Source organism: Phytopseudomonas daroniae, assembly GCF_004327275.1.
Lineage (GTDB): Bacteria > Pseudomonadota > Gammaproteobacteria > Pseudomonadales > Pseudomonadaceae > Aquipseudomonas > Aquipseudomonas daroniae.
This window is the reverse complement of the sequence record NZ_QJUJ01000009.1, coordinates 113871-169125: the sequence shown is the minus strand read 5'-3', so window position 1 is coordinate 169125 and position 55255 is coordinate 113871. Positions and strand designations below refer to the sequence as shown.

Here is a 55255-nt window from a genome sequence, read left to right as displayed (position 1 = left end):
TAGCGGCGGAATATGCAGACTGAGCACGTTGAGGCGGTGGTACAGATCCTCGCGAAACTCACCTCGGGCACACAGCTCGGACAGGTCTACCTGGGTGGCGCAGGTTACCCGCACATCGAGGTAGACCTCTTCATCGCTGCCGACCCGGCGGAAGCAGCCATCCTGGAGAAAACGCAGCAGCTTGGCCTGCAGGCGCGGGCTCATCTCGGCGACGGCATCGAGAAACAGCGTTCCGCCAGCAGTCAGCTCCAGCAAGCCGAGCTTGCCTTCGGGGCGGGCGCCTTCGAAGGCGCCGGGGCCATAGCCGAACAGCTCGGTTTCGGCCATGGACTCGGGCAACCCGGCACAGTTGAGCGCCATGAACGGCGACTGTCCCCGCGGGCTGGCCAGGTGGCAGGCGCGGGCCAGCAGTTCCTTGCCGGTACCGGTTTCGCCCTCGATCAACAGCGGCGCGTCCAGTGGTGCCATGCGCCGCGCCTCGCGTACCACCGCGGCCATCACTTTCGAGCTCTGGAAGATGCTGTCGAAGCCGCGCAGCTCCTGCTTGCGCACCTGGTAGATGCGCTCGCCGACACGATCGGCGCGGTGCAGGGTCAGCACCGCGCCAGCCATGGCCTCGCTTTCATCGTGTTCGGTTTGCAGCGGTGCGATATCGGCAAGGAACACATCGCCACACACCTTGACCCGCAGGCCATTGATACGCGACCTGTTGGCCCGCACCAGCTCCGGCAAATCGAAATCCTCGGTGTAATGCGACAGCGCGATACCCGGCACCTCGTCCACCCGCACACCGAGCAACTGCGCGGCGGCCCGGTTGGCGGCGACGATGCTGCCAGCCATATCGATGGACAGCACCGGAAACTCCAGCGCACCAAGCAGTGCGTTGAGCTCCAGATGGCGGCGCTCGCTGGGCATCAGCCCCACGCGCTTGACGCCGAACACGCCGGTGATGGCTTCGAGCTTGGGGCGCAGGGCCTGGAATTGCAGATTGATCAGGTTGGGGCAATGCAGGTAGATGGCATTGCCCTGCTCGCCCCCGACTTCGCCACGGGCGACGTTGATACCGTAGTCGACCAGCAGTTCGAGAATGTCGCGCAGGATTCCAACACGGTTCTGGCAGTGGATCTTGATACGCATGACGGCCGCTCTTGTTATTTTCGTCAAGGTTTCTTGCCAGTCTAGTGGATTCGACTGAGCCCACGACAAGGTTTTGCGCGCGACGTAATCCTTTCTTTACGAAAACCTCGGCCATGGCGCTCGAACGGGTCGCGCACGCGCCTCGCGCAATCCTCAGCCTGCGCCATGCTGCACACCGTAGGGTGGGTCGGGCCGCGCAGGTTAGCGACGCCAGTCACAGGACGTGCTCCTGCAGCGGTCTTAACGCGTCGCGTAACCCACCAGTCGATATCCGACATCGTAACCATCACGGATGGAGCGCTGCGACAGATGCCTACCGCCCCCTCGAGACGAGCCGTAACGCGCCAGGGAGATTGCCAGATGAAAGCCAGCCAGTACGTCGCCAGGCAGCCTGACGCGAGCGGCTTTATCCACTATGACGAGGTCGAGCATCGCACCTGGCAGACGCTGATCGAGCGGCAACTCGAGGTGATCGAATCACGGGCCTGCCAACCCTATCTCGACGGCCTCGACAGACTCGCCCTGCCACACGAGCGGATTCCCCAACTGCCCGACATCAACCGCGTGTTGCACGCCGCGACCGGCTGGCAGGTCGCTCAGGTACCGGCACTGATTCCGTTCCAGCGCTTCTTCGAGCTGCTCGCCAACCGGCAGTTTCCGGTGGCCACTTTCATCCGCACAGAAGCGGAACTGGACTACCTGCAGGAGCCGGATATCTTCCACGAGATATTCGGCCACTGCCCGTTGCTGACCAATCCCTGGTTCGCCGAATTCACTCACACTTATGGTCGCCTGGGCCTGGCTGCCAACCCTCAGGAGCGCGTATTTCTCGCCCGGTTGTACTGGATGACCATCGAATTCGGCCTGGTCGACACACCTGCCGGGCGGCGCATCTACGGCGGCGGCATTCTCTCGTCGCCCAAGGAAGCGGTGTACTGTCTATCCGCAGCGCCTGAACGCTTGCCGTTCGATCCAGTGGAAACCATGCGCACGCCCTACCGTATCGACATCCTGCAGCCGCTGTATTTCGTGCTGCCGAATCTGCAACGGTTGTTCGCCCTGGCCCAGGAAGACATCATGGCTCATGTACGGGAGGCCATGCGCCTGGGCCTGCATCCGCCGAAGTTTCCGCCCAAGGCGGCGTGAGAGCAGGAAAATGCCGCACAAACACCACAAAACCATGTAGGAGCTGCGGGGGCGCCTAGCCTTGCGGGCGATGCGATAGCAGTCATCCAGCCCCGTAGTCTGGATTAACCGCAGGCGTAATCCGGGGAGCGCGCGTCACGGGCGATTGAGCACCTTCCCAGAGAAGGATCTGAGCGGCCGTGACAATCAGGCAGCACCAATGGCGTACGAACGGACACAAACCTGAACGACACAGTCATCGAATCACGGAGCGCCCTATGACCGATCTCAAGCAAGCCAAGTGCGAAGCCTGCAACGCCGATGCGCCGAAAGTCAGCGACACCGAGCTGGCCGAACTGCTGAAGCAGGTTCCCGACTGGAACATCGAAGTACGCGATGGCGTGATGCAGCTCGAACGGGCCTACACCTTTCGCACCTTCAAGCACGCTCTGAACTTTACCAACGCCGTGGGCGAGATCGCCGAAACGGAGAATCACCACCCCGCCCTGCTGACCGAATGGGGCAAGGTCACCGTGACCTGGTGGAGCCACTCGATCAAGGGCCTGCACCGCAATGATTTCATCATGGCAGCGTGCACCGATGAGGTGGCCGAGGTGGCTGAAGGACGCAAGTGAGATGCCCGCAAAACGGGAAAAAATCGCTCGGCAACGCCCTGCGATGGTGCCATTCCCTGACCCGAAAAATTCAAAGACCGTTCGTCGATAAAAATAAACCATATATATCAGATAGTTAACCAACCACCACAAAGATCACTGGCGCGCTTCCTGCTTGCTATCACCTGCATAGTTCCCTAGGGTAGTTCGCCATGTGGTCCTTGATTGCCCCTATCAGCTCGTTGCTGGGTGGGGTTGCGTTACTCCTCCTTGGCAACGGTCTGCTCAACACTCTACTGACCCTGCGTGGCGTCGCCGAAGGCTACTCCACCGGGATGCTCGGACTGATCATGTCCGGGTACTTCGTCGGTTTTCTCCTTGGCACCTGGCTAGCGATTCCGCTGGTTCGTCGCGTTGGGCATATCCGTGCGTTCTCCTTTTGTGCTGCCCTCGCCGCCATCACCGCACTGCTCCATGTACTGATCGTCGATCCCTGGGTCTGGCTCGGTTTGCGTGTGCTCTACGGCCTGGCTTTGGTCAGCCTGTACATGGTCATCGAGAGCTGGCTCAACGCCCAGGTACCTAACGACAAGCGCGGGCAGATGTTCGCCGTGTACATGGCGGTGAACCTTGGTGCTCTGGCCGCCGCCCAGCAATTGCTGAACCTGGCCGATCCCGGTGAATTCCTGCTCTTCGCCTTGGCTGCGATGCTGATCAGTGCCGCGCTGATGCCCATCACCCTCACGCGCCAGCCACAGCCCAGCGTGCCGGAAACCCTGCACACCAACCTGCGCAAGATCGCCAGCATCGCCCCATTGGCCATCGCGGCTGCCGGCCTTTCCGGCCTGGCGCTTGGAGCCTTCTGGGGCATGGCGCCGGTGTATGCCAGCCTCAACGGTTTCGATGCTGCGGGTGTCGGTCTGATGATGAGCGCGACCATTCTCGGCGGTGCCCTGCTGCAATGGCCGATCGGCCGTTTCTCCGACACTCATGATCGGCGCTGGGTGCTGTTCTGGGTCGTCTGCGCGGCGGTAGTCGTGGCCCTGTTGATGAGCCTGCTACCCGCTGGCCGCCCTCTGCTGGCACTGATGTTCGTGTTTGGCGGACTGTCGTTCGCCATCTATCCCATCGCCGTGGCGCAACTGATCGACCAGCTGCACAGCGACGAGATTCTTTCCGGCTCCAGCAGCCTGCTGATGGTCAATGGCATCGGCTCCGTATGTGGGCCGCTGCTCGCCGGCGTGCTGATGCAATACACCGGTGCCGCCGCACTACCCCTGTATTTCGCCGCTACCCTGGGGCTGCTGGCGGCCTACACCTTCTATCGTCTACGTCACGTCAGCGACCTGGTCGCCGGCGAGCAGGCGCACTTCATGCCGATGTTGCGCACCAGCCATACCGTGCTGGAACTGATGCCCGACGCCCCGCCGTCAGACGACGACAACGCCTCGGACAACGATAACCCCGACGATGCGCAGGAGCGTGTCGTCACCTCATCGTAGGCACTGGCCTACACAACAGAGGCGTCAACCAAGGCGCCCACTTTGCTCGTCGGCTGATGTCGGCGCGTCACTGCACCACTTTGTTTATGGACAGGGAGACAGCGCATGTTACTTGCAACCGATCTTGATGGAACCTTTCTCGCTGGCGATCCCGAGGATCGTCTGAGCCTTTACCAAACCATCGCCGCCCACCCGGAAATTCAGTTGGCCTACGTCACCGGTCGCAGCCTGGAAGCGGTGCTACCGCTGTTGGCCGACCCGACCTTGCCGCAACCGGACTTCATCATCGCCGACGTAGGCGCCACCTTCGTGCATGGCGACACCTTGCAACCGATCCAACTGCTGCAGGGCCGGGTCGATGCCCGCTGGCCGGGCGAAAGCCTGGTGGCCCAGGCCCTGGACGGCTTCGGCCTGGAGCGTCAGGACGTGCCCCAGACGCGCCGCTGCTCCTACTTCTGCACGCCTGAGCAGGCAGCCGACCCGGCCCTGGCGGCGGTGGCAGAAACGCTAGGTTGCGACCTGCTGTATTCCGCGGATCGCTACCTGGACTTTCTGCCCAAGGGCGTCAACAAGGGCAGCAGCCTCAAGGCGCTGGTCGAATGGCTGGAACTGGATGCAGACCAGGTACTGGCCTGTGGCGATACCCTGAATGACCTGAACATGCTCGACGGCACCTACAAAGGTGTCTGCGTCGGCGAATCCGAACCGAACCTGCTGCGCGCCACCGAGCACCAATCCTGGATCCTGCAGGCGGATCGCTCAGGGTGCGGCGGCATTCTTCAGGCATTCGTGCATTTCGGTTTCCTCGGCGAGCACGGTATCGCCGCGGAAAAACGCAGTGCCACCAAACCAGGCCGGGCCGAGCTGGTGATGGTCTATCACCGCCTGCCCTACGAGGAACACCGCGTCGATGGCAAGCTGCAACGCCGCCGGCCGACTTCACCCAACGGCATCATTCCCACGCTGATGAGTTTCTTCGGCGATTCGCGTCCCGGTTCCTGGGTTGCCTGGGCAGTGGACGAAGGTGGCGACGAGCCCTTCGAAACCCATACCACGGTGGATGCCGAACGCTATCCCAAACTCACCGCTGCAAGGGTGGCGCTGAGCAAGGAAGAAGTCGACATCTTCTACAAGCGCTTCTCCAAGGAAGCCTTCTGGCCGACCCTGCACACTTTCTGGGAGCGTGCGCGTTTCGACGAGGACGACTGGCAGGTGTTTCTCAAGGTCAACCGCGCCTTCGCCGAACGCACGGCAAAGGAAGCCGCGGAAGGTGCCATCGTCTGGTTGCACGACTACAACCTGTGGATGGTGCCGGGCTACCTGCGCGAAATGCGCCCTGATCTGCGTATCGCCTTCTTCCACCACACCTACTTTCCTTCAGCCGACGTATTCAACGTGCTGCCGTGGCGCCGGCAGATCATCGGCAGCCTGCTGCAGTGCGACTACATCGGCTTCCACATTCCACGCCAGGTGGAGAACTTCGTCGACGTGGCCCGCGGTGTCACCCCGTTGCAAACCATCAGCCGACAGAACTGCGCGCCGCGCTTCATCACCTATGGCTGCGCCGTGGGCCTGGAGCGCATGACCACCGCCGTGGACACCGGCAGCCGCGTAGTCAAGCTTGGCGCTCACCCGGTGGGGCTGGACATCGACCGTGTACGCAATGCCCTGGCCCAGGACAAGACCCGCAAGCAGATGGCGCACCTGCGTGAAGAGCTGCGCGGCATCAAGCTGGTGCTGTCGGTGGAGCGCCTGGATTACACCAAGGGCATCCTCGAGAAACTCCAGGCCTTCGAGCGCCTGCTGGCCGACAACCCCGAGCTGCTGGGCAAGATCACGCTGGTCAGCATCTGCGTGCCGGCAGCCCGCGAGATGACCATCTACGACGAGCTGCAATCGCAGATCGAGCAGGCCGTGGGCCGCATCAACGGCCGCTTCGCGCGGATCGGCTGGACGCCGGTGCAGTTCTTCTTCCGCAGCTTCCCGTTCGACGAGGTGGTGGCCTGGTACGCCATGGCCGACGTCATGTGGATCACCCCGCTGCGTGACGGCCTCAACCTGGTGGCCAAGGAATTCGTCGCCACCCAGGGTCTGCTCGAAGGCCAGGGCGTGCTCGCACTGTCCGAGTTCGCGGGCGCCGCAGCCGAGCTCAAGGGCGCGCTGCTGACCAACCCCCACGACACCGCCGACCTGGCACAAACCTGCTACCTGGCGCTGAACATGCCCAAATCCGAAGCCCGTGCGCGGATGCGTGAGCTGTTCGATATCGTCAATTACAACGATATCCGCCGCTGGGGCGACGAGTTCCTCGCCGGCGTCGCCGAGCCGGAGGCCGAGAACGTCCTGCATCTCGCGGCAGGCTGAGCCAGAGCTGTAACGATCCGCCGATAGCCCGGCGTTGACGCAGCGGCTCAGGTCGAGCCGCTGCGTGACTAACTGATATGCTGCGCGCCTCTGGCAAGAACGAGACGTGCGGCATGAAAAACATCCTGATCATCGGCATCGGCGCCGGCGACCCCGACTACCTGACGATGCAGGCGATCAAGGCCCTCAACCGGGCCGACGTGTTCTTCATCCTCGACAAGGGCGAGGCCAAGGACAAGCTGATCGCCCTGCGCCGGCTGATTCTCGAGCGCTATATCGACGCCGAACGCGCGTACCGCATCGCCGAGGCCAGCAACCCCGAGCGCGAGCGCGACACGCCAGACTACGACGCCAGTATCGACAGCCTCAATCGCGACAAACAGGCGGTGTTCGAGCAATTGATCGGGCAGCTGAAAGATGGCGAAACCGGCGCATTCCTGGTCTGGGGCGACCCATCGCTGTACGACAGCACCATTCGCATTCTCGACGGGGTGATCGCCAGCGGCCACCGACTCGACTATCAGGTAATCCCAGGTATCACCAGCGTGCAGGCGCTGACCGCCCGCCACCGTATTCCACTGAACCAGATTGGTCGTGCCGTGCAGATCACCACCGGTCGACGCCTGCGCGAAGGCTGGCCAGCAGGCGTGGACAGCGTGGTGGTGATGCTCGATGCCCAGAACAGCTATCGCTATCTCGTCGATCAGGATCTGCACATCTACTGGGGCGCCTATGTCGGCACGCCGGACGAAATCCTGATCGAGGGCAAGCTGGCCGATGTCGCCGAGCGTATCGTGCAAACCCGCGCGGCAGCGCGCGAGGCCAACGGCTGGATCATGGACAGCTACCTGCTGCGCCGCGGTGGACGTGAGGCCTGATCCCAGAGTCGCAGCCGCCACCCTCAGCAGCCTGCTCACGATCTGCTGCGTGTCGCCTGATTGTTCGATCGCAAGAAGGCGTAAGCGGACGGTCGTAGGATGGGTGCACCCCATCGGCAATTGATGGGTTGCACCCATCCTACGGACTATGAATCGACGGCAATAAGGCGTAAGCAGACGCTCACCCCGTAGGGTGGATGACGATCTTTTCATCCACCATTGCGATTGCAGAGCGGTGGACGGGTCGGGCCGCGTAGGTGAAGCGTCGTCCACCCTACAAATGGCTGCTTCCGCCTTGTAGCGGCCTGTCAGGCGACCCTTGATTCTGGCTCGCGGATCGTGAACAGGTTCTCAGAGGCGCCCGCGGAACAGCGCCTGGTGCTTGCGGCATTGCTCGGCCGAAAGCATGAACACGCCGTGGCCGCCGCGGGCGAAATCCAACCAGGCGAAATCCACCTCGGGATACAGCGCCTCGACGTGCACCTGGCTGTTGCCCACCTCGACGATCAGCAGGCCCTTGTCGCTCAGATGATCGGCCGCTTCCGCCAGCATCCGGCGCACCAGATCCAGGCCGTCGTCACCACAGGCCAAACCCATTTCCGGCTCATGCTGGTACTCGGCCGGCATATCGGCGAAGTCTTCGGCATCGACATAGGGCGGGTTGGAGACGATCAGATCGAAACGCTGCCCCGGCAGACCGGCGAAGCCGTCACCCTGTACGGTGTAGACACGTTCTTCGAGACCATGGCGCTCGATATTGCGGTTGGCCACTTCCAGCGCATCAAAGGACAGATCACCCAGTACCACTTCGGCGTCGAGAAATTCGTAGGCGCAGGCGATGCCGATACAGCCGGAACCGGTGCACAGGTCAAGAATCCGTGCGGGTTCATCGGCCAGCCACGGGCTGAAACGCTGCTCGATCAGTTCGGAGATCGGTGAGCGCGGCACCAGTACCCGCTCATCGACGATAAAGGGCAAGCCGCAGAACCAGGCCTCGCCGAGCAGATAGGCGGTCGGCACGCGATCCTCGATGCGCCGCTGCAACAAGGCGTGCAGGTGCTGCTGCTCATCTTCTTCGAGACGGCAATCCAGATAGCCGTCAGCGATTTCCCAGGGCAGATGCAGGGCACCCAGCACCAGTTGCCGGGCTTCGTCCCAGGCGTTGTCGGTGCCATGACCGAAGAACAGCTCCTCTGCCTGAAAGCGGCTCACGGCCCAGCGGATGTAATCGCGCAGCGTGCGCAGGCGGGTGTTCAGGGCTGGGCGGGCATCGGTCACAGCATGGCTCCGGGCAAAAGGCGTTAGTTTAGCAGGCCTACCCCGGCAATCCAGCGCCATCCCCTGTACGTTCGATATGGCAGCATTGCGTGTGCCCCAGCGAGCTGAAACGATTCACTTGGCGTTGCCGAGGTAGCGGCATGGCAATACAACCAACAGAGAGGTTCACAGCAGCGTCATACAGGCGGACAATATGTACCGTTAACCGCGCCAGCAAGGAGTCGTACATGTCGTCCCACCCGCAAACGTTCTATCAGCTCACCGGTCGTGGCCATGCGCCTGCCAATCTGAGCAATGCGACTCTGCTGGTCATTGATGCCCAGGAAGAATATCGCAGTGGTGTGGTGCAGTTGCCGGGCCTGGATGCAGCCGTGGCGGAAATCGCCAAGCTGCTGGATGCCACACGCCGCCTGGGCGGCTCCATCGTTCACGTCAAACACCTGGGCATTCCCGGTGGCCTGCTCGACCCGCGCGGCCCGCGTGGCGAGCATCTTCCGGAAGTGGCACCGTTACCCGGTGAGATCGTCGTCGAAAAGCGCATGCCGAACGCCTTCTCCGGTACCGACCTGCATGAAAAGCTGCAGTCTCTGGGTCATCTGGATCTGATCGTCTGCGGATTCATGACCCACTCCAGCATCAGCACCACCATCCGCGCCACCAAGGACTACGGCTATCGCTGTACCGTGGTCGATGCAGCCTGCGCGACCCGAGACCTGCCGACGCCCGATGGCAAGGTGATCAGCGCCGCCGAGATGCACCGCTTCGAAATGATCGCCCTGGCCGACAACTTCGCAGCCTGGGTTCCGGACGCCAGCGCGCTGGTGTAAGCCCGCAGGCATGCGGTGCCAGGCGCCGCATGGTTTGAACCCGCTCCGTTCCTGCCAGTCATAGCGGAAAGATCCTTCGAGGAAATGTCGCCCCATGAAGCAATCAGACGGTTTCGATGCCCGCCGCCTACGCCCGAGAGGATCGGGCCACTGGCGACTGCGCGTTGCCGCCGCCCTGGCGGCGCTGTTCGCGACATTCGGCATTCTGCTGGCCATGGCGGGGGCCGCTACCCTGCTGGGGCGGCCACCGGCCCTCGGCAACCTGAACGACTCCACCAGCGACGCCAGCATTCTACTGGCGCTTGGCCTGATCCTGCTGTGGGGCGGCATAGTGGGCTGGCGTAAATGCCGTCGACGCCTGCGCCAGCGCAGTGCCGACCTGGCCATGTCTCCGCACCTGATGAAGAAACGCGACTGACCCGTCTCTTCCCGCTTGGTAAACTTGGCTTCCCCTGCGGAGGCTCCGATGCAAGACGACGACTTTTCCCTGTTCAAGGCTCAGCTGCAAGGCGTGAAACCGATCAAGCATGATCGCGCCGACACCGGCAAGCCGAAGAGCGACCGTGCGCGCCTGGCTACCCTGCGCCAAGCCGCGACGCTAAGCACCGACACCATCAAGGTCGATGGCCTGTCCGATCAGTTCGTCATCGACGTTGGCGCCGAAGACGCCCTGTACTGGGCCGGCAATGGCGTGCAGGACGGCCAGATGCGCAAACTCAAGCTCGGCCAGATCCCGTTCGACGGCAGCCTCGACTTGCACGGCATGAGCGTGGAAAAGGCCCGCGACACCCTCTGGGAATTCCTCGCCGAAGCTACCAAGCTGGAAGTTCGCTGCGTACGGGTGACCCACGGCAAGGCGGTACGCACCGACGGCCGCAAGCCGATGATCAAGAGCCACGTGAATACCTGGCTGCGCCAGCACCCGCAAGTGCTCGGTTTCACCTCCTGCATCGCCAAGCACGGCGGCACCGGAGCGGTCTACGTGATACTCAAGCGCACCATGATGGACGGCCGCGACGAGTGATCGGTAGCCCGACGGCTATCTACCAGCCCACGCTGAGCAGATTTACGAAAATAGCCGGTAGCCATTTACGGCGAGCCTGAATGGCAGGCACAAAAAACCCGGCGCGAAAGCCTAATGCCAGTCAGTTAAGCTGACTGGCATTTTTCTTTTTGGGGTACTTTATCGGTTTAGGTTTCACGACGCGGGGATAGTGCCGTTCTCGCCTGGGTGGCAGGACGAAGTGACGGGCCTGGATTCTCAGCTCTGCCAGCCGTTGGGGGATAGTCGCCGGTGTTTGCGTGGGGCAATAACGCAGAGCCCCCGCGATGGCCAGCCACTGGAAGCTCAGGCGTTGTGGGGGTATTTCCAGCTCCTCGGCCATCAGGTGCATTTCCTGGCGGATCAGGTTGTAGGCCAGCAAGGTTCCCCATAACTCCTGCCGAGCGAGTTCAGGGAGTTTGCTGCGCAGCAATCCGCCATCTTGCAGGCCTTGCTTGATCTCGCGGTAACCCAGTTCGATCTCCCAGCGCTCGCGATAGTGAGCCGCCACCTGGTCGGCCGGGTAGCGGTGCGGATCACAGAGCGAACTCAGGTAGCGCCTGGGCTTACCATCGACCCTGCGCTCAATCAAACGGGCCTGCCAGTACTCGGGGAGCTGGGGTTGCTGTCGACGGGCCTGAGGCGAGACCGGCAGACGTACCAGCCAGTCACCCGGCCCAAAGGTCTTTACGATGTCATGGCGCAGTGTTGATTTGGCACGCATCAACCAGTGACGCTCGGCGCCTTGCCTCTGCCAATCAAGAAGGAAGGTGGCCGAGTAGTAGGCACGATCAAAATGGTCAGCGAATGGTCACCCACCGCCTGCGCCAACTCCCGGGCGAAACTGAGTTCCCCCACCGCAAAGCTGCCGAAGCGTGCGGCGCGGATCAGGTGGCTATAGGTGTCCATGAGGCAGACCCCACGGGCCTGGGGCCAGTTACTGACACCGTGCTGGTTCTTTCCGCTGGAGAAGGCCTCGCGATTCTCCGGTGTATCCGGCATCGACCAGACCACGCCATCCACGGCAAAACTGCGTAGCCCATGAAAACGGGCGCAGGCGGGAGGCTCGGTCGCCAGCCAAGCCTGCGCCAATTGCTCGAACAAGGCCTCCAGCGGGGCCTCGCCCAAGCGCTGCCGCGCCTGCACCACTGCACTGGGCGCAGGAGCCAACCCCTGTCCATCGGATAGGCCCAGTTGCTGCACGATCAGCCAGATGGGTTCGTTCTTGAACAAGGCCATCCCCACGACCAGCCACACAATGCGCTCAGCCGGCAGGCGACGACGGCGAAGCGAAACCGTTCCGCTCAGCCTCAAGGCCTCCTCGATCCATGACGGATCAATCAGCTGCGAGAACCGCTCGAAGGAGGCAGGATTGAGCTCGGCGGTCTGCCGGAGTGCTTGCTGGATGGACATAAAAAACAGGCTCATGGAAATCCAGGAGCCTGTTTCTATTACCGCAGCCTCGGAGTCAATGCCTTAACTGACTGGCATTAGGCGCGAAAGCCGGGCTTTTCATGACATCGCAAGCCTGACGATCAGACCGGCGCCTTGGCGCGGGACTTGTACTCGCCGGTACGGGTGTCGATCTCGATCCAGTCACCGATTTCGCAGAAATCAGCCACTTTCACTTCGGTACCATTGTTCAGCTTGGCAGGCTTCATCACCTTGCCGGAGGTGTCGCCACGGGCGGAACCTTCGGTGTAGGCCAGCTGACGCACGATGGTGGTCGGCAGGTCGACGGAGATAACCTTGCCTTCGAAGAACACGGCCTCACAGACATCGTTCATACCTTCTTCGATGAACGGCAGAACGCTTTCCAGGTCTTCGGCACGCAGCTCGTAGGAGTTGTATTCCGGATCCATGAAAACGTAGTCGTCGCCGCTGATGTAGGACAGGTTCACTTCCTTGCGCTCAAGGATGACCGGCTCCATCTTGTCGTCGGCTTTGTAGACGGTTTCAGTCTTCGAGCCGTTCATTAGGTTCTTCAGCTTCATCTTCACGATGGCGCTGTTACGACCGGACTTGGTGAATTCGGCCTTCTGGATCAGCCATGGCTGGCCATCGATCAGGGCCACGCTGTTAGGCTTCATTTCTTGTGCGGTTTTCATACGAATATCCGGATCTGAATGGATTTACAAAATTCGAGGCCGCGTATCATAGCCAATTTCGGTAAAACTGCACCAGCGCTGCGGCAAGATCTGCACGTACCGCCTGGCACTTCGCCCACGCCTGGGCATGTGCAGTCAGTTCATCGTGGCAGTGCAGCCACGCGCTCCAGCCCTGCGCCATGGGCTCGCCAGCGTTCCAGGCCCGCCACACGGCCTGCAGCACCGCGCTGGCCTCGGCCGAAAGCCCTTGGCAGTACAACGCCATGAAAGCCTCCAGCTTGTCCCAGTGCGCGCCCTCTTCTTGAGGATAAATGTGCCAGACGAGCGGTCGTCCGGCCCACTGCGCGCGCACGAAGGAATCCTCGCCGCGTACCAGGTTGAGGTCGCAGCACCAGAGCAGCGCGTCGTACTGATCCTGCTGCACGAAGGGCAGCACCTGAACGCTCAGCGCACCACGCCGCGCTACCGCACCGGCTTCAATCGGTTGCCCCAACCAGTGCTGCAGATCACCCAGTATCCGACCTTCGGGCACCAGCAGGTGGGTAGGCGCGACATCGTTCGCCAAGGCATCGAGCCAGCCGGCCAACGCGGCATTTTCGTAGGCGAACAGGGAAATCAATCGAGCGCCAGGGTCTGGCCGTACGCCAATCGATGCGAGGAAGCGCTCACGGGCATCAGCGTCACTCTGCAGCGCATCACGGGCGGCCAGCAGATCCCGCTCGCGCAACAGCCCGCCGGTGCCCGCGGTAAAACCTGGAAAGAAGAAGAATTTCTGCAGGCCATTGCTCTGCATCGATGGCAATCCATGACAGCCCTCGACCCAGTCCTCGGCACTCAGATACTCCAGATTCAGCCAGAGAATGCGCGTCGGCCTTACTGCCATCGCCGCTACGTATACGGCGGGCAACTCACAGGCGAACGCCTCGATCACCACATCCGCCGGCTCGACCGGCTGCCAGGCCTGCGCCCAGCGACGTACCTCGACGCCACGCAGCCGCTGACAAGCCAACTCGGCATCCGCCTGCGGGCAAATCCGCACGAGCGCCGTCAGGTCGTCGACCCACAGGCGTACTTCGGCGCCCTGCTCGGCGACCAACTGTCGCGCCAGCCGCCAGGTCACACCGATATCGCCGTAGTTGTCTACCACGCTACAGAAAACATCCCACTTCACTGCCAGGTTCTCGGTATCAAGGAGGTATCCATGCGTCGATTTTACAATTGCAGGCTGACACAACGATCCACAGCTCAGTCCGCAAGACGTTTTGTTACCCGGCACAAGTAGCTCGTACCGACAGTGCAATTCTACTTCGCTTCCAAGTCTGCGCGGCTGCCATCACCCGCTGTTCTGTGCATTTGCAAGACGCTTTGCGTTCAACCCGCTTAACGACGAAGAGTCATTAACATGACGTACGACTTCACGTACGATACAAGCATCCTCAGGAGGCCAAGCATCATGCAAACTCTCACCGCCAGCGAAGCACGCACCAATCTGTATCGGTTGATGGATCAGTCCGCAGAATCCCACCAACCCATTCTGATTTCGGGCAAACGCACCAACTCGGTTCTGATCTCGGCTGAGGATTGGGAAGCCATCCAGGAAACGCTGTACCTGCTGTCCGTCCCTGGCATGCGCGAATCCATCAAGGAAGGCATGGAAGAACCGGTAGACGATTGCGCCAAGGAACTCGACTGGTGACTTGGCAACTCGCTTTCACGAAACAAGCTCAGAAAGACGCAAAGAAGCTTGCTGCTGCAGGCTTGAAGGACAAGGCCAAAGCCTTGCTGGACGTGGTACAGGTGAACCCCTTCCAGACACCACCGTACGAAAAGCTGGTGGGCGACCTGTCCGGGGCCTACTCCCGGCGCATCAACATCCAGCACCGCCTCGTCTATCAGGTGCTGCAGGATGCGCAAGTGGTCAAGGTGCTGCGGCTCTGGACTCACTACGAATAAAGCGCTTTCGACAGCTCCCTGATCCAGAATGCAAAAAGCCCCGAAAACAGTAACGTTTTCAGGGCTTCAGGTATTTCGAAAGTGGCGGTGAAGAAGGGATTCGAACCCTTGATACGATTTCTCGTATACACACTTTCCAGGCGTGCTCCTTCAACCGCTCGGACACTTCACCGGATCTCGCCAGACATGCTGTCTGTCGAGGCGCGCTAATGTAATCGAACAATTCGCCAAAGGCAAAACTTTTTTCAGAAGATTCATGCGGTTAAGCCGCCGCTGGGTTCAGCAACGGCTTGTTGCCCCTGTAGATTCGCCTGGCGTTGCCGCGACCAAATTCAAGGAAGGGATTCGAACCCTTGCTAGGGTCTGTTGACGTTTCAGCGCGAGCCGCGTTGCCGCGAGAAATCTCGCCAGGCTAGGCGGAGGACGCCGGTAATGGTTGTTCCCTTGCCAAGTCCTCCAACAACGCATGGCGAGATTTCCCGCGCAACCCGAAGGGCCGGGCCCGTTTTGTCGCGATGCTGCGTTTCTCGCCGGCTCATTTAGCCAGCTAAACTTCGCGGCTCGTGCCTTGCCTCGCGGCAAAACGGGCTCCGGCGCGGCCGTGCGTGAAACGTCAACAGACCCTATTACCTTACTCAGGGCGCCGGCAAAGTGGCCAAAGCCTGACTCACTGGTCATCCTTCGTGCTTTACCTGACCACATCCGATGCGTAACGTCAGCCGCAAATCCAGAACAAGGAGTCGACCATGAGCGACCTGATCAGCTATCAACTCGACGACGGCATCGCCACCCTGACCCTGAACAACGGCAAGGTGAACGCCATTTCGCCTGCGGTGATCGAGGCCCTCAATGCCGCCCTGGATCGCGCCACCCAGGACAAGGCCATCGTGATCCTCACCGGGCAGCCGGGCATTCTTTCCGGCGGCTATGACCTCAAGGTCATGACCTCTGGCCCACAGAACGCCATCGATCTGGTGGCCGCTGGCTCGACGCTGGCGCGGCGCATGCTCGCTCATCCGTACCCGATCATCACGGCCTGCCCGGGCCATGCGGTGGCCAAGGGTGCTTTCCTGCTGCTCTCCAGCGATTACCGCATCGGTATCGAAGGGCCATTCAGCATCGGCCTCAACGAAGTGCAGATCGGCATGACCATGCACCACGTCGGCATCGAGCTGGCACGTGATCGCCTGCGCAAAGCAGCCTTCCACCGCTCGGTGATCAATGGCGAGATGTTCGACCCACAAGGTGCGCTGGACGCCGGCTTCCTCGACAAGGTGGTACCAGCCGAGCAATTGATGACCACTGCCCTGGCCGTCGCCGAGCAGTTCAAGAAGATCAACATGAACGCCCACCGCAAAACCAAGCTCAAGGTACGAGCTGCGCTGCTGGAAACGCTCGACCAATCCATAGAGCTGGATAAGCAGCACGCCTTATAAGCGGCCAGGCATGCAGGCGAGCGCCTGCATGCCCAGCCGCCCGGCAATCACTGGTAATAGGCTGGCAATTGCCCAAAGCCTGACCCACCCCTACACTGCGCGACCTTTTTCATGTGGGTCGCAACCATGCTGTTCGTACTGCGCATGCTGATGATGGGCGTGCATTTCATCATCGCAGGCATTCTCGGGCTGCTGCTGGGCTTGTATCGACCCTTCCATCCCGATAACAGTCGCCTGTGCGCACGCTTCTATTCGTTGCCAGCACTGCGCATGCTGCGTCTGCAGGTCAAGACCGATACGCAGAACCTTGCCGAGCATGATCGACCCTGCGTGATCATTGCCAATCACCAGTCCAACTATGACCTTTACATCATCGGCCGCGTGGTGCCCAGGCGCACGGTGAGCATTGGCAAGAAGAGCCTGAAATGGGTGCCGCTGTTCGGCCAGCTGTACTGGCTGGCCGGCAATGTGCTGATCGACCGCGGCAATGCGCGCAAGGCCAAACGCTCGATGCAGGCGACCACTCATACGCTGCAACACGAAAACACGTCGATCTGGGTATTCCCCGAGGGTACCCGCAATGGCGGTGGCGAGATGCTGCCCTTCAAGAAGGGCGCCTTCCAGATGGCCCTCACCGCCGGTGTGCCGATCATCCCGGTGTGTGCCAGCAGCTACGTGCGCAGCCTGCGCCTGAATCGCTGGAACAGTGGCAAGGTGATGATCCGCTCGCTGCCGGAGATTCCCACCACAGGCTTGAGCATGGACGACCTGCCCCAACTGATCGAAACCTGCCGCTCACGCATGCAGGCCTGCATCGATTCGATGGATGCCGAGCTGGCTCGTGCCTGAGAGCCTGCTCAAAGGTGCTGAGCGAGTCGAAATAAGCAGGTAAGCTGCGGCGAACAGGTTACGCACGGGGCAAACCATGGGCGAAGTCGTCGCAGCAGCCGTCTACAGCCAGGGCCGCAAGGTCAGCGACATTCACCTCGACGAAGGTCGCGACTGGGCCAGCAGGCCCGATCATTTCGTGTGGATCGGCCTGCATGATCCTGGCAGCGAGGAGCTCGGCAACCTGCAGCGGCAGTTCAACCTCCACGAACTGGCCCTGGAAGACGCACTGCAACGCCATACCCGCCCCAAGCTCGAGACCTTCGGCGACGCGCTGTTTCTGGTGCTCTATTCGCCGGTGCAGGTCGGCGATGAACTGACCTTCGTGGAAACCCAGCTGTTCGCCGGCAAGGGCTACGTGATCAGCGCTCGCTATGGCGAGTCGGCGCCCTACTCCAAGGTTCGCCAGCGTTGCGAGGCTCGGCCGATGCTGCTCGAGCACGGCGAGGACTTCGTGCTCTACGCCCTGCTCAGCTTCATCATCGAGAATTATCGGCCCTTGATGGACATCTATTACGCCGAACTGGAACAGCTCGAGCAGGCGGTACTGGAGTACGCCATGAGCCACGCCGAGGTGGTGCGCATTCAGCACCTGCGCCGCAACCTGCTGCGCCTGCGGCGCAATATAGGGCCACTGGCGGAGATCTGCCAGGAGCTGCAACGCCTGGACTTCCCCTTCATCGACAAGAACATGCGGCCGTACTTTCGCGACGTGGCGATCCACGTCAACCGCCTGCTCGAGGATCTGACCAATCTGCGGGAAATGGCCGACCACGCCATCGAGATCGGCCTGTTGCTGGAGTCCTCGCGGCAGAGCGTCGTGCAGCGCAAGTTCGCCGCCTGGGCAGCGATACTGGCGTTTCCCACGGCAGTCGCCGGCATCTATGGCATGAACTTCCACAACATGCCGGAGCTCACCTGGCAGTACGGCTATTTCACCGTCCTGGGCGTTATCGGCGTGGGCTGCACCGGGCTGTACGCCAGCTTCCGACATTACGGCTGGCTGTAGACGGCACCTACATCGGCGGTGAATGGTTTCGTGGATCGGTCGGGCCGCGCAGGCGAGGCGTGATCCACCCTACTTCGCGTCGATCACTGCCGCATGCCACGCCCGCTGACCAGCAAACGCACGCACAGTACGTAGAGCACGGCAGTGGCGACCAGCATGAAGCCGATTGCCGTGCCGATGCTGATATCCGAAACACCGAGAATGCCGTAGCGGAAGGCGTTGACCATGTGCAGCACCGGGTTGGCCATCGACACCGTCTGCCAGAACGGCGGCAACAGGCTGATCGAATAGAACACGCCACCCAGGTAGGTCAGCGGCGTCAGCACGAAAGTCGGGATGATCGAGATATCGTCGAAGTTGCGCGCGAACACCGCATTGACGAAGCCACCCAGGGAAAAGATGGTCGCCGTCAGCAGCACCACCAGCACAGTGAGCCCGAGGTGATGCACCTGCAGATGGGTGAAGAACAGGGAGAGTATCGTCACGATCACCCCAACCGCCAGACCGCGCAACACACCGCCGGTGACGTAACCGATGAGGATGGTATGCGGCGACACCGGCGAGACCATCAGCTCCTCCACCGAACGCTGGAACTTGCTGCCGAAGAAGCTCGACACCACGTTGCCATAAGCGTTGGTGATCACCGACATCATGATCAAGCCCGGCACGATGTACTCCATGTAGGTGAAGCCATCCATATCGCCGATCTGCCGGCCGATCAGGTTTCCGAAGATCACGAAGTACAACACCATGGTGATCGCTGGCGGCAGCAGCGTCTGCGGCCAGATACGGGTGAAGCGACGGACTTCGCGGTAAATGATGGTGCGCAACGCGACCATATTGGCGCTGAATTCGGACTGCTCGCGACTCATACGGCCACCTTCGACAGGTTCTTCTCGACCAGGGACACGAACAGCTCCTCCAGGCGGTTGCTCTTGTTACGCAGACTCAGTACCTCGATGTTCTGCGCGGACAGCTGACGGAACAGCTCGGTAACGCCGAGGCTCTTGTCCACCTGCACCTCGAGGGTGTGATGGTCGACTATCTTCACGGGATAGCCCGGCAGCTCCGGCACGACTGTAAGGTTATCCTTGAGATCGAGCAGAAAGGTCTCCACATGCAGCTTCTTCAGCAGCGACTTCATGCTGGTGTTCTCGACGATCCGCCCGTGATCGATGATGCCGATGTTGCGGCACAGCTGCTCGGCCTCTTCCAGATAGTGGGTTGTCAGGATGATGGTGATGCCCTGCTTGTTCAGGTCAGTGAGAAAGCTCCACATCGACCGGCGCAGTTCGATATCGACGCCCGCGGTCGGCTCGTCGAGGATCAGTAGCTGCGGTTGGTGCACCAGCGCCCGGGCGATCATCAAGCGGCGCTTCATGCCGCCGGACAGCTCCCGCGAGGCCACGTCGCGCTTGTCCCACAACCCCAGTTGATTGAGGTACTGCTCGGCACGCTCCTTGGCCAGGCGCGCGGGAATACCGTAATAGCCGGCCTGGGTCACGACGATGTCGAAGACCTTCTCGAACTGATTGAAATTGAATTCCTGAGGCACCACACCGAGGCAACGCTTGAGCGCAGCGGGCTGAGTGTCCAGGTCATGGCCGAATACGTTGACCGTGCCACTGGACTTGTTCACCAGTGTCGAGAGGATGCCGATGGTGGTGGATTTGCCGGCGCCGTTAGGGCCCAGCAAGGCGAAGAAATCCCCTTCGGAGACATCGAGATCGAGGCCGTGCAAGGCTTGAAAGCCATTGCCATAGGTTTTGGTCAGCTGCCGGATCGACAGAGCAGTACTCATAAAGGATACACACGCATAAAAAATGACAGGGTTCAGATGGGGGCGTAGCGCCAACATTGCAACGCAATCACGCAGTCAGGTCAGCTCGGTCATCACCGCGCGCTGATAGGCGGGACGCTCACGCAGCCGCGCATACCACGCCTGCAGGTTAGGCTGCGATGGCCGCTCGATGGGCATCTCGAACCAGGCATAGATGAAGCAACCCAGAGGGATATCACCCATGCCGAAGGCATCACCGGAAAGATAGTCATGCTCGCCCAGCGCCTGCTCGGACAGCGCGAGAAGTGCGATACAGTGCTGCCGGGCAACCTCGATCGCAGCCAGATCACGTCGCTCGACCGGCGTACGCAAGGTGCCCCAGAACAATTCGCGGAAAGCACCGGCAAAGGTGGACGTCGTCCAATCCATCCATTTATCGGCGAACGCCCGACTCGCCGGATCCACCTGATAGAGGGCGCCCGTCGCGTAGGCGGCCGCCAGGTAACGGACGATGCTGTTGGACTCCCAGAGCACCAGATCACCGTCCTCGAGCACCGGTACCAGCCCATTGGGGTTGCGCGCCAGAAACTCGGGCTTATCGACCACCCCGAAGGCACCGCCAGCGTCGAGCCGCTGGTAGGCGACACCGGCCTCCTCGGCGCACCACAGCACTTTACGCACATTGCTGGAATTCTTGCGGCCCCATATTTTCAGCATCGCGAATCGTCCTTATTAGAATCCCGCCAGCCGAGACGGTGAACAACCCTACCATTCTGGCCGCAAGAAGGAAGCCGGGGCGGATGATGTTGGCTATCGACCCCGTTCATGGAGCGCTGCGCGAAGGTCATTCATGGACTGACCAACAGGTCATCTGCAGACGCAATTTGTTAGGCGAACTCCACAAGCCGGGCAAGGGTCACTATCGTGAACGCGGTAGGTCGTGACCATTCAGAAGCGACCTGTTACGCCCCTGTCGGCAGCCTCTACAGTTGCCGACTACGATTATGGCGGCGGTAGTCGTTCTGCCATCGCCATCATGGAGGATTCTGCATGCTCGTTGTCTGGTTGCTCGTTCTGGTTATCGGTACGGCCTACTTGGCCCACCGCCGCACGGCGCCCCTACCCGCCCTGGCAATCGTTGCCGCCTACCTGCTCATCATGGGCGCCTCTAGCCATGCGCCCGGCTGGCTGCTGGTGATCTTCTGGCTACTGTGGCTGGGCGTCGCCCTGCCGCTGGCACTGCCGGATCTGCGCCGCAAGCATTTCACGGCGCCGTTGTTCGCCTGGTTCCAGAAAGTACTGCCACCGATGTCGGCCACCGAGAAAGACGCCATCGAAGCGGGCACCGTATGGTGGGATGGCGAGCTGTTCAGCGGCCGCCCCGACTGGGACAAGTTGCTGGCCTACCCGAAAGCCAGGCTGACTGCCGAAGAACAGGCGTTCGTCGATGGCCCGACCGAAGAGCTGTGCGCCATGGTCAGCGACTGGGACATCGGCCAGCGCATGGATCTGCCGCCTGAAGCCTGGGCACACATCAAGCAACACGGCTTCTTCGCCCTGATCATCCCCAAGGAATACGGCGGCAAGGGCTTTTCCGCCTATGCCCACTCCCAGGTGGCCATGAAACTCGCCACCCGCAGCGGTGACCTCGCCTCCACCGTGATGGTGCCTAATTCCCTCGGCCCAGCCGAACTGCTGCTGCATTACGGCACCGAAGAACAACGCAATCATTACCTGCCGCGCCTGGCCCGCGGAGACGATATTCCCTGCTTCGCCCTCACCGGCCCATTGGCTGGTTCCGACGCCGGCGCCATGCCCGATAGCGGCGTGATCTGCAAAGGTCAGTGGAACGGCGAGGAAGTCATCGGCCTGCGTCTGAACTGGGAAAAGCGCTACATAACCCTCGGCCCGATAGCGACGCTGCTTGGCGTCGCCTTCAAGGCCTATGACCCGGATCACCTGCTCGGCGACAAGGAAGAGCTGGGCATCAGCCTGGCGCTGATTCCCACCGACACGCCCGGCGTGGAAATCGGCCGCCGTCACCTGCCGCTGGGCGCCGCCTTCATGAACGGACCCAACTCCGGCAAGGATGTATTCGTACCGCTCGAATACCTGATCGGCGGTCCGGACTACCTCGGCAAAGGCTGGATGATGCTGATGAACTGCCTGTCGGTAGGTCGCTCCATCTCCCTGCCCGCCGTCGGTACTGGCGCCGCCAAGTACACCAGCCTGGTCACCGGCCAGTACAGCCAGGTACGCGAGCAATTCAACGTACCACTCTCGGCCTTCGAAGGCATTCAGGAAGCCCTGGCGCGCATCGGCGGCAACGCCTGGCTGATGGACAGCGCGCGCATCCTCACCGCCAATGCGGTGGATCTGGGCGAGAAGCCGTCGGTACTGTCGGCGATCCTCAAATACCACCTGACCGAGCGCGGTCGAGAGTGCATCACCCACGCCATGGACGTACACGGCGGCAAGGGCATCATCATGGGCCCGAGCAACTACCTGGGCCGTTCCTGGCAGGGGGCGCCGATCTTCATTACGGTCGAGGGTGCCAACATCCTCTCGCGCAACCTGATGATCTTCGGCCAGGGTGCGATTCGCTGCCACCCGTATGTACTCAAGGAAATGGCCCTGGCGCAGCGCGAAGATCGTGATCAGGCCCTGCTGGAGTTCGATGACCTGCTGATGCAGCACATCGGTTTCGCCGTCAGCAACGCCGCCAGCACGCTGATCCTCAGCCTCAGCCTGGGCATGCTCGGCAAGGTACCAGGCGACCGCATCAGCCGCCCCTACTTCCGCGCCCTCAACCGCCTGGCCGCCGCTTTCGCCATGCTCGCCGATTTCAGCATGATGCTGCTCGGCGGCGAGCTGAAGCGTCGCGAACGCCTGTCGGCCCGCCTGGGCGATGCCCTCAGCCACCTGTACCTGGCCTCTGCCGCGCTGAAGCGTTATCACGATCAGGACTACCCGGAGTACATTCGCCCGCTGCTGCACTGGGCACTGGAAGAAAGCCTGGGCAAGGCCGAGATGGCACTCGACGACCTGCTCAGCAACTTCCCCAACCGTGCATTGGGTTGTGCGCTGCGCGTGCTGGTATTCCCCTTCGGCCGTCGTCACCAGGGCCCTGACGATCACCTCGACGCTCAAGTCGCAGCCATCATCGGCCGTAACGCTGGCGATCCGGCTCTCGAAGAACTGCTCGAAGGCTGCTTCCGCCCCAGCTCGACCGAAGATCCGGTTGGCGCCCTGCAACATGCCTTCAACCTGCTGCAGGAAACCCAGCCGCTGCAGAAGAAGCTGCACAAGGCCGTCAAAGCCGGGCAGGTTCGGGAAATGCCCGGCCAGAACGAGATCGAAACGGCCGTCGCCGCCGGTGTACTCACTGCCGAGGAAGGCCAGCAACTGCAGCGTGCCGAAATCGCCCGCCGCGTAGTGATCGATGTCGATGACTTCAGCAAGGAAGAGCTGCTGCCCAGCGAGGGTAAAACAAGGTAGTCGTACTGCAGGCACGACAGCGGGCGCCGCGGACTTTATACTCCGGCGCCCGTTTTACTTTCAGGATCCCCGACATGGCCAACACCCATCTCGATCACCATATCGCCCTGCTCAACCACCTGCGCACCATTCTGGTCGCACTGGGCGAAGCCGAGCAGATTCTCGATGACAGCCATGCCAACTTCCTCGAGCGCTACGACGAATTGCTGGCCGAACTGCCGGTGGATCTGGAGCGCAGCCAGTACCTGGGCCAGGATCTGATCAGCCAGATCTTCCAGCGCTATCCGCAAATCGCCCATCTGGTGCCACGCGACCTGCTGTGGTTCTTCGGTGGCGACTGCCTGCACTTCATGCCGGACGAAGAGATCGAGATGTACCAGCAACTCGAAGAGCGCCGTTTCTACGCCGAAGAAAACGACGAGCCGTTCGACTGGAATCAGGAAAAGCAGTTACTGGCCATGCCGGCGCCAAGCAGCCGCCACTAACGAAAGAGCCCGCTGGCACTGACAGGTGCCAACGGGCTTCGGAGCGTCAAAACGCAGAAACGAAAACGCCGCTCGATTGAGCGGCGTTTTCGTTTATTTGGAGCGGGAAACGAGACTCGAACTCGCGACCCCGACCTTGGCAAGGTCGTGCTCTACCAACTGAGCTATTCCCGCATTTACAACAAATTGGCGTCCCCTAGGGGACTCGAACCCCTGTTACCGCCGTGAAAGGGCGGTGTCCTAGGCCACTAGACGAAGGGGACCTGGAACTTTTACAACGACTCAGCAGGTAGGCTGAATCTAGAATCTGGAGCGGGAAACGAGACTCGAACTCGCGACCCCGACCTTGGCAAGGTCGTGCTCTACCAACTGAGCTATTCCCGCATATGTTGCTTCCACTTCTTTCGGAAGTGGCGTCCCCTAGGGGACTCGAACCCCTGTTACCGCCGTGAAAGGGCGGTGTCCTAGGCCACTAGACGAAGGGGACGTTGCCCGGAATTTCCGGCTTCCGCGCTATGCCTTTCGGCATTACCTTGGAAGTGGCGCGCATTCTATGGAGCCTTTTAACGGTCGTCAACCTCTCATATAAAATTTTTTAAAATCAACGACTTCACCCTGGATTTCAACAGCCCGGCAACATCCCTGAAAGTCCTCTATAGATAACCTTAGACGACTGTGGAGCAAGACCTGACTGCCGACATGTCACTGGCGACTTGCTTACCCCCTGTTGCGCGCGGATGATCGAGGCTCTACCAAAACCTTGGCAATGGCTGAAGAAGCAGTGTGATACAGGCATGATCAAATGCAAATCGCCACTAGGAGGCGATCCGACTAAGCACTACACTCGTGCGAAAACGACGTTCGAGAGGTTACAACGATGTCCTCGCTCGTGATCACCATGGCGATAATCGGCGGCATCATCCTTCTGGTGCTCATCGCCTACCTGAATCAACTGGCCGAAAACAACAAGCGCAAGAAGGCGCGCCTCAAGGCAGATCTGGCCGAGCGCTATCGCCGTGTCGCCGATATCAATGAGCAGCTCGCCGGACAATTGATGTCGCCGGAGCTCAAGCTGCTGCTCAGCCGCCTGCAGTTGCACTTCGCCGAGCGTCTGCTGGAAGTCGACAAGCATGACGCTGCCTACGCGGCCATGGCTCAGGAACTGCGCAAGTTCATCGGCCAGGGCGAAGACATCCCGGTTCGCAATGCACCCTTCCCGGTAACCGATGACGCCCGAGCGAAACAGGTTCGTGCTCAACTGGAAGCATTGCACGGCCTGGTCACCAAGGCAGCCCAGACCGGCCTGCTGCCTGTCAATGAAGCCAGACACTGGGCGCAGGAAGCACGCCACATGCTGGCTCAGCTCTATATAGAGCTGTACAGCAACCAGGCTCGACAGGCGCTGCAACAGCAACAAACCGGCCATGCCCGCCTCGCACTGGAGCGTGGCGTGCAATTTCTGCAAAAGCAGAGTGACACCACGCGCTATCAGGCACCACTGGCGCAGTTCCAGAAACAGCTAGCGCGGGTCAATGCCATGTTGGTCAATCCCGAACAGCAGCCCGACGAGGAACCCAGCGAGCTCGCCGAGGGGCTGAAGTCGCTGGAAGATGATGGTGACTGGAAGAAGAAGACGCTGTACGACTAGGGTCTGTTGACGTTTCACGCACGGCCGCGCCGGAGCCCGTTTTGCCGCGAGGCAAGGCACGAGCCGCGAAGTTTAGTGGGCTAAATGAGCCGGCGAGAAACGCAGCATCGCGGCAAAACGGGCCCGGCCCTTCGGGTTGCGCGGGAAATCTCGCCATGCGTTGTTGGAGGACTTGGCAAGGGAACAACCATTCCCTGCGTCCTCCGCCTAGCCTGGCGAGATTTCTCGCGGCAACGCGGCTCGCGCTGAAACGTCAACAGACCCTAGGCACCTAGCAGTCACTCGCACGTAACAGCACAGCCGCGAGGCCTTCGATACCACGCTGATCGGCCTCGCTGAAGCGCCCAAGCAGCGGGCTATCCAGATCCAGCACGCCGATCAGACGGTCATCCTTGATAAGCGGGATGACCAACTCGCTATTGGATGCGCTGTCGCAAGCGATATGCCCGGCGAAGGCATGCACATCCGCCACCCGCTGGGTTTGCCGCGACGCTGCCGCCGCGCCGCACACACCACGGCCGAACGGGATACGCACACAGGCGACCTTGCCCTGGAACGGCCCCAGCACCAGCTCATCATCCTTGACCAGATAGAATCCGGCCCAATTGAGCCCTTCCAGTTCGTGGAAAACGAACGCACTGAACTGCGCGGCATTGGCGATGAAGTCTCGCTCGCCGGATAACAGCGCCTCGAGCTGGGCAGTCAGCAGCGGGTAGCCATCAAGGCCTGTGCCACTCTCGCTCACATCGATCATCGCGGCGTCTCCAACAACTGCAGGCCCACCCACTGGCGGGCGAACTGATAGGCACAGCGACCGTTGCGGTTACCCCGCCCGGTCGCCCAACGCACGGCAAGCTTCTCCAACTCCTCGCTCCACTGCCATTGCAGGCCAGCCTGCGCCGCCTGCACCTCGATCCAGTGGCGCACCACATCCAGATAATGCTGCTGGGTGAAGGGATAGAAGGACAGCCACAGGCCGAAGCGATCCGACAGGGCGATCTTGTCCTCGACGGCCTCGTTCGGATGCAACTCGCCATCGACGACCTTGGTATTGGCATTGTCGCTTTCGCGCTCCGGCACCAGGTGGCGACGGTTGGAGGTGGCGTATAGCAGCACGTTTTCCGGGGAACGCTCCAGCGAGCCGTCGAGCACGCTCTTGAGCACGCGGTAATCGCCTTCACCGGCCTCGAACGACAAATCGTCGCAAAACAGAATGAAGCGCTGCGGCAGCTTCATCAATTGCTCCACCACACGCGGCAGGTCAGCCAGGTGATCGCGCTCGATCTCGATCAGACGCAGGCCGGCGCCGGCATGCTCGGCCAGCAGCGCACGCACCAGCGATGATTTGCCGGTGCCCCGCGCGCCCCATAGCAGCGCGTGGTTGGCCGGCATGCCCTGGACGAACTGGCGGGTGTTACGCGCCAGCTGTTCGCGCTGGGTATCGACACCGATCAGGTCGCTCAGGCTCATGTCCAGGCTCACTTTCAGCGGCTGCAGATAGCCACCGCGCCCTTCGCGCTGCCAGCGCGCGGCCAGGCTCTGCTCCCAGTCGAGCGGGGCGCGGGTGGCTGGCAGCAATGGCTCCAGACGCGTCAGAACGCTGTCGGCGCGCTGCAAAAAATCAAACAAACGGGAATCCACGGTGAGCTCCTCGAATCATCGGTATGTAAGGCATGTGTGCCGAAAAGCAGGCCATATCGACTATGCTTGGGCAGCAAACGGAACGAGACAGCGCCCTATATGGAAATCCCACTCACACAGCGGCTGTCATTCAAACAGGCTGGTCTCACCGTTCTGGTGGCGTTCATTCTCGGCACGCTGCTCAGCCTGGTGCAGATAGGCGTCGATTATGCCAGCGAAGACGCTACCATCAACCGCGAGATTCGTGCGCTGATGGATATCAGCCACAACCCTGCCGCCCGCATCTCCTACAACATCGACGCCGAACTGGCCCAGGAGCTGGTCGCCGGCCTGCAACGCTCACCCGCGGTGATCGGCGCCCGCATCGTCGATAGCAATGGCGAAGCCCTGGCCAGTACGACGCAGCCGCCGGCACAAAGCAACTATCGAATCTTCAGCGACTTTCTATTCGGCGACAGCCGCCATTTCGAAACCCGCCTGTCGGTCGCTCACGCGCCCGACGAACAGTTGGGCGTGCTGCAACTGGACATCGACACCTACGCGTTCGGCAGCAACTTCCTCAAGCGTTCGGTGCTTACCCTGGTCAACGGCTTCACCCGCAGCCTGCTGCTGTCGGTCATTCTGCTGGTGCTGTTCTATTTCATGCTGACCAAGCCGCTGATCCAGGTAATCCAGGCGCTCTCCAGCCGCGATCGGCGCACCCCGGATCGCACCCGTCTGCCCTGCCCCCCTGGCCACGAGCGTGACGAAATCGGCGTACTGGTGAACGTCGCCAACCGCCAGTTCGCCAGTATCGCCTCGGAGATCGAACAGCGGCGCAACGCCGAGGATCGGCTGACCGACTACCTCGGCGAGCTGGAAGCCATCGTTTCCGCTCGCACGGTGGAGATCAAGGCCGCCAACAGTCGCCTCAGCCGCTCCAATGAAGAACTGGAAAAAGCCCGCCACGACGCCCTGGCCATGGCCCAGGCGCGCTCCATTTTCCTGGCCAACATGAGCCATGAGATCCGCACCCCGCTGAACGGCTTGCTGGGCATGCTGGCGTTGTCGCTGGAGGGCCCGCTGAGCAGCGAGCAGCGCCAGCAGCTGTCGATCGCCCACGACTCCGGCAAGGTGTTGGTTGATCTACTCAACGATATCCTTGACCTATCGAAATTCGAGGCCGGGCAACTGGAGCTGGAAAGCATCGCCTTCGACCTCGGGACACTGGTCGAAGGCACCGCCAGCCTGCTGTCGCAGAATGCCCTGCCTGGCGTGGAGCTGACGTGCCTGATCGATCCACAGCTGCCGGCTCAGGTGCTTGGCGACCCGACGCGGGTACGGCAGATCGTCAGCAACCTGCTGTCCAATGCCCTGAAGTTCACCCGCGAAGGCCGCGTCGACATCCGCATCAGCGCCGCGGCGAACCGGGTTCTTATCGAGGTCTGCGATACCGGCATCGGCATCGCCGAAGATGCTCAGGCACGCATCTTCCAGCCCTTTACCCAGGCGGGCGCGGACATTGCCCGCCAGTTTGGGGGCACCGGCCTGGGCCTGGCGTTGACCCGACGCCTCTGCGAGGCCATGTACGGCCAGTTGGAGCTGGCCTCTACGCCAGACAGCGGCAGCCGCTTCACTGCGACGCTGCCGTTACCGAGCCTGCTGGCTGCGCCAACCCCGCCACGGCTGACGGGCCGCGTACTGGCCATCTGCGACGCCGACACCGGCCTGGCCGAATTGCTGCCAGTGCTGGTCGGTAGCTGGGGCCTGGATTACCAGCGCCTGGATAGCGCCCAGCAGGCCAGCGACATCGATGCCGACGTGCTGATCAGCGACTGCCCGACCTGCATGGCGCGTCTGCGCCAACATACTGCCACACCGATCATTCTGGTCACCGCCTACGGCAGCTTCCTCGACGCCGAACAGGCTGGCTCCCTGGCACCATTGGAGCAGGTAGCCAGGCCACTCACCCGCCAGCACCTGCTGCAGGCACTGGGCCGAGCCTTGCGGCAGCCATCAGAGAACGCGAGCGGGCCGCTGGCGCAAGCGGCGCTGCCACACAAGCAGGCACGCGTGCTGCTGGTCGAGGACAACCCGGTCAACCAGTTGGTCGCCAAAGGCATGCTCAGCAAACAGGGCCTGGAAGTGACGCTGGCCAACAATGGTGAACAGGCGCTGGAGCGGCTGCAGGAAGAGCATGTCGATCTGGTTCTCATGGACTGCAACATGCCGGTGATGGACGGCTACGAAGCCAGCCGACGCATACGCGCCAACCAGGCATGGCGGCATCTGCCGATCATTGCCCTGACCGCCAACGCGCTTTCCGAAGAACGCGAACGTTGCCTGGCGGCGGGCATGAACGATTACCTGGCCAAACCCTTCCGCCGCGAAGAGCTGCTCGGCCTGCTCGACAAGTGGCTACCTGCCTGACAGGCGCCTCTGTCAAAACGCCCGGAGGCCGCGCATGCGCTGCAGAAGCTGATCCAGCTGCGCACGCAGTGGTTCCAGTTCCTGGCTATCGACCCCATGCTCACAGAGCAACTCCCGCTTCAATGCCGGCACCTGGTCGCATGACCGGCGGCCGGCGGCAGTGATGGCCAGGTGCACTTCACGCTCATCCTCGGCACAGCGCCGACGCTCAACCAGGCCGGCGTGCTGCAAGCGTTTGAGCAGTGGCGTCAAGGTGCCCGAGTCGAGCAGCAGGCGTTCGCCCAGTGCTTTCACGGTCGGCTGTGCGGGTGGCACTTCGTCCCACTCCCAAAGCACCAGCATGACCAGATATTGGGGGTAGGTCAGCTCCAGCCTGTCGAGCATCGGCTTGTAGGCACGAACCACCATGCGGGAGGCGGCATACAGCTTGAAGCACAGCTGCTGGTCGAGTTTCAGCTCATCCATCGAGCAGCGCTTCGATGGCAGCGCTCAGCGCCTGTGGTTTGGTGGTCGGCGCATAACGAGTCACCTGGCGGCCATCGCCACTGACCAGGAACTTGGTGAAATTCCATTTGATCCGCTGAGTCCCCAGCAGCCCTGGCGCCTGACGCTTGAGTTGCACGTAGAGCGGATGAGCCGCGTCGCCATTCACCTCGACCTTGCGAAACAGCGGAAAGCTGACACCGAAGTTCAACTCGCAGAAACTGGAGATCGCCTGCTCGTCATCCGGCTCCTGCTTGCCGAACTGGTTGCAGGGAAAACCCAATACCACCAACCCCTTGTCGGCGTATTGCTGCCACAGACTTTCCAGGCCTTGGTACTGCGGAGTGAAGCCGCACTGGCTGGCGGTGTTGACCACCAGAATCGCCTTGGCGCCAAAGTCTGCCAGGCGCTTCTGCTCGCCGGTGATGGTGGTACAGGGTATCGCCAACAGATCTTGATTCATGGGTACGGACTCCTCGCGTGATGGAGCCAAAAGAATAGTCAGCAATTTAATTGCACACAATTCAATTGCTCAAATATAAGGCCCGCCATCAGCGGGCCGAATGATGGTCGTCGACAGGCTCGCGCGTCACGCCTCGCGAGGCACGTGCCTGAGCGACACCGAATTGATGCAATAGCGCTGCCCGGTCGGCCGCGGGCCATCGGGGAATACATGGCCGAGGTGAGCGTCACAGTTACTGCAACGCACTTCGATGCGATGCATGCCGTGGCTGAAGTCGTCCAGCTCGGTGATGACCTCGGCATTGACCGGCTGGAAATAGCTTGGCCACCCACAACCGGAATCGAACTTGGCATCGGAATCGAACAGTGGCGTGCCGCAGCACACGCATTCATAGATGCCCGGCACCTTGCTGTCGTGGTACTCACCCGTGAACGGACGTTCCGTACCGCCCAGACGGCAGACGTTGAACTGAGCGTCCGACAACTCCTCGCGCCAGGTTTCCAGTGGTTTTTCGAGCTTGCTCACAGGCCGTCCTCCTCGGGATAAAAAAGCCCTATCTGTATCTTTGCCCGACTCAGGCTGACACGTATGATTCGACACCTCAACCCGCCACGGCTCGCCGCCGCCTCGGCCCGCTGAAGGCCGCACTTCTTCGACTCGGGATTCTTCACCATGCAGGTCAGCAAATCCAACAAGCTCGCCAACGTCTGCTACGACATTCGCGGCCCGGTGCTCAAGCACGCCAAGCGTCTGGAAGAGGAAGGCCAGCGCATCCTCAAGCTGAACATCGGCAACCCGGCGCCGTTCGGCTTCGAAGCCCCCGAGGAAATCCTCCAGGACGTAATCCGCAACCTGCCCACGGCCCAGGGCTATAGCGACTCCAAAGGCCTGTTCAGTGCGCGCAAGGCGGTGATGCAGTACTACCAGCAGAAACAGGTGGAAGGCGTCGGCATCGAAGACGTCTACCTGGGCAACGGCGTGTCAGAGCTGATCGTCATGGCCATGCAGGCCCTGCTCAACAACGGCGACGAAGTGCTGATTCCTGCCCCGGATTACCCACTGTGGACGGCTGCCGTGGCGCTCTCTGGCGGCAATCCGGTGCACTACCTGTGCGATGAGCAGGCCGGCTGGTTTCCGGACATCGCCGACATGCGCGCCAAGATCACCCCGAACACCAAGGCCCTGGTGCTGATCAACCCGAACAATCCCACGGGCGCGGTGTACTCCCGGGAAGTGTTGCTGGATATCGTCGAACTCGCACGCCAGCACAACTTGGTGGTGTTCTCCGACGAGATCTACGACAAGATCCTCTATGACGACGCCCAGCACATCTGCACCGCTTCCCTCGCACCGGACGTGCTGTGCCTGACGTTCAACGGCCTGTCCAAGTCCTACCGCGTCGCCGGCTTCCGCTCCGGCTGGGTAGCCATCTCCGGGCCCAAGCACCGTGCGCGCGGCTATATCGAAGGCCTGGATATCCTCGCCAACATGCGCCTGTGCGCCAACGTGCCCAGCCAGCATGCGATCCAGACCGCCCTCGGCGGCTACCAGAGCATCAACGACCTGGTACTGCCCAACGGCCGCCTGCTGGAGCAGCGCAACCGCACCTGGGAGCTGCTCAACGACATTCCCGGAGTCAGTTGCGTCAAGCCCATGGGTGCACTGTACGCCTTCCCGAAGATCGACCCGAAGGTCTGCCCGATCCACAACGACGAGAAATTCGTGCTCGACCTGCTGCTCTCCGAAAAGCTGCTGGTGGTTCAGGGCACCGCCTTCAACTGGCCGTGGCCGGATCACTTCCGGGTGGTCACCCTGCCCCGCGTCGATGACCTCGAGCAAGCCATCGGGCGTATCGGCAATTTCCTCAAGACCTACCGCCAGTAATCACGCCAGTGGCTCACGGACGCCTGCGCAGGCATCCGTGAGCCACCAGCCTTTCTCAAGACCGAGCCCCATGGATCTGCAGATAGACGACTTCTACAAGGATGCTGCCGGCGGTTTGCTGACGCTGTATCAAGTGTTTCCGCGCAAGGCCGCGCTGTATGTGGAAGACCTGATCGGCCGTGAAGAGCCCGATGAGTTCGGCCTGCCGAGCAAACGCCACCAGGCTTGCCTGGGTACATTGCTATGGCTGGCCGATGAGGGCTATCTGCGTTACGAGTCGACCATCGGCTATGACGCCCTGGATCAGGCAGTGCTGAGCGAAAAGGGCTTTCTGCGCCTGTCACGCAGCATTCCCCGCGCCCTGCCGGATGGCGAAACGCCGCCACCAGCGGTGAGCCGCGTGCAAGCCACCCTGGCCTTCCAGTTGCGCGAAGCCCTGGCCCAGCAACATGGTGAACGGATTGCACGACTGACCCGACAACTGTTCGAACAGCGCTCGGCAGAGCCCCGCCCATAGCGGCGAGCGCACTGAGCCGCCTGCGATAACCGCGGTTTTTCTCGGCCCCGATTGAAATAAACCGGAAAAGCCCCATCTAAGCACTGGCCACCCTGCAGAGCAGTGGTCTCTCGTCAGGGCCATGCGACACAGTTTGAAATAGTCACTCGGTTGAATAGCCGCAGAGCGAGCCCTTATATAGCCGCCGTATTGAGCCTGTATTTCCCGTGAGGAGTCGTTTCACACCATGATGCGCATTATGTTGTTCCTGGCCACCAACTTGGCGGTACTGGTTATCGCCAGCATCACCCTCAAACTGCTGGGGGTTGATCGCTTTACCGGCCAGAACCACGGCAGCCTGCTGATATTCTGCGCGGTCTTTGGTTTTTCCGGCTCGCTGATATCGCTCTTCCTGTCCAAGTGGATGGCGAAGATGAGCACCGGTACCGAAATCATCACCCAACCGCGCACCCGCCATGAACAGTGGCTGCTGCAGACCGTCGAAGAGCTGTCGCGCAACGCCGGCATCAAAATGCCGGAAGTGGGTATCTTCCCGGCCTACGAGTCCAACGCGTTCGCCACTGGCTGGAACAGGAACGACGCGCTGGTCGCCGTCAGCCAGGGCCTGCTCGAGCGTTTCTCGCCCGATGAAGTGAAAGCCGTACTGGCTCACGAGATCGGTCACGTGGCCAACGGCGACATGGTCACCCTGGCACTGATTCAGGGCGTGGTGAACACCTTCGTGATGTTCTTCGCACGCATCTTCGGTAACTTCGTCGACAAGGCGATCCTGAAGAACGAAGGCGGCCACGGCATCGGTTACTTCGTCGCGACCATCTTCGCTGAACTGGTACTCGGCATCCTGGCCAGCATCATCGTCATGTGGTTCTCGCGCAAACGCGAGTACAGGGCCGACGAAGCGGGTGCGAGGCTGGCCGGTACTGGCGCCATGATCGCCGCACTGCAGCGCCTGCGCGCCGAACAGGGCGTGCCGGTGCAGATGCCCGACAGCCTGACTGCCTTCGGCATCAACGGTGGTCTGAAGAACGGCCTGGCCGGCCTGCTGATGACCCACCCACCGCTGGAAGAGCGTATCGAAGCCCTGCGCCGCCTGGGCTGATCGCAGCGCAAAAATGTCCGCTGTCAAGCCTTCTTGTATGAAAACAACGGAGGAAAAGGCTATACAAGGCAGCGAGTTGGAACTGATCTCGGTGCAATACGCGCGGGGTCAGCTTTGCGCTAAGCTGCATAGGTGCGTTGGCAAGCAAGCCTTGGGGCAAAAGGGCATATTCTGGTAGAGGTCGCCATCAAGACATAGGTGACAGTGCGTGGCTGGTATCTACCGGTGTAGCGTCATGCTCGCCAGCGGGCGATGCTCGATGACAGCATAAGGGTTCAGTTTGGTGCCGTGGAAGCCAGTCGTAGAAGATCGGCTTGGAAGAACGTGAACGGTAGCAGCGCTCCTTGGGTCATCGGGCGACATCAGTCTAGGGCCATGGAGATTAGTCTGACCGTGCGTACCGGCTCGGTGGTTGCCCGACATGCCTGCTAAATGCAACGCTGAATGTGCTTGTCGAACCGTAGCCCACACGCTCAGCAACCTCGGAAACTGCCAGACCGTTGTCGCGAAGCAGATCCTTTGCGATCTCCATGCGCCACGCGAGCAGATACTCCATCGGCGCCACCCCTACCATGCGTGTGAAGCGCTCAAAGAACGCGGAACGGGAAAGAGCCGAGATCTTCGCCAACTGGTCAACAGTCCAAGAATGATTGATACGCGCATGCATTTGCTTCAGCGCATGCGCAATTCGCTCATCCCCTAAGCCTCGCAACAATCCCGGAGGGGCATTTCCGGCCGCCGCCGAGCGCATTGCTTCCACGAGCAGCAGTTCCACCAGCCGGGACAGCATGAACTCGCTGCCCGGCTTTTGGTCAGTGGACTCTTCGCTCACCATCTGCACCAGTTGCGACAAGCGAACCGAATTCTGCACGTGAACTACTTTGGGCAACAGGGAAACCAGCAGCCCGGGATCGGAACAATCGAACAGGAATGAACCTCCCAGTAACCGCATGTCTGGGGAGCCTTCTTGCTCGCCATAGCGTAGCTCGCTACCGCGAACAGCCCTATTGGGATCCAAATAGACTGGAGGCGCTGACGCGAAGCTCGATAGGGTGAAGGCCGGTGTTGTGGGCAGCAGGATGAAATCCCCCGCGCTAATGGTGATTTGCTCATGCCCGTCAACCGTCAACAGGCAGCTTCCTTTCAGCACGATGCAGAAACTGGGCAGACCAAATTCGGAATAGCGCACAGCCCAGTTTCCTTTGCCGCTGATGATGTTGGCAAAGGCCGCACGTGGATGCAGAAGTCGAACTACCTCGGAAAGTGGGTCGCTCATGCATGGACGCTCGCTAAACAAACATGGACGATAGATCATCGTTAATCCTGAAGTGATCGTCTATCGTTTGCTCCGAATCGACTCGCACATCGGAGCTGCAAATGAAGACTGTACTGATCACTGGCTGTTCTTCCGGCTATGGCCTGGAAACCGCTCGCTATTTCCTCGCGCAAGGCTGGAACGTAGTTGCCACGATGCGTACCCTGCGGGAGGAACTGCTCCCCGCGTCCAAGAACCTGCGTGTCTTCGCGCTGGATGTGACCCAATCTGACAGTATTGCGCGCGCCTTGGACGCCGCTGGCCCCATCGACGTGCTGGTGAACAATGCAGGAATCGGCTTGTTTGGCGCGTTTGAGGTCACACCCATGTCCACCGTGCGCGATCTCTTCGAGACCAACACGTTTGGCGTCATGGCCATGTGCCAAGCGATCATCCCGCAGTTCCGGGCGCGTCGAGCCGGCACCATCGTAAACATTACTTCGAGCGCCACGTTGGCCCCGTTCCCGTTGGTTGCTTGCTACACGGCCAGCAAGACGGCTATCGAAGGGTTTAGCGCTTCATTGGAACTCGAACTCAAGGACTTCGACGTGCGAGTCAAAGTTGTGGAGCCTGGTTATGGCCCCACGACCAGCTTCACCTCCAACTCCCAACAGCGCATGCAGGGCCTGATTCCCGAAGCCTACGAACCGCTCGCCCACAGCGTGTTCGCCGGGCTCACCAAGGTCACTGCGGTGACCAGGGAAACCGACGTGGCCGAAACCGTATGGAAGGCCGCCAACGACGTTTCCGGTCAACTCCGCTTCCCGGCGGGTGCAGACGCTCTGGCCCTCGTGTAACTGGCGCAGTCGGAAACGGGAGAGAAGAACGCGCCTACCTCTCAGGTGGGACTACCGCCCCAGCGAGCCCCGCGGCCATGGCCCGAAGCAGATAGCGGAGACGCGGGCCGAAGTCGAGCGCCACGTGCGCCCATTCCGGCACTTCCTCGTAGAGCCGGGCGAGCGTTGGCGTCGGATGGGATACCTGCCAGAAGCCCGCTGCCAACATAAGGGTCGTGGCCAGCAGGTTTTGGATCTGTTCGGTGGTCATCCGGCTGGCCTGAACCAGCGCAATGACGATGTTGTCGTGGATGGCGAAGGCGTTGGTTTTATAACGGCGCGCCCGCTCCATCTCCACATCGCCTTCCAGACTCAGGGTTACATGGGTCAAAAGATCGCAGAAAACCGGAAGGGAGATGATGGTTTCGGCGACGACCTCGGCCACCTCGACTGGCGCTAATCCTGTTCGATCGCCAAGCGTGCTTTTGATCGCGTCGCGCCATCGCCCCCAGCCGCGTTCGGCCAGTTCGAGAAGTAGTTCCTCCTTGTTGGCGTAGTAGCGCCGGACGCCCGTCCGATGCAGGCCCGCACGCTCAGTCACGGCCGCCACGGTCACGAACCGCACGCCGACGAGTTCTAGCGCAAGGGACTCGGCTGCATCGAGCAAATCCTCGGAACGCTGCTGCTTGTCTTCGACTGAACGGGCTCTCTCTCTCATCCTTCGACTTTAACGCATCTTGATGTGCATTACATCAGGGCCTGTGCTATCGTCCCTTTAACGCATCATTAGGTGCGTAAAGATGAGGCGCGTCCCCTCAGGCCGTATTGCAAAGGAAATTCCTATGAAGGCTGTCCAAGCCGCCCAGTTCGGAGACCCAACTGTCCTCGTTGTTACGGAGTTGCCCGATCCGACACCCGGCCCGGGTGAAATCGCAATCGATGTCACCCATGCTGCAGTCGGGCTTGTCGATGTCTTCTTCCGCCAAGGACTATTCAAAGACATGCCGGGCATGGCCCAGCCGCCCTTCATCCCCGGCCTCGAAGTAGCAGGTACGGTGCGTGCACTCGGCGAGGGCGTAGTCGGGTTCACGGTCGGCGAAAAGGTCGTATCGATGTCGGCCGGTGCCGGTACCGGCGGCTATGCCTCCGTGTACATCGCCCCCGTGCATGGCGTCGTGTCGATCGAAGGCTCCGGCATCGACCCGGCGCTCGCTGTCGCGGTCATACCCAACGCGGCGATGGCGCATGTCGCCCTGACGCAAGTTGCACATCTGGCGCAAGGCGAGAGTCTCCTCATTCATGGTGCACTCGGTGGCCTTGCCGCTGCATTCCCAGGCATCGCCAGGCAACTTGGTGCGTCGCGTGTGGTCGGTACGGTGCGCACGAGCAAGCTGGATGCCGCGGCGAATACGAAGCTGCCGTACGACCGGATCGTCGATTCCGATGCGTTGCCGGGAACTCTCGGCGACGAGAAGTTCGACGTCATCATCGACCCGGTTGGCGGTGCTGTTCGCAGCCATAGCTTCGCGCTGATGAAGCCAGGCAGCAGGCTCATCGTCGCTGGTAACGCCAGCGGCGATTGGGGGCACCAGGTGAAGACCAACGACCTGTGGCTGGGCAGTGCCACCGTGTCCGGCTTCAATGCTGGCGCCTATCTTCCCTCTCATCCGCAAGTGCTGCGTCCCGCACTTGAAGCTGCGCTTGAAGCTGTCGCTTCCGGGCTCGGCCAAACCGAAATCGACGTACTCCCATTCAGTGACGCTGCCATTGCGCACCAGCGAATGGAGAGTCGCGCTCTCAATGGTCGCATCGTCCTTACTCCCTGATCGTGACCAAGGAGAAATAGACATGACAACGAAGAAAAGGCCTGTCGCCCTGATCACGGGTGGATCCTCCGGCATGGGCAAGGATTTCGCCTTGAGGCTGCTTTCGGCTGGGTATGCCGTCTATGGAGCAGCTCGCCGCATCGACCGGATGCGGGACATCGAAGGCGGCGGCGGTGTCGCGCTGGAGATGGACGTTACCGAAGATGCCACGATGGTGGCCGCAGTCGATCGAATAATTCGAGAACAAGGGCAGATCGACGTGCTGATTAATTGTGCGGGTTATGGACAGATGGGCGCGTTGGAGGACGTGCCTGTTGAAGTGGCTCGCCGCCAACTGGAGGTCAATCTCATTGGGGTAGCCCGACTCACGCAACTCTGTAGTGGGCGCCTTGCGTGCCGCCGCGACGCACCTGTGCTGTGCCAACCATTCCTGCGCCAGCGAGCGGGCCTCCCCGTATCGCACGAACGCTGGCTTACGTCGTTCGCCGGCGTTCGTGCGGTACTGGAGCACGAACACCTTGCGGCCCGTCGGGTAATCTTGCACAGGAACCCGGGTACCAGCATGTCCTGCAGTTCGACGGGCTGCGCTTGAGGTTGTGCCATATCGACGGCGGACTTGGGTGAGCTTGATCTTTGCCATGACGACTCCTCGGAAAGACCCGATTTCCAAGGGTCTGATGGGAGCTATCAGCGGGAAAGCCGGGTCAAGTTTCGAAAAGCACCGACATAGGTTGAACTCACCTGACCCGTTGATAAACCTGCTGTATCGGGTGGTGGCGTAGTCCAGCGAAATGCGATGCTGGAGTCATCGTGAAACGAAAAAGGCGACCGCAAGGTCGCCTTTTTTGTGTTCCACCATTCATCAAAGCAGCCGCAGCCGATAGGCACGCTCGTCCATGCGAGCGAGGCCCCGCGCCCTGAATCGCTCCTCCAGCGCGTCCTGGCTCTCCAGCAGTTCGCTCTCCCAGACATTGCTGGGCCAGCTGCGCACCTCTGCATCGCTGACGGAAAACGGTGGCCCTTCCATCAAGGCCTGATCGTAGTCCAGTGTCACCAGCAAGCCCTGGCTACCAGCCGGCAGTATGTGCTGCAGGTGCCGGACATAACGCTCGCGCATCGCGGGCGGCAAGGCGATCAGGGCCGCGCGGTCGTAGAACAGCGCACAACCCTCGAGCTGCCTGGCATCGAGTGCGAAGAAATCGCCACAGTACAGTTCGATCCGTCCATGTCGGTAAACCCTGAACGCACCTTCCTGGCTAACGTCCGCCTCCAGTCCCCGCTCGCTGAAAAATGCCTCTACGGCCGTCTGCGTCAGCTCCACGCCGATCACCCGATGCCCGCGCTCGGCCAGCCAGGTGATATCCAGGCTTTTGCCGCAAAGCGGTACCAGCACCCGAGCCCCAGCCGGTGCCGCCAGCGTCGGCCAGTGGCGTTGCAGGAACACATTGACCTTCTCGGAATGAAAACCGATTTGGTTACGCTGCCAACGCGTTTGCCAGAACGCTTCCTGCATGATGCCTCCTAGGAATAATCAAAAAAACAGATCAAAAACACCATCAAATAGCCATTGTTCGTCCAGCTTACCTGATAGATCATCCACCTACCTTCAGGAGGTCATCATGTTACCCAGCCTGTTCATTTCCCATGGTTCACCCATGCTCGCCTTGCAACCGGGCGCCAGCGGCGTGGCCCTCACCCGCCTTGCGGCAGAGCTGCCGAAACCAGGCGCCATCGTAGTGGTGTCGGCGCACTGGGAAAGCGCCGAGCTGCTGGTGATGAGCGCGGCCCAGCCGCAGACCTGGCACGACTTCGGCGGCTTTCCCCCTGAACTCTATCAGATGCAATACCCGGCGCCCGGCAGCCCGCAACTGGCACAGGACATCCTGCAGCGCCTGAAAGATGCCGGCCTGCCCGCCCGTGCCGATGAGCGCCGACCATTCGATCATGGCAGCTGGGTGCCACTGTCGCTGATGTATCCGCAAGCGGACATTCCAGTGGTGCAGGTCTCTTTGCCCAGCCACCACGGCGCAGCCCTGCAATTGCAGGTCGGCCAGGCACTGGCGGGGCTGCGCGAGCAGAATGTCCTGTTGCTCGGTTCCGGCAGCATCACCCACAACCTGCGCGAGCTGGATTTCCACGCCGAGCCGGAAAACGCCGCGCCCTGGGCCGCCGAATTCCGCGACTGGATGGTCGACAAACTGCAACGCGATGAGCTGGACGCCCTGCTCGACTACCGCCGCCAGGCGCCCCACGCGCGGCAGAATCACCCCAGCGAAGAGCACCTGCTACCGCTGTTCTTCGCCCGCGGCGCGGGCGGCGCCTGCCGTATCGAACACCAGGGCTTCACCCTGGGCGCGCTGGGCATGGATATCTACAGTTTCGCCTGAAGGCAAGACTGTTCCAGGGTGCTGAGCAGTACCTGCACCTTGGTGATCGATTCCTGGTACTCGGTCTGCCAGACGGAGTCGGCGACGATGCCGCCTCCGCCACAGCAACTGATCATGCCGTCCTTGGCCAGCAGGCTACGGATGGCGATGGAACTGTCCATCTCGCCGCGTACGTCCAGGTACAGCAGCGAACCGCAATACAGGCCACGCCGCGTCGGCTCGAGCTCATCGATGATCTGCATCGCACGGATCTTCGGTGCCCCGGTGATGGAGCCACCTGGGAAGGCCCCCAACAGCAGATCCAGCGCATCCTTGTCGGCGGCCAGCTCACCCGTTACCGCGCTGACCAGGTGATGCACGTTCGGGTAGCTCTCCAGCGCGAACAGCTCCGGCACGCGCACCGAGCCAATGCTGCAGCTGCGCCCCAGGTCGTTACGCAGCAGGTCGACGATCATCAGGTTTTCGGCGCGATCCTTGGGGCTTTCGAGCAAGGTGCGCGCATTGTTCGCATCCTCCTGCTCGTTGCGCCCGCGTGGCTGGGTACCCTTGATCGGTCGCGTTTCCACCTGGCCACGGCTGACCCGGATAAACCGCTCCGGCGACAGGCTCAGCACCGCGCCACCACCTGGTAGCGTCAGGTAGCCGGAGAACGGCGTCGGGCAGGCCTGACGCAGGGCACGGTAAGCCTGCCAGGGTTCGCCCTGATAGGGCGCGCGAAAACGCTGGGCGAAGTTGACCTGATAACAGTCACCCGAAGCGATATAGGCATGAATGCGTGCGATGGCATCGGCGTATTGATCCGCCTCGATATCGGCCTGAAATGGCCCGAGCAAGGCGAATGGCGGATCCTCCGACACTCCTGAGGCAGGACGCTGGAAAAGCTCGAGCAACCGTGCCTGTTCGCTGCCGGCAAGTGACGGATGAAACACCAGTTGGCTGGTTTGCACCTGGTGGTCGCTGATCAATGCCCAGGCATACAGGCCGAAGGTCGCATCACCCAGACCGAGATCATCCCTGGCCTGCTCGGGTAGCGTCTCGATACGACGACCGAAGTCGTAGCCAAGATAGCCCAGCAAACCGCCCGCGAAGGGCAGTTCGAAACCTGCCGGCAGTTCGGCCTCGCCCAAAGCGGACAGCCCCTCGCGCAGGCGTGCGAAGAAGCCCGCGCCTGACTCGTTCTCCTGCGGGCTCAGGGTCACCAGTGGCCAGGCGCTGAGCAGGTCATAGCGCCCACGTGAGGCAGCCGGCCGGCCGGCATCCAGCAACACGGCACCCGGCGCCTGGCGCACCCGCTCGAAATAAACCGCGGGATCGGCCTGATAGGGCAAGGAGTAGACGAGACAAGTAGACATTAAGCACATCACACAAACAGGGACGGCCGATTGTAGAGCTGCGGAGGGGATCGTCCTAGGGTAACCGTTCGCCGGACACACCTTGCGTGTCTAAACGGGCAAGGATCGATGCAACCTCAGTCCCTGCAGAAAATCTGTCTAGATAGCTAGATCCAAATCAGCTACAAGCCGCAACGTCACGATAAACGTACTGCCCAGCCCCACTCCATCGCTCATACCGATAACTGTGCCGCCATGTGCTTCTACCAGCTCGCGCACAACGGTCAGGCCGATGCCCAGCCCAACATTGTCGAAACTCGTGGCATTTGCATCCTGAACGAATGCATCGAAGATGTCTGGCAGCACTTGTGCCGAGATGCCTATCCCGTTGTCAGCGATGCTGAGCAGCAGAACATCATCCTCCACCCTCAAGCCCAGTGAAACTGCCCCTTTTTTGGGGGTGTACTTAATCGCGTTGTTCAGGATATTGGCCACAATCTGTACGAGTCGCAGCGAATCGCCAAGCACGTTCAAGGGGCCGTCAGGCAGGTGGCTGGTGAACTCAATCTGGCGCGCTCGCAACATCGGCAGGCTGGCCTCAATCACTGTCTGGATGAGTGGCACCAGATCAACGACGAGAAGATCCATACGCAGCTTGCCGGTGCTTGCTCTGGAGACATCTAGCAAGTCGTCTACCAGACGGGTAAGTTGATCAACCTGACCTTCTATCAACGCCTGAAGACGCGGCAGCTCTTCAGGCGTTGCGCGGGCCATCTTGCCGGCGATCAAATTGATGGGGGTCAGCGGATTGCGTAGTTCGTGAGCAACCACAGCAAGGATTTTGCGCTCCTGCCCTAGAGCGCGCTCCGCCAGCGCCTGAAGATTCTGTGCGCTCAAGGCAGCTACAATCAGCTGCTCATTAGCGTCGCGGAGCTGTGGGTAGTAGTGCACCGATTCGGTCTTGTGGACTAAATCAGCGTCCGACTGCGCAGAAAGGATCGTCATGACCAATTGCTGATTGGCTTCTACCAAAAGCGCCACCTGCTGGCGATCACTGACACGATCCTGGGTTTCGACAAGCGTACGTTGAAGCGCAGCTAATACAGCTCGCGCTTCCAGTGTTTGCTCTCCAAGCATCAAGAGTTCGCTGGCGGTTTTTGCCAATGCCCGTTCATTTTGGCTCTTGATGTCAGCCATGACTTCTCACGCTTGATCCCCGCCCGGGCGGGGCGCTTCAACATGCAGCCTTGTAGGACTACCCCCGAGCAGGCCTTCCTGGTCATCCAGCATGTCGCCGATCTGTATGCCCTCGTCGGTGATGCGGTAGAGGCGCAGCTCGTCGCAATGAAGGCTCGCACGCACGTTGACAACGGCCATGATTCGCAGCAGACGGCTCCGAACTTCGATGTAGCGCTGAACAACGATGGCGTCGGTCAGGAAGGCGGCACCGTAAGGGCTGAAGCGCAGGTCGGTGTAGCGGTCTTCCAGTTCGGAGGTCATCAATACAGTGACACCGGCATGGGTCAGTGCGGTGACCATCCTTGAAAGGGATTCGCGAAAGTCCTCGCGAAACGTCGGTGCCAGTGCCAGCTCAAAACCAGACAGTGAGTCGATACGGACGTCCTTGAGGAGCAACTGGACGATTTCGTCGATGGACAGATCAGACGCGCGGCAATCCACCAGCCCGACTGTTCCATTTTCAATCAACTGCGCCAGCGCTGCGCTCTGTGAATAATTTGGGCGCTGCTCGAACACGGCAATGCCCCCGGTCTCGCCTTCGCTGACACCCTGGGCTAAAAACGCCGCCGCCAGAATACTCTTGCCTGAGCCTGATGGGCCTGCGACAAGCAAGAAATAGCCTTGAGGAAGACCGCTGCCGAGCATTTCATCCAGCCCTGGAACACCAGTGGCCAAATGGTTGATTGTCACTTTGGTGGTCATCGGGAAGTACCCTGCGCTTGGAGGGCACTTAGCGGAGCGTCAAACACTGCATCGAGCAAACGAGCGGTGAGCGATACGCCAATCAGCGTGGTCAGCAATTGGTAGAGCGTCCTCAGCAGTTGCTCGCCAAAAAGCAGGGCCTCCTCCTGAGTGCGCGTCTCGATAAGGGAGATGAGGCGTGAGTAATCCGTCTGATCCGACACGCTGCCTAGAGCGTCAACAATATCTGGATAGCTAGGCTCACAGAGATGAAGACTACGACGAAATAGTGCCGTAACGCCTTTGCGGCCAATGATCGGTGCTAAAGCGGTGTCGATGGCTTGCAGCGTTGCAACAATCGCATCGGCGACCCGGGCGTGGTCAGCACCCTGGCCAACGCGGTGCGCCAGCGAAAGCGCGATCTTGCTGCCTTCTTCGCTTTCCGTGGGCATGGGGGTAGGTTCTTGTGGGCACAGGTGATCGTACACCCTATTGAGCGCACGAAAATTAATCTTTGAACTTATAATCGGTCTTGTTGTTTCCCGAAAATGCGTAGCGCCCAGGAGTGGCTGACCACGACCTGATCTGACACCACCACTTTTACCGCTGAGGGTAAGGTGTGTTGATCCAGCGAATACCGAAGATGAGCGCTAGCTCGCTCGGATCAGCCACACGCCTTGCTCAGATGCCAGTTGAGGCTGCCGCACTTCGCTCCACGATGAGCCGACCACATCTGGCATTACCCACGTCAATGACTGGAGGTGAGCATGCAAGCTCAGAGGACACGCTTTATCACCTTGAAAGCAAGATGACCGTGTGGCACCAGTGGTGGTACCTAAATAGAATCTGTTACCGCTTCCTGAGGCACAGCAAGCAATTGCTCAAGGCCCCAGAACGACTCGGGGGAGCCAATGGCTCCCCCGAGTGTTACAACATCGCGGATCAGTCTTCGCGATAACGGCGCAGCTTCAGCGGCTTGCCGGCAACACGAGTGTCCTTGAGCTTGCTCAGCAGGCGCTCGAGGCCTTCTTCCGGCAGTTCCACCAGGCTGAAGCTCTCGCGGATCTGGATGCGGCCGATGGCCTCACGAGCCAGACCACCTTCGTTGAGGATGGCACCCAGCAGGTTCTTGGCAGCGATGCCATCACGCGCGCCCAGCGCGGTACGGCAACGTGCGCGGCCTTCGCCCAACGGCATCGGCGCACGACGCTCGCGCAGCTCGCCACGCTCGGAGGAACGCTCACCGCTGCGCTCGCCATCACGGCGCTCACGCGGAGCGCCACCAGCGCCCGGCACCAGTGGCTGCTCACGCTCGACACTGGCCAGATCCAGAGGCTGACCATTGGTAGCCTTTTTCAGCAGCGCAGCAGCCAGGGCACGCGGGGTGCAGCCGATATCGGCGGTCAGGCGGTCGAGCAGCTCACCGTGGCTGGCTTCGGCATCGGCAACCAGTGGCGCCAGGCTGTTGGTCAGCTTCTTGATGCGCGCATCCAGCACCTGCTGGGCGTTGGGCAGCTTGACCTCACCGACCTTCTGCCCGGTAACGCGCTCGATCACCTGCAGCATACGACGCTCACGAGGCGTTACCAGCAGCAGCGCACGACCTTCGCGACCGGCACGGCCGGTACGGCCGATACGGTGCACGTAAGACTCCGGGTCGTACGGCATGTCGACGTTGAATACGTGGGTGATGCGCGGTACGTCGATACCACGAGCAGCGACGTCGGTGGCGACAACGATGTCCAGACGGCCATCCTTGAGCGACTCGATCACGCGCTCGCGCTGGTTCTGGGCGATGTCACCGTTCAGCGCAGCAGCCTTGTAGCCCTTGGCTTCCAGCGCAGCGGCCAGATCCAGGGTCGCTTGCTTGGTACGTACGAAGGCGATCAGTGCGTCGAACTCTTCGACTTCCAGCAAACGCAGTACGGCGTTGGTCTTCTGATCGGCATGGATCATCAGATGCGCCTGTTCGATACGCGAGACAGTCTGGGTCTTGGCCGCGATCTTGACGTGCTGCGGATCACGCAGGTGCTTTTCGGCGATGGCGCGAATCGAGTGCGGCAGAGTCGCGGAGAACAGCACGCTCTGGCGGCTGGCCGGCATGGCTTCGAAGATCACTTCGAGGTCATCCATGAAGCCCAGCTTGAGCATTTCGTCGGCTTCGTCGAGTACCAGGTACTGGATGGTCGACAGTACTTTCTCGTCGCGACGCAGGTGGTCAACCAGACGGCCTGGGGTGGCGACGATAACCTGTGCGCCCTGGCGAATGGCTTTCAGCTGCGGGCCCATCGGCGCACCGCCGTAGACCGCGACCACATTGAGACCGGGCATCTGCTTGGAATAGGTTTCGAAGGCGGTGGCCACCTGCAGGGCCAGCTCGCGGGTCGGCGCGAGAATCAGCGCCTGAGGCTCACGCTTGGCCGGATCGATCTTCGACAGGATCGGCAGGGCGAACGCTGCAGTCTTGCCGGTACCGGTCTGGGCCTGGCCGATCATGTCCTGGCCAGCGAGAATCACTGGAATGGCCTGGGACTGGATGGGCGAAGGCTCTTCGTAGCCGACGGCGATCAGCGCAGCGAGAATATTGGGGTGAAGTCCGAGTGCGGCGAAGCCGCCGATTTCCTGGGTCATGGGTCTGCCTCTAGTGCATCCGCAAAGACCCATGTTCCAAAGCTGCGCATGCCATGTAGGACCTTGTGGGTCACCCTGGCAGCCTGGTCGGCGGGGATTTGCGAAAACGTGGTGAAAAATGAATCGTCAAGATAGCCCGCTTGGCGGACTGGCTGCCGAAAATAGCTTCCGGGCGAGTTGCACTACTTGAACGTGGCCATGAATTGGCCGGCGCGCACTATACCGGAATATCCAGGTGCATGTACGGTTTTTCAAACAAAAAAACCATCGAACTGCCATATGACAGCCCACCCGCGGCGTTGTGCCGCGGTTCTGCCGGCTGCCTGATCGATCGGTCAGGCTCTGCTCGTCAGTTGCGCCTCGATCGCCGCCTTGTCGACCACCGACCAGACTTCAGCGATCTTGCCGGCGCGGAACGCGTAGAACACGTTCTCGCTGAAGGAAACCTTGCGGCCATTCACCGGCAGGTCGAGAAACCGGCCTTTCGGCGAGCAGTGAAAATCCAGGCGGCTGGCGATCATCGACTCTTCGCAGGTCAGCAAGAGGATGTTGAAGCGCAGATCGGGAATTTCGTGAAAGTCCCGCTCGAGCATCTCGCGGTAACCGGACAGACCCAGGCGCCGGCCATTATGGATCGCATCGTCGTGAACGAAATCTCCCAGGTTCGGCCAATCCTGACGATTCAGGCAGTCGATATAAGCTCGATACACCGCGGGAAGATCTTGCTCGCTCATGGCATTGCTCCGTCTGAATGGTCTCGGGGCTGTCGATGCTCCACCGTAGCCCCTAGGAAAGACATTGCAGATGCCGGTTAATTCCTGCCTCAGCTGGCCATGCGTACGGCATCGATCAACGGCTGCAGCGAATAACCGAGCCGCGCCTGCAAGGCTGCGGCGCGGCGGCTCACCGCCTCGCGGTCGAACTGCTGATCCAGCTCGGCGGGCACCAGCACCACCACGTTGCCCTCCACCACCGGGCACTCCCAGTAATGACGGTGATAGAGCCCGCGCAACAGCGCCGCGCCCAGGGGCTTGCCATCGTCACCGGCCCACTGGTTGATGATCAGCCAGCCGCCCGGATTGAGCTTGGCGCGGCAATCATCGAGAAAGCGCCAGGCCAGATGGCCGACGCCAGGGCCGGTATCGGTATAGAGGTCGACGAAGATCAGATCCGCGGTTTCTGCGCTGGGCAGCAGCTCCATGGCGTCGCCGATGCGCACGGTCAGTCGCGGGTCGTCTTCCAGCCCCAGGTATTCCATGGCCAGACGCGGTACGTCGGGGCGCAGCTCGATGGTCTCGACATCCTCGAGCGGCAGGAATTTCAGGCAGGCCTGGGTCAGGTTGCCGGCGCCGAGGCCAAGGAACAGCGCCGTCTCCGGCGCTTCGTGACACAGCGCGCCAGCGAACATGGCGCGGGTGTAGTCGTATTCCAGCCAGCTCGGATCCTCGGTGAACACGCAGCTCTGCTCGATCGACTCACCAAACTCGAGAAAACGGTATTCGCCGATTTCCACCACGCGGATCACGCCGAAGGCATCGTGCACCTCGGCCAGTACCACTTCGTCCTTCATTTCCTCCACCGGAGGCAAGCCAGGCATGCGCAGATTCTCCACCATCGCGTCCCCGGCTCAGGCCGGGCTGGTGCCGATTGTCGATGATGCAACGCACTCAGGTCACGCGCTAAATGCCCGGCAATACCGCAACAGGTATGCCTTGGTGCGCACGGTGATCGGTTACCATGGCCGATCATCAATAAGAGATGTCGCCATGAGTCAGCCCTGGAGCCCCGATAGCTGGAGAAGCAAGCCGATCCAGCAACAACCTCTCTACCCGGATTCCGCGCGGCTGAGCCAGGTCGAGCAGACCCTGGCCGGTTTTCCGCCGCTGGTGTTCGCCGGTGAAGCGCGGGAGCTGCGCAAGCAGTTCGCCGAGGTCACCCAGGGCCGAGCGTTCCTGCTGCAGGGCGGCGACTGTGCGGAAAGCTTCGTCGAGTTCAGCGCCGCGAAGATCCGCGATACCTTCAAGGTGCTGCTGCAAATGGCCATCGTCATGACCTTCGCGGCCGGCTGCCCGGTGGTGAAGGTCGGGCGCATGGCCGGGCAGTTCGCCAAACCACGTTCTGCCAATGACGAGACCATCGACGGCATCACCCTGCCCGCCTACCGCGGCGATATCGTCAACGGCATCGGCTTCGATCCGGCCAGTCGTACGCCCGACCCGCAACGTCTGCTGCAGGCCTATCACCAGTCGACCGCCTCGCTGAATCTGCTGCGTGCCTTCGCCCAGGGTGGTTTCGCCGATCTGCATCAGGTGCATCAGTGGAACCTGGACTTCATCGCCAATTCGGCACTGGCGCAGAAGTACCACCAGTTGGCCGACCGCATCGACGAAACCCTGGCATTCATGCGTGCCTGCGGCATGGACGGCGCCGCTCAGGTTCGCGAGACCAGCTTCTTCACCGCCCACGAAGCCTTGTTGCTCAACTATGAAGAAGCCTTCGTGCGGCGTGACAGCCTCACCGGTGGTTTCTACGACTGCTCGGCACACATGCTGTGGATCGGTGACCGCACCCGCCAGGTGGACGGCGCCCATGTCGAGTTCCTGCGCGGGGTAGGCAACCCCATCGGCGTGAAGGTCGGCCCGAGCATGACCGACGAGGATCTGATCCGCCTGATCGACATCCTCAACCCGGACAACGATCCGGGCCGCCTCAATCTGATCGTGCGCATGGGGGCCGACAAGGTCGAAGCCGGCCTGCCGCGACTGATCCGCACCGTACAGCGCGAAGGGCGCAATGTGCTGTGGAGCAGCGACCCCATGCACGGCAACACCATCAAGGCGTCGAGCGGTTACAAGACCCGCGATTTCGCGCAGATTCTTGCCGAAGTCCGGCAGTTCTTCGCCGTGCATCATGCCGAGGGCAGCTACGCGGGCGGTATCCATATCGAAATGACCGGTCAGGACGTCACCGAATGCATCGGCGGCGCCAAACCGATCACCGAAGACGGCCTCTCGGATCGCTACCACACCCACTGCGACCCGCGGATGAACGCCGATCAGTCTCTGGAGCTGGCCTTCATGATTGCCGAAACCCTCAAGCAGGTACGCCGCTAGGAAGTGGCAGGCCCTGCTTTAACCTGAACCAAGGCAACCGACAAACGGTCTTCCGTTCAGAGACGATCGATACTGATCGCGTGAAGTCTCACCTATCCATAGAAGGAGTCGCACATGCCCTGGTATGCCTGGTTGATCCTGATTGTGGCGATCGGCTCCATCGTCGGCGGTCTGTTCATGCTGCGTGATACGGCGAAGAAACTGCCGCTGAGCGAAGAACAGTTGAAACGCATCCACGAGCGCAATATCGAGCAGGATGCCAAGGACGCTCAAGATCGCTGATCGCTCCCAAGCGCTGTAAACTGCACCTCTGTTGGGCACGTCTAAAAACGTCGGCGAGGCAGTCAGCGCAAGGCAAAAACAGGCGAGAAAGCGCAGTTTACGAGTTGTAAATGAGCATTTTGATTGGACTCGCACACGAGCCTGTTTTTAACGCAGCGATGACAACGTAGGTAGTTTTTAGAGGTGCCCTGCTCAGGAGGCGCAATGCCCTTACCTCCCCGACTGCTGCTGCCTCTCTTCCCCCTCGCCGCTGGCGTGGCCCTGGGTTTCATTGAGCCTATGGGGTTGCTCGTCGCCTGCCTGTTCATCGCTCTAGTGCTCGCTCCGATACGGTTGCCCGCATGGCTTTGGTACGGCCTGGTCATAGTCGCCAGCCTGCTGCTGGCGGCGCATCGGCTGCCCGGCTTCGAGCCCTGGGTACTTGCGGCGCCCGAGCGGATCAGCGCCGACGCGCCGCCCTACCTTCTGCGGCTGTCGTGGGACAAGCTACTGGTGGGCTGCGCCCTGCTCGCCTGGTGGCTTGGGCAATCCCCAAGACCGACAAACAAGCCGATACTGGCCGTACCGGTATTCGTCCTGACACTGATCGCGGTGCCCGGCCTGGCACTGCTACTGGGAGTCGTGGCCTGGCAATCGAAGTGGCCAGAGATGCTCTGGCCCTGGCTGGTCATCAATCTGGGCGTAGCCGTGCTGGCAGAGGAATTGCTGTTCCGTGGCCTGCTGCAACCGCGTCTGGTCGAGTGGCTCGGCACCTTGCCGGGGATTCTCTGCGGCGCCCTGCTGTTCGGTGCCGCACACATTCCGTTCAGCCCATGGTTCGCGGTAGTGGCGACCGTCGCCGGGATCGGCTACGGCCTGGCCTTCCACCTAACCGGGCGACTGAGTGTCGCCATTGCTCTGCACGGCCTGGTCAATCTGCTGCACTTCACCATGCTGAGCTATCCGCTGCGGATTGCCTGAACATCCTGGAAGGCCATGGATTCATGGAAAGTGGAGATCAAAACGTCAGGACGGCGGCTCGAGCCTCAACCAGGAGCGGTATTCACCCTTAACGTCGGAATTCGAATTGCAGCTCGGCGCCTTCGATCGAATCCCAATAGTCATCGCCGGTCTCCCCAGTGATCAGCTTGCCGCTGAGCTGGAAAGGGTTGAGCGAGGGTTTCTTCTCCTCGAAGAACGACGGCAGGATTGGTGCCAGGCCATCTTTGGCCGCCTGGTCTTCAGCCTCGAGCTTAGCGGCCAGCTCCGGCGGCAGGCTCAGATCCAGCTTGGTCTTGGGCGGCGCCTGTACCACCTTCTGCGGTTTCTTCTCCGCCTTGGCACGCTCTACCGCCTTATCAGGTGCTGCCTTTCGCGGTACCGGCGGCTGCGATTTCGGTGCGCTCTCCTCGACAGGCGTGGGCGCCTTGGCAGGCGGCTCGACCGGGTTGGCGGGCTCACGGGTTACCACTGCCGGCTCACTGTTCTTGCGCGGCACATCCCCGCCCTGCTCATCGGAGCCACAGGCGCTCAACAGAAACGCGAAGAGTATTGGCAGTAGGTAACGCATCATGATCGGGGCAGCTCACGCAATTGCGGCTAAAGGGCACCTCTAAAGGCGCATTCTAAAACGGCTGAAAAATAACGCCAGCCGGGCTGCCCGAATGGCAGCACCGCCTGTCGATCACCAGCATCGGCTCAGGGCTCGGGCAAACGCCGCAACTCGGACTCGATATCCAGATCCGGATATTGCGTCTGCAAACGCTCAATCCGCTGTTCAGCCTCTTCGCCCTCACCTCGCGCACGTAGATCGGCGATTTCGCGCAGGGCCTCCACAACCTCATTGTGCAGCGGCGCCGTCTTGGCGGCCATGCGCGCGACGATCTTCGGCGCTTCGGCCATCGCAGAGCTCGGCATAGCCTCCTGGGGGGACTGCAACGCCATCGGTGCCGGCGCCTGGCGCGTCATGGCCGCGGGTGGCGCGTCATAACTTGGTGGCACCTGCTCCAGGGTTTTCAGGCTCAGGCCAAGCCCCAGCCCAAGCACGGCAAGGCACCCGAAGGCTGCCGACCAGCGCCCACGCCCGGAAGCGCCAGCCAGCCAGTTCTGCAGCCGCTGCCAGGCACTCTCCGTCTGGGGTCTACGCGCCGCCGCAGCCTCAGTTGCAGCCGCCAGAATACGGGCATCCAGCGCCGCCGATGGTTGCTCGCGCTTGTGCTCACGCACGTGCCGCAGCAGATACTCGTCGTCTCGCTCGAGATCGTGCGGATGATCGTTCATGGTGATACCTCTTCGGCCACGCTAAGCAATCGACGCAATTTCTGCATCGCGTAGCGCAGGCGGCTTTTTACCGTTTCTGCCGGCGTGTGAGTCAGCTCGGCAATCTCGTGCAGCTCCAGATCAGCATGGGCACGCAACAGAAAGACCTCCCGCTGCTCCGCCGGCAGGTTATCGAGCGCCGCCTGGATCCGCGTCTGATCCTGGCTCAGACTGAGCTGGCGCTCAGGATCGGGCTCAGCGCTGGGCCGATCATGCAACTGCTCGTCGAACACGTCCTCGTGCTGCTGACGCTTGCCATGCTTGCGCCAGTGGTCGATCAGGCGATTGCGGGCGATCTGATACAGCCAGGTTTTGAACAGCACCGCCTCGCGTTGCAGCGACTCGCTGCGGATCAGGCTCATCCAGGTATCCTGGAACACCTCTTCGGCCAAGGCGTGGTCGCTGCACAAACCAAGCAGAAAACGAAACAGGCCGAGCCGATGCCGCTCGTAGAGCTGCGTGAAGGCAACGGCGTCGCCAGCCCGATAGCGACGCAGCAACTCGGCATCGCTGGGCCCGGCGGTAGTTGGGGGATTGGCAGTCACACTCACTCGACTCCGGTGGCACGGGAGTCGCCAGTTTGCAGGCTTTGCGCCAGTTCCACCAGTTGCACGAACTCGCTGCGCAGGCCGAACGGGTCATCGCCCCGACTGCCTCGTGCCAGCGCCACCGTAGCGGCCCAATCGAAATCACCGGTGTAGCGGCTACCACTCAGTTGCTGGGCGAAAGCAGCTACAGAGGCAGCGAAGCGCAAGTCTTCACTGGCCTTGGCGATCGGCGCGATGGAGGTCGACGTCTGGATCGCGGTCTCCAGCAAACGGCTGTCGTTCTGTTCGGGCGCCTTGTAACGGATACGCAGCCAGGCCAGCTCACCTTGCCCGGGTGCATCCGCTTGCGCCTTGCCATAACGCAATGGCTCCAGCCAGCCGCGATTGCCTACCGGCACTATCTCGTAGAGCGCGGTCACGCTGTGCCCGGCGCCGATGTCGCCAGCGTCGACCTTGTCGTTACTGAAATCCTCGCGCTGCAGGGCGCGATTCTCGTAGCCGAGCAAGCGGTACTCACTGACCTGGGCAGGATTGAATTCGACCTGAATCTTCACATCCCGCGCCACCGTGGCCAGCGTCGAGCTGAGTTGCTCGACCAGCACCTTGCGCGCCTCACGCAGGTTGTCGATGTAGGCGTAGTTGCCATCGCCGGCATCGGCCAACTGCTCCATCAGTTGCTCGTTGTAATTGCCCGTGCCGAAGCCCAGGGTGGTCAGCGAAATACCGGTTTTGCGCTTGTCTGCGGCGAGCGCCTTGAGGCTCTCGAAATCGCTGACACCGACATTGAAGTCACCATCGGTGGCCAGCAGGATGCGGTTGATGCCGTTGCTGATGAACCCTTTCTGCGCCTGTTGGTAGGCGAGCTGAATGCCCGACTCACCCGCCGTAGAACCGCCGGCCTGCAATTGCTCGATAGCCGCACGGATACGCGCCTTCTGCGATCCTGCCGTCGGCTCCAGTACGACACTGGAATCACCGGCATAGACCACCAGCGAGACGCGATCCTGGGGACGTAACTGGTCGACCAGCAGTTTCAGCGTGCTTTGCACCAGCGGCAGGCCTTCCGGCCGATCCATCGAGCCGGACACGTCGACCAGAAACACCAGATTGGCGGCTGGCAACTGGGCAACCTGCATGTCGGATGCCTTGATGGCGATGCGCAACAGTCGGCTTTCCGCGTTCCAGGGGGTCACCGCCAGTTCGGTACCGACGCCAAATGGCACGCTGCCGCTGGGCATGGGATAGGCGTAGGGAAAGTAGTTGACCAGTTCCTCCAGCCGCACCGCCTCGGCCGGCGGCAGACGACCCTGATTCAGGAAACGCCGTACGTTGGCGTAACTGCCGGTATCCACGTCGATGCTGAACGTCGATACCGGAGCTTCGGCAACCGACTGCACGGGATTGGCGGCAAGACGTTGGTACTGCTCGCGGCTGGCCTGTGCAACTGGCGCATACCGATGGTCTCCAGCTATCGGCATGGCCATGCGCGTCATCATCGGAACGGGGCGGATCGGCGCCTGGATCGATGCGGCTTCGGCGGCAACCGGCGCATGCTTTGCGCTACGCGGCGATTCGGCCGGATCATTCTGGTTGCCACTGCAGGCGCCGAGCAACAGCACGACACCGCCGGTAAGACCGCACAACAACGGTTGGGAAATCATCTTCATGGTGCTTCTCCTGGATCGAAATACCGCTTCGATCCAGTAGACGCAGACACGCCGCGTTTCGGGTTAACCGGGGTCTGCACGAAAGATCGCCGGCCAGATGAGCGACGCTCGAAAGAAGCGCCCTTATCGGAAAAAGTTGCTGGGTGTCGTGCCGAATTGCTTCTTGAACATGCTGGTGAACGCGCTTGGGCTTTCGTAGCCGAGTTCGCCAGCGATATTGATGATCTTCTCGCCCCCGGCAATTCGCTCCAGAGCGAGAAGCAGGCGGGCCTGCTGACGCCACTGGCCAAAGGTCATCGTCGTGGCTTTTTGAAACAGCCGCTGAATGGTTTTTTCATCCAGGTTAAGCCGAGCGCTCCAGTCGGACAGCGTGGAGCCGTCTCCGGGATCCGCCTGCAGGGTCGAACAGATAACCGTGATGCGTGGATCCGTTGGTTGCGGGAGATGCAGCGGCAGCGTCGGCAAGACTGCAAGTTCATCCAGAATCAGGCCCATCACTCTCGCCTCGCGCGAGTTCTGCAAGTACGGCTCCGTTATGTAGACAGAGGTCTTGATCAGTTCACTCAGAAGAGGAGAAATGCTCACGGCCCTGGTTTCGCTTGGCAAATCCGTCAGTTCATCGGGTCGCACGAAAACGCTGCGCATCTTCACCGGGCCTACGCAGCGAACCTCGTGAATTTCCCCACTTGGCATCCAGAGACCCCGGCTCGGTGGCACGATCCACTGGCCCAATGCCGAGCGCACGACCATGACACCCTGAATGGCGTAAATCAGCTGATGCTTGTTATGGCTATGAGGCGCGATATGCCAATCGCTCGGGTAATCGGTAGCGCTGCACCTGACCCGCCAATTCACGGCATCGATCTCGGTAACGAGTTCATTCAATGACTTGATCATTTCGCCCTTTTTGAGAGAGTCATGTCCCTATTCTCGCGAGACAGGCATTTTCATCGCGCCTAGGATAGCGCCGAACCCTGAAATCCAGCAGCCATTTCCGTCGGGCAGACTGCCTGCCGAGCACGCTGCTTTGCCTGGAAGCGTCTCGTATGTCCACCAGCTCCACGTCCTCTGCAACTGCGGCCAGGTCAGTCGC

At 61.1% G+C, this 55255-nt stretch carries 54 protein-coding genes, 5 tRNA genes and 4 pseudogenes (2 of these 63 only partly in view); 28 read left to right on the top strand and 35 right to left on the bottom strand.

Translation table 11 applies throughout. The features are described from left to right. A protein-coding gene (locus DNK10_RS19960) for a sigma-54-dependent transcriptional regulator (protein ID WP_131192758.1) crosses the window boundary here: on the bottom strand, window positions 1–1137 show its 5' portion. It extends 423 nt beyond the left edge of the window; only the first 1137 of its 1560 coding nucleotides appear in the window; it begins with the start codon at window positions 1135–1137; its stop codon lies beyond the left edge, outside the window. A 360-nt stretch (window positions 1138–1497) separates the two neighbouring features. On the opposite strand from DNK10_RS19960, the gene phhA reads away from it, so the two are divergent. From phhA to cobF, 5 genes are all read left to right on the top strand, one after another. Then, window positions 1498–2283, top strand: coding sequence for a phenylalanine 4-monooxygenase (gene phhA, locus DNK10_RS19955; RefSeq protein ID WP_131192757.1), 786 nt, complete (start codon window positions 1498–1500; stop codon window positions 2281–2283). Window positions 2284–2540: 257 nt separating this feature from the next. Then, window positions 2541–2897, top strand: coding sequence for a 4a-hydroxytetrahydrobiopterin dehydratase (locus DNK10_RS19950; protein ID WP_131192756.1), 357 nt, complete (start codon window positions 2541–2543; stop codon window positions 2895–2897). A 191-nt stretch (window positions 2898–3088) separates the two neighbouring features. Then, complete coding sequence (locus DNK10_RS19945; RefSeq protein ID WP_131180359.1) at window positions 3089–4378, top strand: MFS transporter; 1290 nt, start codon at window positions 3089–3091, stop codon at window positions 4376–4378. Between the two features lie 105 nt (window positions 4379–4483). Beyond that, window positions 4484–6742: a glucosylglycerol-phosphate synthase gene (gene ggpS, locus DNK10_RS19940; RefSeq protein WP_131192755.1), complete on the top strand. Its 2259-nt coding sequence runs from the start codon at window positions 4484–4486 to the stop codon at window positions 6740–6742. Window positions 6743–6855: 113 nt separating this feature from the next. Beyond that, window positions 6856–7620 carry a precorrin-6A synthase (deacetylating) gene (gene cobF, locus DNK10_RS19935; protein ID WP_131192754.1) on the top strand — a complete coding sequence of 255 codons (765 nt, stop codon included), beginning with the start codon at window positions 6856–6858 and terminating at the stop codon, window positions 7618–7620. 351 nt (window positions 7621–7971) lie between these two features. Here the strand turns inward: cobF and prmB are convergent, their stop codons facing one another. Further along, entirely contained in the window at window positions 7972–8898 is a 927-nt protein-coding gene (gene prmB, locus DNK10_RS19930; protein ID WP_244216290.1) for a 50S ribosomal protein L3 N(5)-glutamine methyltransferase, read from the bottom strand. Window positions 8899–9125: 227 nt separating this feature from the next. On the opposite strand from prmB, the gene DNK10_RS19925 reads away from it, so the two are divergent. The 3 genes from DNK10_RS19925 to DNK10_RS19915 all read left to right on the top strand — a co-directional run bounded on the left by DNK10_RS19925 (window position 9126) and on the right by DNK10_RS19915 (window position 10749). Beyond that, the gene (locus tag DNK10_RS19925; RefSeq protein WP_131180363.1) at window positions 9126–9725 is read left to right on the top strand and encodes a cysteine hydrolase family protein; all 600 of its coding nucleotides are present in this window, start codon (window positions 9126–9128) and stop codon (window positions 9723–9725) included. A gap of 94 nt (window positions 9726–9819) precedes the next feature. Beyond that, window positions 9820–10143 (top strand): hypothetical protein, encoded by a 324-nt coding sequence (locus tag DNK10_RS19920; RefSeq protein ID WP_131192753.1) that lies wholly within the window; start codon window positions 9820–9822, stop codon window positions 10141–10143. Between the two features lie 48 nt (window positions 10144–10191). Beyond that, window positions 10192–10749, top strand: coding sequence for a Smr/MutS family protein (locus DNK10_RS19915; RefSeq protein ID WP_131180365.1), 558 nt, complete (start codon window positions 10192–10194; stop codon window positions 10747–10749). A 121-nt stretch (window positions 10750–10870) separates the two neighbouring features. On the opposite strand, the pseudogene DNK10_RS26040 reads toward DNK10_RS19915, so the two are convergent. From DNK10_RS26040 to earP, 4 genes and pseudogenes are all read right to left on the bottom strand, one after another. Then, a pseudogene (locus DNK10_RS26040) lies at window positions 10871–11503 on the bottom strand (transposase); the annotation flags it as partial. Beyond that, complete coding sequence (locus DNK10_RS26035) at window positions 11491–12180, bottom strand: transposase domain-containing protein (RefSeq protein WP_208738841.1); 690 nt, start codon at window positions 12178–12180, stop codon at window positions 11491–11493. The pseudogene DNK10_RS26040 and the gene DNK10_RS26035, both read right to left, overlap by 13 nt. A 122-nt stretch (window positions 12181–12302) precedes the next feature. Further along, complete coding sequence (gene efp / locus DNK10_RS19905; protein WP_042556123.1) at window positions 12303–12875, bottom strand: elongation factor P; 573 nt, start codon at window positions 12873–12875, stop codon at window positions 12303–12305. Between the two features lie 46 nt (window positions 12876–12921). Next, window positions 12922–14052 carry an elongation factor P maturation arginine rhamnosyltransferase EarP gene (gene earP / locus DNK10_RS19900; protein ID WP_131192808.1) on the bottom strand — a complete coding sequence of 377 codons (1131 nt, stop codon included), beginning with the start codon at window positions 14050–14052 and terminating at the stop codon, window positions 12922–12924. A 276-nt stretch (window positions 14053–14328) separates the two neighbouring features. Here earP and DNK10_RS19895 point away from each other — a divergent pair, with 276 nt between their 5' ends. Further along, window positions 14329–14571 carry a type II toxin-antitoxin system Phd/YefM family antitoxin gene (locus tag DNK10_RS19895; RefSeq protein WP_131180366.1) on the top strand — a complete coding sequence of 81 codons (243 nt, stop codon included), beginning with the start codon at window positions 14329–14331 and terminating at the stop codon, window positions 14569–14571. Then, window positions 14568–14828 carry a Txe/YoeB family addiction module toxin gene (locus DNK10_RS19890; RefSeq protein WP_131192752.1) on the top strand — a complete coding sequence of 87 codons (261 nt, stop codon included), beginning with the start codon at window positions 14568–14570 and terminating at the stop codon, window positions 14826–14828. Before DNK10_RS19895 ends, DNK10_RS19890 begins: the two co-directional genes overlap by 4 nt. A gap of 82 nt (window positions 14829–14910) precedes the next feature. On the opposite strand, the gene DNK10_RS19885 is transcribed toward DNK10_RS19890, so the two are convergent. Next, window positions 14911–15000, bottom strand: a tRNA-Ser gene (locus tag DNK10_RS19885). Window positions 15001–15574: 574 nt separating this feature from the next. Here DNK10_RS19885 and DNK10_RS19880 point away from each other — a divergent pair. The 3 genes from DNK10_RS19880 to DNK10_RS19870 all read left to right on the top strand — a co-directional run bounded on the left by DNK10_RS19880 (window position 15575) and on the right by DNK10_RS19870 (window position 18161). Beyond that, the gene (locus tag DNK10_RS19880) at window positions 15575–16264 is read left to right on the top strand and encodes a crotonase/enoyl-CoA hydratase family protein (protein ID WP_131192751.1); all 690 of its coding nucleotides are present in this window, start codon (window positions 15575–15577) and stop codon (window positions 16262–16264) included. Window positions 16265–16390: 126 nt separating this feature from the next. Continuing rightward, a complete protein-coding gene (locus DNK10_RS19875; RefSeq protein ID WP_131192807.1) occupies window positions 16391–17113 on the top strand; it encodes a lysophospholipid acyltransferase family protein in 723 nt (240 codons plus the stop codon). Between the two features lie 76 nt (window positions 17114–17189). Next, window positions 17190–18161: a magnesium and cobalt transport protein CorA gene (locus DNK10_RS19870; RefSeq protein WP_131192750.1), complete on the top strand. Its 972-nt coding sequence runs from the start codon at window positions 17190–17192 to the stop codon at window positions 18159–18161. Window positions 18162–18244: 83 nt separating this feature from the next. On the opposite strand, the gene DNK10_RS19865 is transcribed toward DNK10_RS19870, so the two are convergent. The 3 genes from DNK10_RS19865 to DNK10_RS19855 form a co-directional block, all read right to left on the bottom strand. After that, window positions 18245–19033 carry an ABC transporter permease gene (locus tag DNK10_RS19865; RefSeq protein WP_131180371.1) on the bottom strand — a complete coding sequence of 263 codons (789 nt, stop codon included), beginning with the start codon at window positions 19031–19033 and terminating at the stop codon, window positions 18245–18247. After that, window positions 19030–19962: an ABC transporter ATP-binding protein gene (locus DNK10_RS19860; RefSeq protein WP_131180372.1), complete on the bottom strand. Its 933-nt coding sequence runs from the start codon at window positions 19960–19962 to the stop codon at window positions 19030–19032. The genes DNK10_RS19865 and DNK10_RS19860 overlap by 4 nt, the downstream gene beginning before the upstream one ends. A gap of 75 nt (window positions 19963–20037) precedes the next feature. After that, window positions 20038–20658 (bottom strand): glutathione S-transferase family protein, encoded by a 621-nt coding sequence (locus tag DNK10_RS19855; protein WP_131192749.1) that lies wholly within the window; start codon window positions 20656–20658, stop codon window positions 20038–20040. Between the two features lie 333 nt (window positions 20659–20991). Between DNK10_RS19855 and DNK10_RS19850 the strand changes: the two genes are divergently transcribed. Beyond that, on the top strand, window positions 20992–23439 hold the full coding sequence (locus tag DNK10_RS19850) for an acyl-CoA dehydrogenase (protein ID WP_131192748.1): 2448 nt from the start codon (window positions 20992–20994) through the stop codon (window positions 23437–23439). A gap of 74 nt (window positions 23440–23513) precedes the next feature. After that, a complete protein-coding gene (locus DNK10_RS19845; RefSeq protein ID WP_131180375.1) occupies window positions 23514–23924 on the top strand; it encodes a PA2817 family protein in 411 nt (136 codons plus the stop codon). A 98-nt stretch (window positions 23925–24022) separates the two neighbouring features. Here DNK10_RS19845 and DNK10_RS19840 read toward each other — a convergent pair. The 4 genes from DNK10_RS19840 to DNK10_RS19825 all read right to left on the bottom strand — a co-directional run bounded on the left by DNK10_RS19840 (window position 24023) and on the right by DNK10_RS19825 (window position 24411). Beyond that, window positions 24023–24098: transfer RNA gene (locus DNK10_RS19840), tRNA-Gly, on the bottom strand. A gap of 13 nt (window positions 24099–24111) precedes the next feature. Next, window positions 24112–24187: transfer RNA gene (locus DNK10_RS19835), tRNA-Glu, on the bottom strand. Between the two features lie 45 nt (window positions 24188–24232). After that, a tRNA-Gly gene (locus DNK10_RS19830) sits at window positions 24233–24308 on the bottom strand. A 27-nt stretch (window positions 24309–24335) separates the two neighbouring features. Further along, window positions 24336–24411 (bottom strand) — tRNA-Glu (locus DNK10_RS19825). Window positions 24412–24801: 390 nt separating this feature from the next. On the opposite strand from DNK10_RS19825, the gene DNK10_RS19820 reads away from it, so the two are divergent. Beyond that, a complete protein-coding gene (locus DNK10_RS19820; RefSeq protein ID WP_131180376.1) occupies window positions 24802–25572 on the top strand; it encodes a hypothetical protein in 771 nt (256 codons plus the stop codon). 271 nt (window positions 25573–25843) lie between these two features. On the opposite strand, the gene DNK10_RS19810 is transcribed toward DNK10_RS19820, so the two are convergent. Both DNK10_RS19810 and DNK10_RS19805 read right to left on the bottom strand, forming a co-directional pair. After that, the gene (locus tag DNK10_RS19810; protein WP_131192746.1) at window positions 25844–26326 is read right to left on the bottom strand and encodes a GAF domain-containing protein; all 483 of its coding nucleotides are present in this window, start codon (window positions 26324–26326) and stop codon (window positions 25844–25846) included. Next, on the bottom strand, window positions 26323–27213 hold the full coding sequence (locus DNK10_RS19805) for an ATP-binding protein (protein ID WP_131180379.1): 891 nt from the start codon (window positions 27211–27213) through the stop codon (window positions 26323–26325). The genes DNK10_RS19810 and DNK10_RS19805 overlap by 4 nt, the downstream gene beginning before the upstream one ends. 99 nt (window positions 27214–27312) lie before the next feature. Between DNK10_RS19805 and DNK10_RS19800 the strand changes: the two genes are divergently transcribed. Beyond that, window positions 27313–29622, top strand: a complete 2310-nt coding sequence (locus DNK10_RS19800) for a hybrid sensor histidine kinase/response regulator (protein ID WP_131192745.1) — start codon at window positions 27313–27315, stop codon at window positions 29620–29622. Window positions 29623–29634: 12 nt separating this feature from the next. Here the strand turns inward: DNK10_RS19800 and DNK10_RS19795 are convergent, their stop codons facing one another. The 3 genes from DNK10_RS19795 to msrB all read right to left on the bottom strand — a co-directional run bounded on the left by DNK10_RS19795 (window position 29635) and on the right by msrB (window position 31093). Further along, window positions 29635–30087, bottom strand: coding sequence for a MarR family winged helix-turn-helix transcriptional regulator (locus tag DNK10_RS19795; RefSeq protein WP_131192744.1), 453 nt, complete (start codon window positions 30085–30087; stop codon window positions 29635–29637). Then, on the bottom strand, window positions 30080–30568 hold the full coding sequence (locus DNK10_RS19790; protein ID WP_131192743.1) for a glutathione peroxidase: 489 nt from the start codon (window positions 30566–30568) through the stop codon (window positions 30080–30082). The genes DNK10_RS19795 and DNK10_RS19790 overlap by 8 nt, the downstream gene beginning before the upstream one ends. 126 nt (window positions 30569–30694) lie before the next feature. Continuing rightward, the gene (msrB, locus tag DNK10_RS19785) at window positions 30695–31093 is read right to left on the bottom strand and encodes a peptide-methionine (R)-S-oxide reductase MsrB (protein WP_131192742.1); all 399 of its coding nucleotides are present in this window, start codon (window positions 31091–31093) and stop codon (window positions 30695–30697) included. A 147-nt stretch (window positions 31094–31240) separates the two neighbouring features. Here msrB and DNK10_RS19780 point away from each other — a divergent pair, with 147 nt between their 5' ends. From DNK10_RS19780 to htpX, 3 genes are all read left to right on the top strand, one after another. Beyond that, window positions 31241–32452, top strand: coding sequence for a pyridoxal phosphate-dependent aminotransferase (locus DNK10_RS19780; RefSeq protein ID WP_131192741.1), 1212 nt, complete (start codon window positions 31241–31243; stop codon window positions 32450–32452). A 70-nt stretch (window positions 32453–32522) separates the two neighbouring features. Continuing rightward, window positions 32523–32969 (top strand): hypothetical protein, encoded by a 447-nt coding sequence (locus DNK10_RS19775; protein WP_131192740.1) that lies wholly within the window; start codon window positions 32523–32525, stop codon window positions 32967–32969. A gap of 226 nt (window positions 32970–33195) precedes the next feature. After that, the gene (gene htpX, locus DNK10_RS19770) at window positions 33196–34068 is read left to right on the top strand and encodes a protease HtpX (RefSeq protein ID WP_131180386.1); all 873 of its coding nucleotides are present in this window, start codon (window positions 33196–33198) and stop codon (window positions 34066–34068) included. Between the two features lie 382 nt (window positions 34069–34450). Here htpX and DNK10_RS19760 read toward each other — a convergent pair whose 3' ends face one another. Beyond that, window positions 34451–35344 carry an AraC family transcriptional regulator gene (locus tag DNK10_RS19760; protein ID WP_242674661.1) on the bottom strand — a complete coding sequence of 298 codons (894 nt, stop codon included), beginning with the start codon at window positions 35342–35344 and terminating at the stop codon, window positions 34451–34453. A 101-nt stretch (window positions 35345–35445) separates the two neighbouring features. Between DNK10_RS19760 and DNK10_RS19755 the strand changes: the two genes are divergently transcribed. Continuing rightward, complete coding sequence (locus tag DNK10_RS19755; RefSeq protein WP_131192739.1) at window positions 35446–36180, top strand: SDR family oxidoreductase; 735 nt, start codon at window positions 35446–35448, stop codon at window positions 36178–36180. Window positions 36181–36214: 34 nt separating this feature from the next. Here the strand turns inward: DNK10_RS19755 and DNK10_RS19750 are convergent, their stop codons facing one another. Continuing rightward, complete coding sequence (locus DNK10_RS19750) at window positions 36215–36877, bottom strand: TetR family transcriptional regulator (RefSeq protein WP_207390004.1); 663 nt, start codon at window positions 36875–36877, stop codon at window positions 36215–36217. Between the two features lie 124 nt (window positions 36878–37001). Between DNK10_RS19750 and DNK10_RS19745 the strand changes: the two genes are divergently transcribed. Next, a complete protein-coding gene (locus tag DNK10_RS19745; protein ID WP_131180389.1) occupies window positions 37002–37985 on the top strand; it encodes a quinone oxidoreductase family protein in 984 nt (327 codons plus the stop codon). Further along, a pseudogene (locus DNK10_RS26420) lies at window positions 37960–38313 on the top strand (SDR family NAD(P)-dependent oxidoreductase); the annotation flags it as partial. The gene DNK10_RS19745 and the pseudogene DNK10_RS26420, both read left to right, overlap by 26 nt. A gap of 51 nt (window positions 38314–38364) precedes the next feature. Here DNK10_RS26420 and DNK10_RS26025 read toward each other — a convergent pair. Both DNK10_RS26025 and DNK10_RS19735 read right to left on the bottom strand, forming a co-directional pair. Further along, window positions 38365–38625 (bottom strand): annotated as a pseudogene (locus tag DNK10_RS26025) (Arm DNA-binding domain-containing protein); the annotation flags it as partial. A gap of 222 nt (window positions 38626–38847) precedes the next feature. Beyond that, window positions 38848–39498 carry a thiopurine S-methyltransferase gene (locus tag DNK10_RS19735; RefSeq protein WP_131192737.1) on the bottom strand — a complete coding sequence of 217 codons (651 nt, stop codon included), beginning with the start codon at window positions 39496–39498 and terminating at the stop codon, window positions 38848–38850. Window positions 39499–39604: 106 nt separating this feature from the next. On the opposite strand from DNK10_RS19735, the gene DNK10_RS19730 reads away from it, so the two are divergent. Beyond that, complete coding sequence (locus tag DNK10_RS19730) at window positions 39605–40372, top strand: DODA-type extradiol aromatic ring-opening family dioxygenase (RefSeq protein ID WP_131192736.1); 768 nt, start codon at window positions 39605–39607, stop codon at window positions 40370–40372. Here DNK10_RS19730 and pabB read toward each other — a convergent pair. The 7 genes and pseudogenes from pabB to DNK10_RS19695 form a co-directional block, all read right to left on the bottom strand. Then, window positions 40357–41724 (bottom strand): aminodeoxychorismate synthase component I, encoded by a 1368-nt coding sequence (gene pabB / locus DNK10_RS19725; protein WP_131192735.1) that lies wholly within the window; start codon window positions 41722–41724, stop codon window positions 40357–40359. The two genes, DNK10_RS19730 and pabB, sit on opposite strands and share 16 nt — an antisense overlap. Before the next feature lie 138 nt (window positions 41725–41862). After that, window positions 41863–42900 (bottom strand): sensor histidine kinase, encoded by a 1038-nt coding sequence (locus tag DNK10_RS19720; protein WP_131192734.1) that lies wholly within the window; start codon window positions 42898–42900, stop codon window positions 41863–41865. A gap of 6 nt (window positions 42901–42906) precedes the next feature. Continuing rightward, window positions 42907–43626: pseudogene (locus tag DNK10_RS19715) on the bottom strand (RAD55 family ATPase); the annotation flags it as partial. 14 nt (window positions 43627–43640) lie between these two features. Then, entirely contained in the window at window positions 43641–44075 is a 435-nt protein-coding gene (locus DNK10_RS19710; protein WP_242674662.1) for a hypothetical protein, read from the bottom strand. A 490-nt stretch (window positions 44076–44565) separates the two neighbouring features. Continuing rightward, window positions 44566–46254 carry a DEAD/DEAH box helicase gene (locus DNK10_RS19705; protein ID WP_131180395.1) on the bottom strand — a complete coding sequence of 563 codons (1689 nt, stop codon included), beginning with the start codon at window positions 46252–46254 and terminating at the stop codon, window positions 44566–44568. A gap of 335 nt (window positions 46255–46589) precedes the next feature. Then, on the bottom strand, window positions 46590–46988 hold the full coding sequence (locus tag DNK10_RS19700; protein WP_131192733.1) for an ester cyclase: 399 nt from the start codon (window positions 46986–46988) through the stop codon (window positions 46590–46592). 89 nt (window positions 46989–47077) lie between these two features. Continuing rightward, the gene (locus DNK10_RS19695; RefSeq protein ID WP_131180397.1) at window positions 47078–47851 is read right to left on the bottom strand and encodes a spermidine synthase; all 774 of its coding nucleotides are present in this window, start codon (window positions 47849–47851) and stop codon (window positions 47078–47080) included. 169 nt (window positions 47852–48020) lie between these two features. On the opposite strand from DNK10_RS19695, the gene DNK10_RS19690 reads away from it, so the two are divergent. The 3 genes from DNK10_RS19690 to DNK10_RS19680 all read left to right on the top strand — a co-directional run bounded on the left by DNK10_RS19690 (window position 48021) and on the right by DNK10_RS19680 (window position 50609). Further along, window positions 48021–49367, top strand: a complete 1347-nt coding sequence (locus DNK10_RS19690; RefSeq protein ID WP_131192732.1) for a class II 3-deoxy-7-phosphoheptulonate synthase — start codon at window positions 48021–48023, stop codon at window positions 49365–49367. Between the two features lie 114 nt (window positions 49368–49481). Beyond that, complete coding sequence (locus tag DNK10_RS19685; RefSeq protein ID WP_131180399.1) at window positions 49482–49649, top strand: DUF2897 family protein; 168 nt, start codon at window positions 49482–49484, stop codon at window positions 49647–49649. A 204-nt stretch (window positions 49650–49853) separates the two neighbouring features. Beyond that, entirely contained in the window at window positions 49854–50609 is a 756-nt protein-coding gene (locus DNK10_RS19680; protein WP_131192731.1) for a CPBP family intramembrane glutamic endopeptidase, read from the top strand. A gap of 88 nt (window positions 50610–50697) precedes the next feature. Here DNK10_RS19680 and DNK10_RS19675 read toward each other — a convergent pair whose 3' ends face one another. The 5 genes from DNK10_RS19675 to DNK10_RS19655 all read right to left on the bottom strand — a co-directional run bounded on the left by DNK10_RS19675 (window position 50698) and on the right by DNK10_RS19655 (window position 55059). Beyond that, entirely contained in the window at window positions 50698–51201 is a 504-nt protein-coding gene (locus DNK10_RS19675; protein ID WP_244216289.1) for a putative periplasmic lipoprotein, read from the bottom strand. Window positions 51202–51326: 125 nt separating this feature from the next. Continuing rightward, window positions 51327–51908: a hypothetical protein gene (locus tag DNK10_RS19670; RefSeq protein ID WP_131192730.1), complete on the bottom strand. Its 582-nt coding sequence runs from the start codon at window positions 51906–51908 to the stop codon at window positions 51327–51329. Next, window positions 51905–52492: an RNA polymerase sigma factor gene (locus DNK10_RS19665; protein ID WP_131192729.1), complete on the bottom strand. Its 588-nt coding sequence runs from the start codon at window positions 52490–52492 to the stop codon at window positions 51905–51907. The genes DNK10_RS19670 and DNK10_RS19665 overlap by 4 nt, the downstream gene beginning before the upstream one ends. Window positions 52493–52494: 2 nt before the next feature. Then, a complete protein-coding gene (locus DNK10_RS19660; RefSeq protein ID WP_131192728.1) occupies window positions 52495–54162 on the bottom strand; it encodes a vWA domain-containing protein in 1668 nt (555 codons plus the stop codon). Between the two features lie 123 nt (window positions 54163–54285). Continuing rightward, complete coding sequence (locus DNK10_RS19655) at window positions 54286–55059, bottom strand: AraC family transcriptional regulator (protein WP_131180404.1); 774 nt, start codon at window positions 55057–55059, stop codon at window positions 54286–54288. 149 nt (window positions 55060–55208) lie between these two features. On the opposite strand from DNK10_RS19655, the gene DNK10_RS19650 reads away from it, so the two are divergent. Further along, on the top strand, window positions 55209–55255 hold the 5' portion of the coding sequence (locus tag DNK10_RS19650; protein WP_131192727.1) for an MFS transporter. 1180 nt of this gene lie beyond the right edge of the window; the window shows 47 of its 1227 coding nt (coding positions 1–47); the start codon lies at window positions 55209–55211; its stop codon lies beyond the right edge, outside the window.

What these genes read in the sequence shown, in the direction of transcription:
- DNK10_RS19735 (WP_131192737.1), bottom strand. Translation starts at nt 39,498, where the DNA reads ATGCAGGAAGCGTTCTGGCAAACGCGTTGGCAGCGTAACCAAATCGGT.
- DNK10_RS19700 (WP_131192733.1), bottom strand. Translation starts at nt 46,988, where the DNA reads ATGAGCGAGCAAGATCTTCCCGCGGTGTATCGAGCTTATATCGACTGC.
- DNK10_RS19750 (WP_207390004.1), bottom strand. Translation starts at nt 36,877, where the DNA reads ATGAGAGAGAGAGCCCGTTCAGTCGAAGACAAGCAGCAGCGTTCCGAG.
- DNK10_RS19875 (WP_131192807.1), top strand. Translation starts at nt 16,391, where the DNA reads ATGCTGTTCGTACTGCGCATGCTGATGATGGGCGTGCATTTCATCATC.
- DNK10_RS19745 (WP_131180389.1), top strand. Translation starts at nt 37,002, where the DNA reads ATGAAGGCTGTCCAAGCCGCCCAGTTCGGAGACCCAACTGTCCTCGTT.
- DNK10_RS19850 (WP_131192748.1), top strand. Translation starts at nt 20,992, where the DNA reads ATGCTCGTTGTCTGGTTGCTCGTTCTGGTTATCGGTACGGCCTACTTG.
- DNK10_RS19655 (WP_131180404.1), bottom strand. Translation starts at nt 55,059, where the DNA reads ATGATCAAGTCATTGAATGAACTCGTTACCGAGATCGATGCCGTGAAT.
- DNK10_RS19855 (WP_131192749.1), bottom strand. Translation starts at nt 20,658, where the DNA reads ATGCTGAAAATATGGGGCCGCAAGAATTCCAGCAATGTGCGTAAAGTG.
- DNK10_RS19795 (WP_131192744.1), bottom strand. Translation starts at nt 30,087, where the DNA reads ATGGATGAGCTGAAACTCGACCAGCAGCTGTGCTTCAAGCTGTATGCC.
- DNK10_RS19800 (WP_131192745.1), top strand. Translation starts at nt 27,313, where the DNA reads ATGGAAATCCCACTCACACAGCGGCTGTCATTCAAACAGGCTGGTCTC.
- DNK10_RS19710 (WP_242674662.1), bottom strand. Translation starts at nt 44,075, where the DNA reads ATGCCCACGGAAAGCGAAGAAGGCAGCAAGATCGCGCTTTCGCTGGCG.
- DNK10_RS19925 (WP_131180363.1), top strand. Translation starts at nt 9,126, where the DNA reads ATGTCGTCCCACCCGCAAACGTTCTATCAGCTCACCGGTCGTGGCCAT.
- DNK10_RS19720 (WP_131192734.1), bottom strand. Translation starts at nt 42,900, where the DNA reads ATGGCTGACATCAAGAGCCAAAATGAACGGGCATTGGCAAAAACCGCC.
- DNK10_RS19670 (WP_131192730.1), bottom strand. Translation starts at nt 51,908, where the DNA reads ATGAACGATCATCCGCACGATCTCGAGCGAGACGACGAGTATCTGCTG.
- DNK10_RS19755 (WP_131192739.1), top strand. Translation starts at nt 35,446, where the DNA reads ATGAAGACTGTACTGATCACTGGCTGTTCTTCCGGCTATGGCCTGGAA.
- DNK10_RS19845 (WP_131180375.1), top strand. Translation starts at nt 23,514, where the DNA reads ATGGCCAACACCCATCTCGATCACCATATCGCCCTGCTCAACCACCTG.
- DNK10_RS19690 (WP_131192732.1), top strand. Translation starts at nt 48,021, where the DNA reads ATGAGTCAGCCCTGGAGCCCCGATAGCTGGAGAAGCAAGCCGATCCAG.
- DNK10_RS19780 (WP_131192741.1), top strand. Translation starts at nt 31,241, where the DNA reads ATGCAGGTCAGCAAATCCAACAAGCTCGCCAACGTCTGCTACGACATT.
- DNK10_RS19790 (WP_131192743.1), bottom strand. Translation starts at nt 30,568, where the DNA reads ATGAATCAAGATCTGTTGGCGATACCCTGTACCACCATCACCGGCGAG.
- htpX (WP_131180386.1), top strand. Translation starts at nt 33,196, where the DNA reads ATGATGCGCATTATGTTGTTCCTGGCCACCAACTTGGCGGTACTGGTT.
- pabB (WP_131192735.1), bottom strand. Translation starts at nt 41,724, where the DNA reads ATGTCTACTTGTCTCGTCTACTCCTTGCCCTATCAGGCCGATCCCGCG.
- DNK10_RS19685 (WP_131180399.1), top strand. Translation starts at nt 49,482, where the DNA reads ATGCCCTGGTATGCCTGGTTGATCCTGATTGTGGCGATCGGCTCCATC.
- DNK10_RS19675 (WP_244216289.1), bottom strand. Translation starts at nt 51,201, where the DNA reads ATGATGCGTTACCTACTGCCAATACTCTTCGCGTTTCTGTTGAGCGCC.
- ggpS (WP_131192755.1), top strand. Translation starts at nt 4,484, where the DNA reads ATGTTACTTGCAACCGATCTTGATGGAACCTTTCTCGCTGGCGATCCC.
- DNK10_RS19810 (WP_131192746.1), bottom strand. Translation starts at nt 26,326, where the DNA reads ATGATCGATGTGAGCGAGAGTGGCACAGGCCTTGATGGCTACCCGCTG.
- DNK10_RS19660 (WP_131192728.1), bottom strand. Translation starts at nt 54,162, where the DNA reads ATGAAGATGATTTCCCAACCGTTGTTGTGCGGTCTTACCGGCGGTGTC.
- DNK10_RS19705 (WP_131180395.1), bottom strand. Translation starts at nt 46,254, where the DNA reads ATGACCCAGGAAATCGGCGGCTTCGCCGCACTCGGACTTCACCCCAAT.
- phhA (WP_131192757.1), top strand. Translation starts at nt 1,498, where the DNA reads ATGAAAGCCAGCCAGTACGTCGCCAGGCAGCCTGACGCGAGCGGCTTT.
- DNK10_RS19945 (WP_131180359.1), top strand. Translation starts at nt 3,089, where the DNA reads ATGTGGTCCTTGATTGCCCCTATCAGCTCGTTGCTGGGTGGGGTTGCG.
- DNK10_RS19950 (WP_131192756.1), top strand. Translation starts at nt 2,541, where the DNA reads ATGACCGATCTCAAGCAAGCCAAGTGCGAAGCCTGCAACGCCGATGCG.
- efp (WP_042556123.1), bottom strand. Translation starts at nt 12,875, where the DNA reads ATGAAAACCGCACAAGAAATGAAGCCTAACAGCGTGGCCCTGATCGAT.
- DNK10_RS26035 (WP_208738841.1), bottom strand. Translation starts at nt 12,180, where the DNA reads ATGTCCATCCAGCAAGCACTCCGGCAGACCGCCGAGCTCAATCCTGCC.
- cobF (WP_131192754.1), top strand. Translation starts at nt 6,856, where the DNA reads ATGAAAAACATCCTGATCATCGGCATCGGCGCCGGCGACCCCGACTAC.
- DNK10_RS19860 (WP_131180372.1), bottom strand. Translation starts at nt 19,962, where the DNA reads ATGAGTACTGCTCTGTCGATCCGGCAGCTGACCAAAACCTATGGCAAT.
- DNK10_RS19865 (WP_131180371.1), bottom strand. Translation starts at nt 19,033, where the DNA reads ATGAGTCGCGAGCAGTCCGAATTCAGCGCCAATATGGTCGCGTTGCGC.
- DNK10_RS19915 (WP_131180365.1), top strand. Translation starts at nt 10,192, where the DNA reads ATGCAAGACGACGACTTTTCCCTGTTCAAGGCTCAGCTGCAAGGCGTG.
- DNK10_RS19820 (WP_131180376.1), top strand. Translation starts at nt 24,802, where the DNA reads ATGTCCTCGCTCGTGATCACCATGGCGATAATCGGCGGCATCATCCTT.
- DNK10_RS19760 (WP_242674661.1), bottom strand. Translation starts at nt 35,344, where the DNA reads ATGAGCGACCCACTTTCCGAGGTAGTTCGACTTCTGCATCCACGTGCG.
- DNK10_RS19730 (WP_131192736.1), top strand. Translation starts at nt 39,605, where the DNA reads ATGTTACCCAGCCTGTTCATTTCCCATGGTTCACCCATGCTCGCCTTG.
- DNK10_RS19880 (WP_131192751.1), top strand. Translation starts at nt 15,575, where the DNA reads ATGAGCGACCTGATCAGCTATCAACTCGACGACGGCATCGCCACCCTG.
- DNK10_RS19680 (WP_131192731.1), top strand. Translation starts at nt 49,854, where the DNA reads ATGCCCTTACCTCCCCGACTGCTGCTGCCTCTCTTCCCCCTCGCCGCT.
- DNK10_RS19895 (WP_131180366.1), top strand. Translation starts at nt 14,329, where the DNA reads ATGCAAACTCTCACCGCCAGCGAAGCACGCACCAATCTGTATCGGTTG.
- DNK10_RS19695 (WP_131180397.1), bottom strand. Translation starts at nt 47,851, where the DNA reads ATGCCTGGCTTGCCTCCGGTGGAGGAAATGAAGGACGAAGTGGTACTG.
- DNK10_RS19775 (WP_131192740.1), top strand. Translation starts at nt 32,523, where the DNA reads ATGGATCTGCAGATAGACGACTTCTACAAGGATGCTGCCGGCGGTTTG.
- DNK10_RS19870 (WP_131192750.1), top strand. Translation starts at nt 17,190, where the DNA reads ATGGGCGAAGTCGTCGCAGCAGCCGTCTACAGCCAGGGCCGCAAGGTC.
- DNK10_RS19920 (WP_131192753.1), top strand. Translation starts at nt 9,820, where the DNA reads ATGAAGCAATCAGACGGTTTCGATGCCCGCCGCCTACGCCCGAGAGGA.